This window comes from Brevundimonas sp. (assembly GCF_041911375.1).
In the GTDB taxonomy this organism is placed as follows: domain Bacteria; phylum Pseudomonadota; class Alphaproteobacteria; order Caulobacterales; family Caulobacteraceae; genus Brevundimonas.
Genome location: NZ_JAYRPA010000021.1, coordinates 1 through 53,286 on the forward strand (window position 1 = coordinate 1; position 53,286 = coordinate 53,286).

Annotated in this window: 60 protein-coding genes, 1 tRNA gene and 1 pseudogene (1 of these 62 only partly in view); 35 read left to right on the top strand and 27 right to left on the bottom strand. The window is 69.8% G+C overall.

The features are described from left to right. Positions 1-414, bottom strand: a pseudogene (locus tag ACE3PU_RS03420) (primosomal protein N'); the annotation flags it as partial. Between the two features lie 30 nt (positions 415-444). Here ACE3PU_RS03420 and fsa point away from each other — a divergent pair. Genes fsa through ACE3PU_RS03435 form a run of 3 tightly spaced genes read left to right on the top strand, consistent with a single transcriptional unit; the run spans position 445 to position 2,763 of the window. Beyond that, positions 445-1,098, top strand: coding sequence for a fructose-6-phosphate aldolase (fsa, locus tag ACE3PU_RS03425; protein WP_374386657.1), 654 nt, complete (start codon positions 445-447; stop codon positions 1,096-1,098). 37 nt (positions 1,099-1,135) lie between these two features. Continuing rightward, complete coding sequence (locus tag ACE3PU_RS03430) at positions 1,136-1,837, top strand: DUF484 family protein (protein WP_374386959.1); 702 nt, start codon at positions 1,136-1,138, stop codon at positions 1,835-1,837. Continuing rightward, positions 1,819-2,763: a tyrosine recombinase XerC gene (locus ACE3PU_RS03435; RefSeq protein ID WP_374386659.1), complete on the top strand. Its 945-nt coding sequence runs from the start codon at positions 1,819-1,821 to the stop codon at positions 2,761-2,763. Before ACE3PU_RS03430 ends, ACE3PU_RS03435 begins: the two co-directional genes overlap by 19 nt. A gap of 6 nt (positions 2,764-2,769) precedes the next feature. Here the strand turns inward: ACE3PU_RS03435 and ACE3PU_RS03440 are convergent, their stop codons facing one another. After that, positions 2,770-3,105, bottom strand: a complete 336-nt coding sequence (locus tag ACE3PU_RS03440) for a hypothetical protein (RefSeq protein ID WP_374386661.1) — start codon at positions 3,103-3,105, stop codon at positions 2,770-2,772. A gap of 56 nt (positions 3,106-3,161) precedes the next feature. Then, entirely contained in the window at positions 3,162-3,953 is a 792-nt protein-coding gene (locus ACE3PU_RS03445; RefSeq protein WP_374386663.1) for an SDR family oxidoreductase, read from the bottom strand. A gap of 148 nt (positions 3,954-4,101) precedes the next feature. Between ACE3PU_RS03445 and ACE3PU_RS03450 the strand changes: the two genes are divergently transcribed. Then, positions 4,102-4,467 (top strand): hypothetical protein, encoded by a 366-nt coding sequence (locus ACE3PU_RS03450; protein WP_374386665.1) that lies wholly within the window; start codon positions 4,102-4,104, stop codon positions 4,465-4,467. A 16-nt stretch (positions 4,468-4,483) separates the two neighbouring features. Here the strand turns inward: ACE3PU_RS03450 and ACE3PU_RS03455 are convergent. Next, positions 4,484-4,559, bottom strand: a tRNA-Ala gene (locus tag ACE3PU_RS03455). Between the two features lie 163 nt (positions 4,560-4,722). On the opposite strand from ACE3PU_RS03455, the gene ACE3PU_RS03460 reads away from it, so the two are divergent. The 6 genes from ACE3PU_RS03460 (at position 4,723) to ACE3PU_RS03485 (ending at position 10,720) form a co-directional block, all read left to right on the top strand. Further along, positions 4,723-5,028, top strand: coding sequence for a YggT family protein (locus tag ACE3PU_RS03460; RefSeq protein WP_374386667.1), 306 nt, complete (start codon positions 4,723-4,725; stop codon positions 5,026-5,028). A 102-nt stretch (positions 5,029-5,130) separates the two neighbouring features. Then, a complete protein-coding gene (locus ACE3PU_RS03465) occupies positions 5,131-6,012 on the top strand; it encodes a 3-hydroxybutyryl-CoA dehydrogenase (protein WP_374386669.1) in 882 nt (293 codons plus the stop codon). Next, positions 6,009-6,566: a phthalate transporter gene (locus ACE3PU_RS03470; protein WP_374386671.1), complete on the top strand. Its 558-nt coding sequence runs from the start codon at positions 6,009-6,011 to the stop codon at positions 6,564-6,566. The genes ACE3PU_RS03465 and ACE3PU_RS03470 overlap by 4 nt, the downstream gene beginning before the upstream one ends. Before the next feature lie 27 nt (positions 6,567-6,593). Continuing rightward, a complete protein-coding gene (locus ACE3PU_RS03475; protein WP_374386673.1) occupies positions 6,594-7,829 on the top strand; it encodes a DUF418 domain-containing protein in 1,236 nt (411 codons plus the stop codon). A 39-nt stretch (positions 7,830-7,868) separates the two neighbouring features. Beyond that, positions 7,869-9,752 carry a cobaltochelatase subunit CobT gene (cobT, locus tag ACE3PU_RS03480; protein WP_374386675.1) on the top strand — a complete coding sequence of 628 codons (1,884 nt, stop codon included), beginning with the start codon at positions 7,869-7,871 and terminating at the stop codon, positions 9,750-9,752. Then, a complete protein-coding gene (locus tag ACE3PU_RS03485; RefSeq protein ID WP_374386677.1) occupies positions 9,749-10,720 on the top strand; it encodes an esterase-like activity of phytase family protein in 972 nt (323 codons plus the stop codon). Before cobT ends, ACE3PU_RS03485 begins: the two co-directional genes overlap by 4 nt. A 10-nt stretch (positions 10,721-10,730) precedes the next feature. Here the strand turns inward: ACE3PU_RS03485 and ACE3PU_RS03490 are convergent, their stop codons facing one another. From ACE3PU_RS03490 to otsB, 3 genes are read right to left on the bottom strand one after another with little or no spacing between them, the layout of a single operon-like run. Beyond that, positions 10,731-12,143, bottom strand: a complete 1,413-nt coding sequence (locus ACE3PU_RS03490; RefSeq protein ID WP_374386679.1) for a trehalose-6-phosphate synthase — start codon at positions 12,141-12,143, stop codon at positions 10,731-10,733. A 42-nt stretch (positions 12,144-12,185) separates the two neighbouring features. Then, positions 12,186-13,970, bottom strand: coding sequence for a glycoside hydrolase family 15 protein (locus tag ACE3PU_RS03495; RefSeq protein WP_374386681.1), 1,785 nt, complete (start codon positions 13,968-13,970; stop codon positions 12,186-12,188). Position 13,971: 1 nt separating this feature from the next. Further along, positions 13,972-14,730, bottom strand: a complete 759-nt coding sequence (gene otsB / locus ACE3PU_RS03500) for a trehalose-phosphatase (protein ID WP_374386683.1) — start codon at positions 14,728-14,730, stop codon at positions 13,972-13,974. Positions 14,731-14,904: 174 nt separating this feature from the next. Here otsB and ACE3PU_RS03505 point away from each other — a divergent pair, with 174 nt between their 5' ends. The 8 genes from ACE3PU_RS03505 to fmt all read left to right on the top strand — a co-directional run bounded on the left by ACE3PU_RS03505 (position 14,905) and on the right by fmt (position 21,237). Continuing rightward, positions 14,905-15,897: an SIS domain-containing protein gene (locus ACE3PU_RS03505; protein WP_374386685.1), complete on the top strand. Its 993-nt coding sequence runs from the start codon at positions 14,905-14,907 to the stop codon at positions 15,895-15,897. A gap of 2 nt (positions 15,898-15,899) precedes the next feature. After that, positions 15,900-17,183 carry a glycosyltransferase family 4 protein gene (locus ACE3PU_RS03510; RefSeq protein ID WP_374386687.1) on the top strand — a complete coding sequence of 428 codons (1,284 nt, stop codon included), beginning with the start codon at positions 15,900-15,902 and terminating at the stop codon, positions 17,181-17,183. A 33-nt stretch (positions 17,184-17,216) separates the two neighbouring features. Then, positions 17,217-18,374: a polysaccharide biosynthesis/export family protein gene (locus tag ACE3PU_RS03515; RefSeq protein WP_374386689.1), complete on the top strand. Its 1,158-nt coding sequence runs from the start codon at positions 17,217-17,219 to the stop codon at positions 18,372-18,374. Positions 18,375-18,379: 5 nt separating this feature from the next. Then, positions 18,380-18,946 (top strand): hypothetical protein, encoded by a 567-nt coding sequence (locus ACE3PU_RS03520; protein WP_374386690.1) that lies wholly within the window; start codon positions 18,380-18,382, stop codon positions 18,944-18,946. A 38-nt stretch (positions 18,947-18,984) separates the two neighbouring features. Further along, positions 18,985-19,398, top strand: a complete 414-nt coding sequence (locus tag ACE3PU_RS03525) for an acyl-CoA thioesterase (RefSeq protein ID WP_374386692.1) — start codon at positions 18,985-18,987, stop codon at positions 19,396-19,398. 70 nt (positions 19,399-19,468) lie between these two features. Further along, complete coding sequence (def, locus tag ACE3PU_RS03530) at positions 19,469-20,044, top strand: peptide deformylase (protein ID WP_374386694.1); 576 nt, start codon at positions 19,469-19,471, stop codon at positions 20,042-20,044. After that, a complete protein-coding gene (locus ACE3PU_RS03535) occupies positions 20,044-20,286 on the top strand; it encodes a hypothetical protein (RefSeq protein ID WP_374386696.1) in 243 nt (80 codons plus the stop codon). The genes def and ACE3PU_RS03535 overlap by 1 nt, the downstream gene beginning before the upstream one ends. 27 nt (positions 20,287-20,313) lie before the next feature. Further along, positions 20,314-21,237, top strand: coding sequence for a methionyl-tRNA formyltransferase (fmt, locus tag ACE3PU_RS03540; protein WP_374386698.1), 924 nt, complete (start codon positions 20,314-20,316; stop codon positions 21,235-21,237). Here the strand turns inward: fmt and ACE3PU_RS03545 are convergent. Further along, positions 21,229-21,471, bottom strand: coding sequence for a hypothetical protein (locus ACE3PU_RS03545; protein ID WP_374386700.1), 243 nt, complete (start codon positions 21,469-21,471; stop codon positions 21,229-21,231). The genes fmt and ACE3PU_RS03545 overlap by 9 nt on opposite strands. Before the next feature lie 13 nt (positions 21,472-21,484). Here ACE3PU_RS03545 and truA point away from each other — a divergent pair, with 13 nt between their 5' ends. Continuing rightward, positions 21,485-22,228: a tRNA pseudouridine(38-40) synthase TruA gene (gene truA / locus ACE3PU_RS03550; protein WP_374386702.1), complete on the top strand. Its 744-nt coding sequence runs from the start codon at positions 21,485-21,487 to the stop codon at positions 22,226-22,228. Between the two features lie 36 nt (positions 22,229-22,264). Here the strand turns inward: truA and fabB are convergent, their stop codons facing one another. The 3 genes from fabB to ACE3PU_RS03565 all read right to left on the bottom strand — a co-directional run bounded on the left by fabB (position 22,265) and on the right by ACE3PU_RS03565 (position 24,742). Then, the gene (gene fabB / locus ACE3PU_RS03555; protein WP_374386704.1) at positions 22,265-23,482 is read right to left on the bottom strand and encodes a beta-ketoacyl-ACP synthase I; all 1,218 of its coding nucleotides are present in this window, start codon (positions 23,480-23,482) and stop codon (positions 22,265-22,267) included. 70 nt (positions 23,483-23,552) lie between these two features. Continuing rightward, positions 23,553-24,086, bottom strand: a complete 534-nt coding sequence (gene fabA, locus ACE3PU_RS03560) for a 3-hydroxyacyl-[acyl-carrier-protein] dehydratase FabA (protein ID WP_374386707.1) — start codon at positions 24,084-24,086, stop codon at positions 23,553-23,555. 71 nt (positions 24,087-24,157) lie between these two features. After that, positions 24,158-24,742, bottom strand: coding sequence for an SH3 domain-containing protein (locus tag ACE3PU_RS03565; protein WP_374386709.1), 585 nt, complete (start codon positions 24,740-24,742; stop codon positions 24,158-24,160). Positions 24,743-24,811: 69 nt separating this feature from the next. Between ACE3PU_RS03565 and ACE3PU_RS03570 the strand changes: the two genes are divergently transcribed. After that, positions 24,812-25,798, top strand: coding sequence for a 2-hydroxyacid dehydrogenase (locus ACE3PU_RS03570; RefSeq protein ID WP_374386711.1), 987 nt, complete (start codon positions 24,812-24,814; stop codon positions 25,796-25,798). Between the two features lie 116 nt (positions 25,799-25,914). Next, complete coding sequence (locus ACE3PU_RS03575; RefSeq protein WP_374386713.1) at positions 25,915-26,178, top strand: hypothetical protein; 264 nt, start codon at positions 25,915-25,917, stop codon at positions 26,176-26,178. 3 nt (positions 26,179-26,181) lie between these two features. On the opposite strand, the gene ACE3PU_RS03580 is transcribed toward ACE3PU_RS03575, so the two are convergent. The 3 genes from ACE3PU_RS03580 to ACE3PU_RS03590 all read right to left on the bottom strand — a co-directional run bounded on the left by ACE3PU_RS03580 (position 26,182) and on the right by ACE3PU_RS03590 (position 27,876). Further along, positions 26,182-26,919 (bottom strand): ThiF family adenylyltransferase, encoded by a 738-nt coding sequence (locus ACE3PU_RS03580; RefSeq protein WP_374386715.1) that lies wholly within the window; start codon positions 26,917-26,919, stop codon positions 26,182-26,184. A gap of 51 nt (positions 26,920-26,970) precedes the next feature. Beyond that, positions 26,971-27,381 carry a BLUF domain-containing protein gene (locus ACE3PU_RS03585; protein ID WP_374386717.1) on the bottom strand — a complete coding sequence of 137 codons (411 nt, stop codon included), beginning with the start codon at positions 27,379-27,381 and terminating at the stop codon, positions 26,971-26,973. A gap of 72 nt (positions 27,382-27,453) precedes the next feature. Next, positions 27,454-27,876 (bottom strand): BLUF domain-containing protein, encoded by a 423-nt coding sequence (locus ACE3PU_RS03590; protein ID WP_374386719.1) that lies wholly within the window; start codon positions 27,874-27,876, stop codon positions 27,454-27,456. Positions 27,877-27,986: 110 nt separating this feature from the next. Between ACE3PU_RS03590 and hslV the strand changes: the two genes are divergently transcribed. Then, positions 27,987-28,553 (top strand): ATP-dependent protease subunit HslV, encoded by a 567-nt coding sequence (gene hslV, locus ACE3PU_RS03595; protein WP_374386721.1) that lies wholly within the window; start codon positions 27,987-27,989, stop codon positions 28,551-28,553. 16 nt (positions 28,554-28,569) lie between these two features. Here the strand turns inward: hslV and ACE3PU_RS03600 are convergent, their stop codons facing one another. Both ACE3PU_RS03600 and ACE3PU_RS03605 read right to left on the bottom strand, forming a co-directional pair. Beyond that, the gene (locus ACE3PU_RS03600; RefSeq protein ID WP_374386723.1) at positions 28,570-29,151 is read right to left on the bottom strand and encodes an ATP-dependent Clp protease proteolytic subunit; all 582 of its coding nucleotides are present in this window, start codon (positions 29,149-29,151) and stop codon (positions 28,570-28,572) included. Then, a complete protein-coding gene (locus ACE3PU_RS03605; protein ID WP_374386726.1) occupies positions 29,148-29,354 on the bottom strand; it encodes a hypothetical protein in 207 nt (68 codons plus the stop codon). Before ACE3PU_RS03605 ends, ACE3PU_RS03600 begins: the two co-directional genes overlap by 4 nt. 152 nt (positions 29,355-29,506) lie before the next feature. Between ACE3PU_RS03605 and hisS the strand changes: the two genes are divergently transcribed. Further along, a complete protein-coding gene (gene hisS, locus ACE3PU_RS03610) occupies positions 29,507-30,994 on the top strand; it encodes a histidine--tRNA ligase (RefSeq protein ID WP_374386728.1) in 1,488 nt (495 codons plus the stop codon). Positions 30,995-31,337: 343 nt separating this feature from the next. Here the strand turns inward: hisS and ACE3PU_RS03615 are convergent, their stop codons facing one another. Then, on the bottom strand, positions 31,338-33,461 hold the full coding sequence (locus ACE3PU_RS03615) for a M13 family metallopeptidase (protein ID WP_374386730.1): 2,124 nt from the start codon (positions 33,459-33,461) through the stop codon (positions 31,338-31,340). 155 nt (positions 33,462-33,616) lie between these two features. Here ACE3PU_RS03615 and ACE3PU_RS03620 point away from each other — a divergent pair, with 155 nt between their 5' ends. The 5 genes from ACE3PU_RS03620 (at position 33,617) to ACE3PU_RS03640 (ending at position 38,191) form a co-directional block, all read left to right on the top strand. Further along, positions 33,617-35,494 carry a cation:proton antiporter gene (locus ACE3PU_RS03620; protein WP_374386732.1) on the top strand — a complete coding sequence of 626 codons (1,878 nt, stop codon included), beginning with the start codon at positions 33,617-33,619 and terminating at the stop codon, positions 35,492-35,494. A gap of 177 nt (positions 35,495-35,671) precedes the next feature. Then, a complete protein-coding gene (locus tag ACE3PU_RS03625) occupies positions 35,672-36,313 on the top strand; it encodes a TetR/AcrR family transcriptional regulator (RefSeq protein WP_374386734.1) in 642 nt (213 codons plus the stop codon). 239 nt (positions 36,314-36,552) lie between these two features. Further along, entirely contained in the window at positions 36,553-37,110 is a 558-nt protein-coding gene (gene rplU / locus ACE3PU_RS03630) for a 50S ribosomal protein L21 (RefSeq protein WP_374386736.1), read from the top strand. A gap of 94 nt (positions 37,111-37,204) precedes the next feature. After that, positions 37,205-37,492 carry a 50S ribosomal protein L27 gene (gene rpmA, locus ACE3PU_RS03635; RefSeq protein ID WP_374386738.1) on the top strand — a complete coding sequence of 96 codons (288 nt, stop codon included), beginning with the start codon at positions 37,205-37,207 and terminating at the stop codon, positions 37,490-37,492. Between the two features lie 165 nt (positions 37,493-37,657). Further along, a complete protein-coding gene (locus ACE3PU_RS03640) occupies positions 37,658-38,191 on the top strand; it encodes a GNAT family N-acetyltransferase (protein WP_374386741.1) in 534 nt (177 codons plus the stop codon). Between the two features lie 102 nt (positions 38,192-38,293). On the opposite strand, the gene ACE3PU_RS03645 is transcribed toward ACE3PU_RS03640, so the two are convergent. Then, positions 38,294-38,482, bottom strand: coding sequence for a Flp family type IVb pilin (locus tag ACE3PU_RS03645; RefSeq protein WP_374386743.1), 189 nt, complete (start codon positions 38,480-38,482; stop codon positions 38,294-38,296). Positions 38,483-38,607: 125 nt separating this feature from the next. Continuing rightward, the gene (locus ACE3PU_RS03650; RefSeq protein WP_374386745.1) at positions 38,608-38,799 is read right to left on the bottom strand and encodes a Flp family type IVb pilin; all 192 of its coding nucleotides are present in this window, start codon (positions 38,797-38,799) and stop codon (positions 38,608-38,610) included. A gap of 235 nt (positions 38,800-39,034) precedes the next feature. Here ACE3PU_RS03650 and ACE3PU_RS03655 point away from each other — a divergent pair, with 235 nt between their 5' ends. The 3 genes from ACE3PU_RS03655 to ACE3PU_RS03665 are packed head-to-tail and all read left to right on the top strand — an operon-like array spanning position 39,035 to position 40,561. Continuing rightward, the gene (locus ACE3PU_RS03655) at positions 39,035-39,466 is read left to right on the top strand and encodes a pilus assembly protein N-terminal domain-containing protein (RefSeq protein WP_374386748.1); all 432 of its coding nucleotides are present in this window, start codon (positions 39,035-39,037) and stop codon (positions 39,464-39,466) included. 5 nt (positions 39,467-39,471) lie between these two features. Continuing rightward, positions 39,472-40,017, top strand: a complete 546-nt coding sequence (locus ACE3PU_RS03660) for a TadE/TadG family type IV pilus assembly protein (RefSeq protein WP_374386750.1) — start codon at positions 39,472-39,474, stop codon at positions 40,015-40,017. A gap of 58 nt (positions 40,018-40,075) precedes the next feature. Beyond that, the gene (locus ACE3PU_RS03665) at positions 40,076-40,561 is read left to right on the top strand and encodes a TadE/TadG family type IV pilus assembly protein (protein WP_374386752.1); all 486 of its coding nucleotides are present in this window, start codon (positions 40,076-40,078) and stop codon (positions 40,559-40,561) included. On the opposite strand, the gene ACE3PU_RS03670 is transcribed toward ACE3PU_RS03665, so the two are convergent. The 5 genes from ACE3PU_RS03670 to ACE3PU_RS03690 all read right to left on the bottom strand — a co-directional run bounded on the left by ACE3PU_RS03670 (position 40,558) and on the right by ACE3PU_RS03690 (position 45,190). Then, the gene (locus ACE3PU_RS03670) at positions 40,558-41,865 is read right to left on the bottom strand and encodes an anthranilate synthase component I family protein (protein WP_374386754.1); all 1,308 of its coding nucleotides are present in this window, start codon (positions 41,863-41,865) and stop codon (positions 40,558-40,560) included. The genes ACE3PU_RS03665 and ACE3PU_RS03670 overlap by 4 nt on opposite strands. Next, on the bottom strand, positions 41,862-42,641 hold the full coding sequence (locus tag ACE3PU_RS03675; protein ID WP_374386756.1) for a tyrosine-protein phosphatase: 780 nt from the start codon (positions 42,639-42,641) through the stop codon (positions 41,862-41,864). The genes ACE3PU_RS03670 and ACE3PU_RS03675 overlap by 4 nt, the downstream gene beginning before the upstream one ends. Before the next feature lie 10 nt (positions 42,642-42,651). Continuing rightward, on the bottom strand, positions 42,652-42,954 hold the full coding sequence (locus ACE3PU_RS03680; RefSeq protein WP_374386758.1) for a winged helix-turn-helix domain-containing protein: 303 nt from the start codon (positions 42,952-42,954) through the stop codon (positions 42,652-42,654). Further along, positions 42,954-43,577, bottom strand: a complete 624-nt coding sequence (locus ACE3PU_RS03685) for a hypothetical protein (protein WP_374386760.1) — start codon at positions 43,575-43,577, stop codon at positions 42,954-42,956. The genes ACE3PU_RS03680 and ACE3PU_RS03685 overlap by 1 nt, the downstream gene beginning before the upstream one ends. A gap of 167 nt (positions 43,578-43,744) precedes the next feature. Then, positions 43,745-45,190: an AMP nucleosidase gene (locus tag ACE3PU_RS03690; RefSeq protein WP_374386762.1), complete on the bottom strand. Its 1,446-nt coding sequence runs from the start codon at positions 45,188-45,190 to the stop codon at positions 43,745-43,747. Positions 45,191-45,318: 128 nt separating this feature from the next. Here ACE3PU_RS03690 and ACE3PU_RS03695 point away from each other — a divergent pair, with 128 nt between their 5' ends. Beyond that, positions 45,319-46,581: a multidrug effflux MFS transporter gene (locus tag ACE3PU_RS03695; protein WP_374386764.1), complete on the top strand. Its 1,263-nt coding sequence runs from the start codon at positions 45,319-45,321 to the stop codon at positions 46,579-46,581. Between the two features lie 61 nt (positions 46,582-46,642). Continuing rightward, the gene (locus ACE3PU_RS03700; RefSeq protein ID WP_374386766.1) at positions 46,643-48,592 is read left to right on the top strand and encodes a M1 family metallopeptidase; all 1,950 of its coding nucleotides are present in this window, start codon (positions 46,643-46,645) and stop codon (positions 48,590-48,592) included. A 249-nt stretch (positions 48,593-48,841) separates the two neighbouring features. Here ACE3PU_RS03700 and ACE3PU_RS03705 read toward each other — a convergent pair whose 3' ends face one another. Beyond that, positions 48,842-49,273: a DUF488 family protein gene (locus ACE3PU_RS03705; RefSeq protein WP_374386769.1), complete on the bottom strand. Its 432-nt coding sequence runs from the start codon at positions 49,271-49,273 to the stop codon at positions 48,842-48,844. A 115-nt stretch (positions 49,274-49,388) separates the two neighbouring features. Between ACE3PU_RS03705 and ACE3PU_RS03710 the strand changes: the two genes are divergently transcribed. Continuing rightward, positions 49,389-50,372, top strand: coding sequence for a complex I NDUFA9 subunit family protein (locus ACE3PU_RS03710; RefSeq protein WP_374386771.1), 984 nt, complete (start codon positions 49,389-49,391; stop codon positions 50,370-50,372). A 32-nt stretch (positions 50,373-50,404) separates the two neighbouring features. Continuing rightward, positions 50,405-52,288, top strand: coding sequence for a DNA helicase RecQ (gene recQ, locus ACE3PU_RS03715; RefSeq protein WP_374386773.1), 1,884 nt, complete (start codon positions 50,405-50,407; stop codon positions 52,286-52,288). On the opposite strand, the gene ACE3PU_RS03720 is transcribed toward recQ, so the two are convergent. Together ACE3PU_RS03720 and mutM are read right to left on the bottom strand one after the other, a co-directional pair. Further along, a complete protein-coding gene (locus ACE3PU_RS03720) occupies positions 52,285-53,166 on the bottom strand; it encodes an alpha/beta fold hydrolase (RefSeq protein ID WP_374386775.1) in 882 nt (293 codons plus the stop codon). The two genes, recQ and ACE3PU_RS03720, sit on opposite strands and share 4 nt — an antisense overlap. Positions 53,167-53,213: 47 nt before the next feature. Continuing rightward, on the bottom strand, positions 53,214-53,286 hold the end of the coding sequence (gene mutM, locus ACE3PU_RS03725) for a bifunctional DNA-formamidopyrimidine glycosylase/DNA-(apurinic or apyrimidinic site) lyase (protein ID WP_374386777.1). It continues 788 nt past the right edge of the window; the window shows 73 of its 861 coding nt (coding positions 789-861); its start codon lies off the right edge, out of view; its stop codon occupies positions 53,214-53,216.

A 53,286-nucleotide genomic window follows, 5' to 3' on the forward strand; every position in this document is an offset into this window, starting at 1 on the left:
CGCCGCGCCCGCGCCCAGCGCCTCCAGCACCGCCGTCCGCGCCGGCGTCGCGCGCGCCGGTTCGCGATCGCCCACGCGGCGCACCTTCCGTTCCGGGCGGGGACGGGGCGCGCGCAAGCCCTTCAGGGCCGTGGCGGCCATTTCGCCCGGCGCCGACAGGGTCCAGCGTCCGGCCCATTCCACGAAGTCGACGGTGGAGGGCGGCAGGGCCGGGTCGTCCAGCAGGGCCTCCACCGCCTTCAGCCGGCGATTGGAGCCCGTCGTCTCGAACACCTCCGAGACGATGCCGCGCATCAGCCGGGGCCCCAGCGGCACGGCCACCTGGTCTCCGCGCGCCACGACCATGTCGTCGGGCACGGCGTAGTCGAACGCCTCCGGCACCGGCAGGGGAATCAGGACCGAGGCGACTTTCACCGAACCGCGCCCTCGGCTATGACGCCGTCCATGAAACTCTTTCTCGACACCGCAGACGTCGCCGTCATCAAGGACCTGGTCCCCACGGGCATGGTGGACGGCGTCACCACCAATCCGTCGCTGATCGCCAAGTCGGGTCGGAACATCGCCGAGGTCATCGCCGAAATCTGCGCCCTGGTCGAGGGCCCGATCTCCGCCGAGGCCGTCTCGCTCGATTTCGAGACCATGGTGAAGGAAGGCGACAAGCTGGCCGCCATCGCCCCGAACGTGGTGGTGAAGCTGCCGCTGACCTGGGACGGCCTGCGCGCCTGCCGCGTCTTCACCGACAAGGGAATCAAGACCAACGTCACCCTGTGCTTCTCGGCCGCCCAGGCCCTGATGGCCGCCAAGGCCGGCGCGACCTTCGTCTCGCCCTTCGTCGGCCGGCTCGAGGACAACGGCGCGGACGGCATCGCCCTGCTGGAGGAAATCCGCGTCCTGTACGACGTCCACGGCTTCGAGACCCAGATTCTGGCCGCCTCGCTGCGCAACGTGAACCACGTCGCTGCGGCGGCCGTGGCCGGATCGGACGCCGCCACCTTCGGCGCCGACACCTTCAAGGCCCTGGTAAAGCACCCGTTAACCGACAGGGGGCTTGATGCCTTCATGGCTGACTGGGGCAAGACCGGGCAGTCTATCCTGTAACACCGCGCATCTCCGGAGAGGTCTGTTGAGCGGCTCATTGGACCTTTTCGCGGCGTCGGAAACGGACGCAACCTCCGCGCTTCACTGGCCGGACGTGCGCGCCTGGCTTCAGGCGCACCCCCAGACCCTGCTGGACGACCGCTCCCTGCTGGAGGAAGTGGGCCTTCGCCCGCACGGCCGCAACGTCGTCGACTTCGGCGCCGCCGCCCTGACGCGGGTGGAGGCGGTCGCCGAGCGCGAGGCCGGCGCCCGGCGCGAACTGGAGATGATCGCCCGCGCGAACTTCGCCGCCCAGACCCAGACGCACGTCGCGACCCTGGACCTGATGGAGGCGCGCAATCACTCCGACCTGGCGCGTCGCCTGGACGCCGCGGCCCAGGCCCGCTTTGGCCTGGCCGGCGCCGCCATCGCCCTGGAGAAGCCCGGCGGCGTGCCCTTCGGCTGGCGCGCGCTGGAAAGCGGCGGCGTCGACGACCTGCTGGGCGAACACGGCCTGGCCTGGCTGGGGCCCGCCTTCGAAGGCCTGGACCTGTTCGGCGCCGCCGCCGACCAGGTGCAGTCCGTCGCCCTGATCCGCATGGCGCCCTGCCTGACGCCGGGCGAGCCGCCGCGTCCGGCCCTGTGCGCCTTCGGCTCGCTGGAGCCCGAGGGTTTCACCCCCGCCATGGGCTGCGAACTGGCCGCCTTCCTGGCGCGCGTCGTCGAACGCATGGCCGAGCGATGGCCCGTGCTGAACTGAAGGGCGCTCGACTGACGGCGTCGGACGCCCTCTCCGCCTGGATCGAGCATCTGGCGCACGAGCGTCGTCTGTCGCCCCGCACCCTGGAAGCCTACGGCCACATCGGTCGGCTGTACCTCGCCTTCCTCGAGCGCCACCGCGGCGAGGCCCTGTCGCTGGCGGACCTGGGCGCGATCACCGCCGCCGAGGTGCGCGCCCACATGGCCGAGCGCCGCTCTGGCGACAATCCGCTGGGCGCCCGGTCGCTGAGCCAGAGCCTGTCGGCGATCCGGGGCTTTCACGCCTTCCTCGACCGGCGGCTGGACACCCCCGCCCCGCAGTTGGCCCTGGTGCGCGGCCCGCGCGTCAAGCCGTCGCTGCCCCGTCCCGTCACCGAGGATCAGGCGCGGGGCCTGCTGGCCGAACCCGACGCCGATCCGGACGCCGATCCGTGGGAGGCCGCGCGCGACCGCGCCGTCCTGACCCTGCTCTACGGCTGCGGCCTTCGCATTTCGGAGGCCCTGTCCCTGACACGCGCCGATGCGCCGATCCCGGATGCGCTGCGCATCGTCGGCAAGGGGTCGAAGACCCGACTGGTCCCGGTGCTGCCCGCCGTGCGCGCGGCCGTGGACGCCTACCTCGCCCTGCAGCCCTTTCCGCTTCAGCCGTCCGACGCCCTGTTCCGCGCCCGTCGCGGCGGACCGCTGAGCCCGCGCCATGTCCAGGCCTCGGTCCAGCGCCTGCGCGGCCGGCTGGGCCTGCCGGAACGCACCACGCCCCACGCCCTGCGCCACAGCTTCGCCACCCATCTGCTGGACGCCGGCGCCGACCTGCGCTCGATCCAGGAACTGCTGGGCCACGCCAGCCTGTCGACCACCCAGAAATACACCGGCGTCGACGCCGAGCGCCTTCTCGGCGCCTATGCGGCGGCCCATCCGCGCGCCTGAAGCCGCTCAGTCGGCCGGCGCGGCGGGGGGCGGCGGGACTGTCGACAAGGGCGGGCTCTCGCGGCCCAGTTCGCGACCCAGCGCGTGGGGCTGTCCGTGAACCGGGAAGCTGATCGGCAGGGGACAGTTGTTCTCGTCGCGCCGATCCAGCAGCAGATACCGCCGCACCTCCTGCGGCTGGGCCGAGCGGTCCAGCAGGTCCGGGGCCTGGATCGTCCTCAGGCGGCGCTGCGACGGGAACTCCGCCCGCAGCACGCCGGGATCGCAACGGCTCGGCGTCGCGCCCATGTTCGGCATCGTCGCCGGTTCGCCCAGCAGGCTCAGCATCAGAAGCGTCAGCATGGCGTCATCCTCCGAAACACGGCGGCAGAATACGCCCGCAACCCCGGATTGGCCAGTCAGATCGCCTTCACCGCCCCGCCGTCCAGCCGGATCAGCGAGCCGGTGACATAGGCCGCCAGCGGACTGGCCAGGAAGGCGGCGGTCGCGCCGAACTCCTCCGGCGTCCCGATCCGGCCGACCGGGATGGTCTTGATCGACTCGGCCCGCGCCTGCGCCGGCGTCACCCCTGCCCTCTCCGCCGCCATCCGGTCCAGCCGCTCGATGCGCGGCGTGTCGATGCGCCCGGGCAGCAGGGTGTTGACCGTCACCCCGTCTGCGGCCACCTCGTTCGCCAGGGTCTTGGCCCAGGCCGCGATGGAGGCGCGCAGGGTGTTCGACACGCCCAGGGCGGGCGACGGCTCCAGCACCGTGACCGAGGCGACGTTCAGGATCCGCCCCCAGCCCTCGGCCCGCATGCGCGGCAGGACGCGATCGGTCAGCCGGAACACCGACAGCACCATGGATTCGAAATGGTCGCGCCAGACCTGCGGCTCCAGGTTCGACACCCCCGACGGAGGCGGCCCGCCCGTGTTGTTCAGAAGGATCTCGATAGGCCCGCCCAGCCGTTCCTCGGCCAGATCGACGGCCTTCAGCAGCGCCTCATGATCGGCCAGGTCCGCCGTGACGAAGACGGCGCGGCCGGGCCCGGCGGCGTTCAGGACGTCGGCCACGGCCTGAAGCTTTTCGGCGTCGCGCGACAGCAGGGCGACGTGCGCCCCCTCCGCGACCAGGGCCGTCGCCACGGCCCGTCCCAGGCCGCTGGAGCCCCCGCAGACCAGGGCGCGCTTGCCGTCAAGTTTCAGGTCCATTGGCGTTCTCCCTCGTCGGTCCGGCAGATATCGGCCGCGCAAGGCCCGCGCGCAACGACCCGTTAACCGGCGCGGCGCACCTTTCGACCTCATGCGGCCGTCAGCGCCGTGTGACAGGCCGGGAGGGCCGCGCGTCGTGTCGATCAAGATGACTTCGAGCGTCCGCCGCTACAGCGATCATTTCGAGCCGCAGGACACCGATCCCCAGGAGCAGCGCCGCCTCCGCGGCCAGCTGGAGCAGATCGACTACGCCGCCTACATCGCCAACAAGGAGGTGGTCGGCCAGTCGCTGAGCGGCCTGGACGCGGCCTCGTTGCAGAAGCTGGCCGTGCTGACCGCCACGGCCCGCGCCAAATGGGCGGCCGAAGCCCTGCGCCTGGCGCACTCGGGCTCTCCGGTCACGCCCGACCAGACCGCCCGCCTGACCGCCGCCCGCACCGCCTTCGAGGAACTGGTCGAGGCCTACGACGCCCTGCGCCGTATGGTCGAGCGCGGCTACATCGCGCTGAAGTAGGATTTCGGAAGACGCCTGGTGGAGCCGAGGGGAGTCGAACCCCTGACCTCGTCATTGCGAACGACGCGCTCTACCAACTGAGCTACGGCCCCGTTTCCAGTCTGGATCGGGCCCCAGGCGAGGGCGCGACATAGGCGGGCGCCGGGCCTGGTGTCAACGGCCTTGTGCGCGCAATCGGCGCAGGGCGCGAGGGGGCCGTTGCGACCGGGCCGCCCGACAGTCTAGAAGCCGGGTTCGCGCAACGGAGGAATGTCCATGGGCTTCGCCATCGTCTGGCTGGTCAACGCCGTCATCAGTCTGATGATCTGGTTCATCATCGCCCAGGCCATCCTCAGCTGGCTGGTCGCGTTCGACGTGATCAACTACCGCAACCGCTTCGTCCATTCGGTCGGCGCCTTCCTGGACCAGATCACCCGGCCGCTGCTGGAGCCGTTCCGCCGCATCATCCCGTCGCTGGGCGGCATCGACATCTCGCCGATCGTGGTCATCCTGCTGCTGCAGTTCGCCAGCGTGCTGTTCAACCGCGCCGCGGCGCCCGCCCTGGTCGGCATGCTGGGCTGAGGCGCCACGGCGGGTCGGATTCTGACGGTTCCGCGTCGAAGGCCCTTGCGCCGCGCCCGGACCTTCCTAAGGTGCCCGCCCGACCATTTCAGACCACGGTTCATGAGCACGATCACCACAGTCGCCGTCCTGGGCGCCGGACAGATGGGCGCAGGCATCGCCCAGACGGTGGCGCTGGGCGGCTATTCGGTCCGGCTCTACGACGTCGCGGCGAAGCAATTGCCGCTGGCCCAGGGTCAGATCGCCGCCAGCCTGGCGCGCGGCGTCGGGCGCGGCGCGACCAGCCAGGCTGACGCCGACGCCGCCCTGGGCCGCGTCGCCGCCGCCAGGACCATCGCCGAGGCGGTGACCGGCGCCGACCTGGTCATCGAGGCCGCCGTCGAGGACGAGGCGGTCAAGAAGACCGTCTACGCGGAGGTCCTGCCGCACCTGGGGCCGAACGCGCTCTTGGCCACCAACACCTCGTCCATCTCGATCACCCGGCTGGCGTCGTCGACCGACCGGCCCGACCGCTTCATCGGCCTGCACTTCATGAAGCCGGCGCCGGTGATGAAGCTGGTCGAGATCATCCGCGGCATCGCCACATCGGCCGAGACGCATTCGGCGGCCGTCGCCTTCGCCGAGAGCCTTGGCAAGACCACCACCGACGCCGAGGATTTCCCCGCCTTCATCGTCAACCGCATCCTGGTGCCGATGATGAACGAGGCGATCTACACCCTGTACGAGGGGGTGGGGAACGTCGCTTCCATCGACAAGGCGCTGCGTCTGGGGGCCAACCATCCGATGGGGCCGCTGGAGCTGGCCGACTTCATGGGGCTGGATGTCGTGCTGGCCATCATGAACGTGCTCTACGACGGGTTGGCGGACAGCAAGTATCGCCCCTGCCCGCTGCTGGTGAAGTACGTCGAGGCGGGCTGGCTGGGCCGCAAGAGCGGACGCGGCTTCTACGACTATTCCGGCGACACGCCGGTTCCGACGCGATGAACCCGGTCGAACGCTACGAGGATCTGCCCGGCCAGGCGCGCATCTTCGCGCGGCCCGCCCCGGCCTGGCCGGCGATGGCGGCCTTCGCCGGCGCGGCCTGGCCGCCGCTGATCCTGACCCTGCCCTTCTGGCCGCCCAGCTCCTGGACGCCGGGGCGCGAGCTGGACTGGCGGCTGATGGTGCTGATCATCGGCCTGATCGCCGTGCCCGCCGGCCTGTGGCGCATCTCGGTCGAGCGGGCGCGCAGCGGGCGGCCGGCGACGCGACTGGGCGTGATCTGGCGCTTCATGCTGTTCGGCGGACTGCTGGCCGGCACGCTTCAGGTGGTGATGGCTCTGGCCTTGATGGTGGCGGGCTGGTTCGAGGCGGGCGGCTTCCTTCAGGCGCTGGGCGCCTCGGAGACGACCCTGCTGATCTTCGGCGTGGGCTTCCTGCCGATCACCATCGCCGGCGGCGTCAGCTACGGCCTGTGGGCCGGCCTTTGCGCCGCCTTCATCGCCTTCGAGGCCAAGCCGACGGTCAAGGACCGGCTGGGGCTGATGCCCAGGGCCTGAAGCCGACGCCACGGGGGAACGACGCGGATGACCGACCACAGCGCCGCTTCGCCGCCACTGGCCCCGGTCGAGGCCAGCGACCGCATCGCCGCGCTGGACGCCCTGCGCGGGCTGGCGGTTCTGGGCATACTCGCGGTCAACGCCGCCGCCTTCTCCCTGCCCCTGATGGTCTATGACGATCCGGCGCTGAGCCCGTTTCCGGTCGACGGGGCCAACGCCGTCGCGCGCTGGACGGTCGAGGTCTTCTTCCAGCAGAAGTTCATCACCCTGTTCGCCATGCTGTTCGGCGCATCGATCTATCTGGTCGGCGGCGAGCGGGGCGATGCGGCGCGCGGCGCCCTGCTGAAACGGCGGCTGCTGTGGCTGGCCGCCATCGCCCTGATCCACGGCCTGGGCTTCTGGTACGGCGACGTGCTGTTGCTCTACGCCTGGGCCGGCTTGTTCGTGTCTCTGATGCGGTCGATGCCGGCGCGGCGGCTGATCGGCCTGGGCCTGGGGCTGACCCTGCTTCTGGCCAGCCTACAGGCGGGAATGACCCTGTTCGCCGCCCACGGGCCCGAGGCCGTCACGCGCGAGTTCGGCCAGTCGCAGTTCAGCGCCGACATGGTGCGCCAGTCGATCGCCGCCTATCGCAGCGGCTGGGCCGGCGCGATGGGCCAGAACCTGGTCGCCTGGCTGATGATGCAGGGCATGAGCCTGACGGTCTTCGTCTTCTCGACCGTGCCGCTGATGATGCTGGGCATGGGGCTGTTCAAATCCGGCTTCCTCAGCGGTCGCGCGCCGACGGGTCTTTATCTGGCGCTGATCGCGCTGGCCGGCGCTTGGCTGGCGCTGCTGGGGCCGCTGGAGTGGCGAGAGCTGACCGCACCCGCGGGCGACGCCCGCCTGGCGACCGGCGGAACGGCCGGCGCGCTGGCGGCCTATCCGGTCGTCATCACCCTGGGCTACGCCAGCCTGGTCATCCTGACGGCGTCGCGCGGCGGCGGCTGGCTGCTCGCGCCGCTGCGGCCGGTGGGACGGATGGCGCTGACCAACTATCTGGCCCAGACGCTGATCATGACGTCGATCTTCTACATGCCCTGGGGCCCGCGCCTGTTCGGCCAGGTCGACTACGTCCAGCTGTGGGGCGTGGTCGTCGCGGTCTGGGTCCTGCAGCTGGCCTGGTCGCCGCTGTGGCTGTCGCGTTTTCGCATGGGGCCGGTGGAGTGGGTGTGGCGCCGCCTGACCTATGGCCGTCCCCTGCCGCTGCGAAAAGCCGGCTGAGCGCTTTTCCCGCGCCTGCGAAACGACTAACTGGAGGCCATGGCCGCCCCCGACACGCCCGCCGAAGCCTTCAAGCGCGCGCTTGGCCACGCCGCGCGCGCCTTGGCCGAGCAGCCCGAGCTTGAGGTGGTGTTCGGCTCGGACGGGCCGCGGGTGGCCGGCGGCGTCCTGACCCTGCCCCATCCGCCGCGCGATCCGTCCGGGCCCGAAAGCGCCAGTCTCCGCGGCCAGGCCGACCGGCTGGCCCTGCGCCTGGCCAATCACGACGAGGCGACCGACCGACGCCTGCGCCCCGCCGACGCCCAGGCCGCCGACGTCTTCGACGCCGCCGAACAGGCGCGGGTCGAGGCGGCGGGCTCGGAGTTCCTGGCCGGCGTGCGCGGCAATCTGGACGCGGCCCTGCTCACCCGTCTTGAAAAGACCGGCGCCCTGCGCGCCGCCGAGCCCAGCCGCGTGCCGCTGGCCGAGGCCGTAGGCCTGCTGGTGCGCGAACGGTTGACGGGCCGTCCCACCCCCGATGGCGCGGGGACCATGCTGGACCTGGTGCGCGCCGATCTGGAGGCGAAGGCCGGCGCGCGCCTGGACGCCCTGGCCGCCGCGGCCGCCGACCAGGCCGCCTTCGCCGTCAAGCTGCGCGAGGTGCTGCGCGCCCTGGATCTCGACCCCGGCGACGGCAAGGGCGACGACGCGTCCGAGGACTCGGGCGAGGACCAGCCCGATCCCCAGGATCCGGCGGCGGACGACGACCAGGACCAGGAGGAGGAAGATGACGGCGGCGAAGGCGCGCAGTCGATGGAGGGCGACGCCGACGATCAGACCGCCGAGGACGAGCGCGAGGCGCGGCCCGAGGGCGCCCCCGCCGATCCGAACGGCGAGGCGTCCGACGACGGCCCCGAACTGCAGGAGGGCGAACAGCCCAATCGCCAGCAGACCGCCGACGACGGCCGTGCGACCGACTTCTACCGCGTCTTCACCACCGCCTATGACGAGGTCGTGGACGCCGCGGACCTGTGCGACCCGATGGAGCTGGACCGGCTGCGCGGCCTGCTGGACAGCCAGCTGGCGATCCTGTCCAGCGTGGTGTCCCGCCTGGCCAACAAGCTGCAGCGTCGGCTGCTGGCCCAGCAGAACCGCTCGTGGATCTTCGATCTGGAAGAAGGGATGCTGGACACCGCCCGGCTGACCCGGATCGTCACCGACCCGACGGCGCCCCTGTCGTTCAAGGCCGAAAGCGAGAGCCCGTTCAGGGATACGGTGGTGACCCTGCTGCTGGACAACTCCGGCTCCATGCGCGGCCGGCCGATCATGGTGGCGGCGGTCTGCGCCGACATCCTGGCGCGCACGCTGGAGCGTTGCGGCGTGAAGGTCGAGATCCTGGGCTTCACCACCCGCGCCTGGAAGGGCGGCCAGTCCCGCGAGGCGTGGATCAGCGCCGGCAAGCCGGCCAACCCGGGCCGACTGAACGACCTGCGCCACATCATCTACAAGGCTGCCGACGCGCCGTGGCGCCGGGCCAAGAAGAACCTCGGTCTGATGATGCGCGAGGGGCTGCTGAAGGAGAACATCGACGGCGAGGCGCTGCAATGGGCGCACAACCGCTTGCTGGCCCGCACGGAGCAGCGGCGCATCCTGATGGTCATCTCCGACGGTTCGCCGGTCGACGACTCGACCCAGTCGGCCAACGCCGCCCTCTATCTGGACAAGCATCTGCGCCAGGTGATCGCCGAGATCGAGGACCGGTCGCCCGTCGAACTGCTGGCCATCGGCATCGGCCACGACGTGACCCGCTGGTACCGCAAGGCCCTGACCATCGTGGACGTGGAGCAGCTGGCCGGCGCCATGACCGAGAAGCTGGCCGAACTGTTCGAGCAGGAAGGCCCCGCCGGGCCGACGCGCCGGGTGCAGCGGAAGCTGGCCGCGTGAGGGGTCCGCCGCGTCTGGCCGCCGCCTGGGCGGCCCTGTGCCTGACCGCCTGCGCCGCCTCTCTGGGCGCGCCCCGTCCCGCGCCGATGATCGCGACGGGCTGGACGCCGGCGACGGCCGAGCTTAAGCGCGTCGGGCTGGGCCTGCCCGGCGGCGCGATCCTGGCGCCGAACGCCCGGTTCGCGGGCGGGATCGAGATCGTCGCCGACGCGGCCTCGCCGCTGCACAGCCTGTCGGACCTGAAGCTGACGGGGGACGGCGGATTCGTCACCGTATCCGACGGCGGCGATCTGGTGCGCGGGCGGCTGCGGCTGGACGAGACCGGCCGTCTGGTCGGCGTGGACGGCCTTGCATTCCGCCGCCTGACCCTGACCGACGGATCGCCGATCGCGGACAAGGCGGACGGCGACGCTGAAGGCCTGGCCCTCACGCCGTCGGGCGATGTGCTGGTCAGCTTCGAACGCCGCCACCGCATCTGGAACTACGGCGCCCTGGCCGCCCTGCGGGACCGCCCCGCGCCCGTCCCGTCGCCGGATCATCCGTTCACGGAAAACGAGGGCATGGAGGGCCTGTCCGCGGCGCCCGACGGCTGGCGCGCGGCGGGCGAGGACGGCGGCGTTTGGGACTGCACGACCCGGGCCTGCAATGTCGCCGCGCCCCCGTCGACGCCCGTGACCGACGGCGACTTCCGCACCACCGGCCTGGACCGCGATCCGTCCGGCGACGGCTGGTTCGCGGTGCAGCGTCGCTTTCGTCCGCCGCTGGACGTCCGCGCGCAGGTTCGACGCATGGGCCGCGACGGCGCCCTGGGCCCCGTTCTCGTGGAGCTGAAGCTACCGGGGACCACCGACAATTTCGAAGGCGTGGCTGCAGAGGCGCGGAACGGCGCGACGCGGCTCTACATCCTGTCGGACGACAACCTCAATCCCATGCAGCGGACGCTGCTGCTGGCCTTCGACATCCGCTAGCGGCTAGGGTTCAGGCCGCGCCCGCCCACTGGGTCGCCCGTCGGCCGCCTTCCGGCGCCTGCAACGCCTTGACGAAGTCGTCGCGCCAGATCGACACGTCGGTGTCGCGCACCACCTTCATCAGCGCCTCCCATTTCCGGATACGCTCGGCCAGCGGCATGGTCAGGGCCTTGTGGATGGCGTCCGACAGCTCCTCGCGGCTGTAGGGATTGACCAGCAGGGCCTCGCCCATCTGTTCGGCCGCGCCCGCGAACCGCGACAGGATCAGCACGCCCGGATCGTCCGGGTTCTGGGCGCAGACATACTCCTTGGCCACCAGGTTCATGCCGTCGCGCAGCGGCGTGACCAGCCCGACCTTGGCGGCCCGGTAGATGCCCGCCAGCTGGTCGCGGCGATAGGTGCGGTTCAGATAGCGGATCGGCTGCCAATCCATGTCGGCGAAGGCGCCGTTGATGCGGCCGGCCAGGGCGTCCAGCCGCGCGCGGATGTCCTGGTAGCTGTCCACGTCGTCACGCGAGATGGGCGTTACCTGAAGCAGGAACACCTCCCCGCGCATCGACGCATTGTCCTGAAGGAACTGCTCGTAACCCAGCAGCCGCTCTTCCAGACCCTTGGAATAGTCCAGCCGGTCCACGCCCACGATCATCGAGCGGAACACCGCCGAGGCCGCCATCCGGTCGTAGGTGCGCGCGCCCAGCGTGGAATTGCGCGCCGCCAGAAAGCCGTCGACGTCGATGCCGATCGGAAAGACGCCGGTCTGGACCTTGCGCCCGAAACACTCCAGCCCGCCGTGGCCGAACAGCTCGCCGTGCGCTTCGCTGACCACATAGTCGGTGAACAGGTCGCTCCATTCCTGGGTGTGGAAGCCGATCAGGTCGAAATCGAACATCGATTCCACCAGCCGGCGATGGTGGGGCAGGGTCACCAGCAGCTGACGCGCCGGCCAGGGCGTGTGCAGGAAGAAGCCGATCCGGTTGCGAACGCCCAGCCGGCGCAGGTCCCGCGCCATGGGGATCATGTGGTAGTCGTGGATCCAGATCATGTCGTCCGGCTGGATCAGCGGCGCCAGGACCTCGGCGAACCGCCGGTTCACCCGTTCGTATCCCTCTCCGTAGGACCGTTCGTACTGCGCCAGGTCGATGCGGTGGTGGAACAGCGGCCACAGCGTCTTGTTGGCGTAGCCGTTGTAGTATTCGTCGACGTCCTGGGCCTCCAGGTCGACCAGACCGACGGTGACGCCGGCCCGGTCCTCGATCTTCACCTCGCCGGTCCAGTGGTCGACCGTCTCGCCCGACCACCCGAACCAGAGGCCGTCGTATTTCCTGAGGGCGGCGGAAAGGGCCATGGCGAGGCCCCCGGCGGACCCGGCGGCGGGGTCCACGGGCGCCGAGACGCGGTTGGAAACGACGATCAGGCGGCTCATGACTTCACTTCAGACGGCGACCCCGGCCTCGGGGTCCGGACATTAACGCACATCGGTCCACGAACGGCTCAACAGCACGGCGCAATTGATGATGCCGACCAGGGAATAGGTCTGCGGATAGTTGCCCCACAGCTCCCCGTCCTCCAGGGCGATGTCCTCGCTGAGCAGACCCGCGGACGTGCGGCGGCTCAACATCTCCTCGAAGATGGTGCGCGCCTCCTCGACCCGGCCGTTCTGGTGCAACGCCTCGATGAACCAGAAGGTGCAGAAGTTGAACGCCGTCTCGGGCTCGCCGAAATCGTCCGGCTCGACGTAACGGAACAGATACGGCCCCTTCTTTAGGTCGCGTTCGATGGCGTCGAAGGTGGCGACCTGGCGCGGATCGCGCGCATCCAGAAAGCCCAAATCCGTCAGCTGCAGCAGCGAGGCGTCCAGTTCGGTTCCGCCGAAGCTGGCGGCGAACCGGCCCTCTTCTGGCAGGAAGGCCTCCTTCTCGATCCGCTCACGGATGATATCGGCCCGGCCGGCCCAGTATTCGACGCGCGAGGTCAGGCCCAGGTGCCTGGCCGCCTTGGCCAGGCGGTCGCAGGCGGCCCAGCACATGACCGACGAATAGGTATGGACCCGCGCGATGGTGCGGAACTCCCACAGACCGGCGTCGGTCTGATCGTGCATGGCGAAGGCCCGCTCGCCGACCTTCTCCAGCGCATAGAAGTCATCGACGGTGCCCGAACGCAGCAGCCGCTGATCGTAGAAGGCCTGAACCAGCGGCAGGACGATCTGGCCGTACACGTCGTGCTGCAGATGCTCGTGCGCCTGATTGCCGATACGGACCGGCTTCATGCCGCGATAACCCTCGACGCTGTCGATGATGCTCTCGCCGATGCCGGGCTCCAGCCCCACGCCATAGACCGGCTGGACGTGGCCGCCGGCCGCGTCGTCCACCAGATTCCTCAGATAGACCAGGTAGTTCTCCAGGATGTCGACCGCGCCCAGCCGGTTCAGCGCCCGCACGGTGTAATAGGCGTCCCGGATCCAGCAGTAGCGATAGTCCCAGTTCCGGCCGCTCTCGGGGAATTCGGGCACCGAGGTGGTCATGGCCGCGACGATGGCGCCCGTCTCCTCATAGGCGCACAGCTTCAGCGTGATGGCCGCGCGGATCACCGCCTCCTGCCAGTCCAGCGGCAGATACAGCTTCCTGACCCAGTCCTGCCAATAGGCGATGGTGCGGTCCAGCGCCGCCTGCACGCCGGGGCCGACATCCTGGTCGTAGCCCTCGTCGGGACCGAAGAAGAAGGCGTATTCGCGCTCCAGCCTGAATGTGCGCGCGTTCAGCACGTGCGAAACCGGACAGTCCGTGGTCAGGCGGAACGTCACGTCCGGGCAAAGGAAGCGGATATGGTTCGAGCCGGAGGTGTAAGGCGCCGGCCGCGCGCCCCAGTCCGCCGAAGGCTTCAGCCGCACGCGGATCCGCGGCGTGCCGTCCAGGGGGCGCACGATGCGCCCGAACGCCAGCGGCCGGTAGGTGCGCGAGTGCTTGGGATGGCGCGGGGCGAAGTCGAGAATCTCGACCGCCGATCCGTCTTCGGCGGTCAGGACGGTGCGCAGCACGGGGGTGTTGCGGACATAGGCCTGGCTGACGTGCTTCAGCCCGTCGAGTTCGATGGCCCAGAACCCGTGCTCGGGCTCTTCGCCGTTCATCAGCGCTGAAAAGACCGGGTCGCCGTCCACGCGCGGCGCGCAGGCCCAGACGAACCGGCCCTGCCGGTCGATCAGGGCGCTGATGGCGCAGTTTCCGATGGGCCAGAGGTCGAGATTGGGCTTCATGTCAGGCCTCCACCACGGCTTCGAGCCAGGTCAGCACGGCGTCCACGTCTTCCAGCCGGTATCGCGCCGCCGTCGGCCGCCCAGGCCCCACCAGCACTCCATAGCCGCCCAGCGCCGCAGCGGCCCGGAAGCCGTCCTCGTCCGTCACGTCGTCGCCCAGCATGACCGGCGCCGCGCCCTGAAAGGGCGGCTCGCGCATGAAGGCGGTCAGGGCCGTGCCCTTGGTGGCGCCGGGCGTCTTGAGCTCCAGCACCATGTGGCCGGGCTGGAGCGTCAGCCCCGTCTCGTCGCTGAGCCGGCGCGCCAGAACCTCGGCGGCGGCCGCCTGGTCCGGCGCCTGGCGGTAGTGCAGCCCCGCGGCCACGCCCTTGTCTTCCACGATCATCCCCGGCCGCTCCGCCGCGAAGGCGTTGAAGGCTTCCAGCGCCCGGGCCACGCCCTTGTCCGCGGCCCCCCGCTCGATGGACCCGTCGCGACGCCGACGCTCCAGCCCGTGCACCCCCGAGGCGGAGGTCATGGCCCCGTCGGCGATGCGGTCGATCTCGGCGATGGTGCGGCCGCTGACGATGGCGACACGCCCCTCGAGCCGCGTCTCCAGCGCCTTCAGAACGGCCGTGCGGCGGGCGACGGGTCGCACCGCGTCCGGCGTCGGCGCCAGGGGCGCCAGGACGCCGTCCATGTCGAGGAACAGGGCGACGCCATCGGCCCGAGCAGGAGGAGACGACAGGATGTGATCGGCGGTTCCGACGTGAGACGGCATATAGCGAGAGACTCTCTGACTCGATGATTTCCCCACCAGCCTAACGCACCACCCCGGCAAAGGTTGACGCGGAATCGACATCATCGTCTGAAAGGGAGCCGTTGCGCGCAGCCGTGGGATGCGGCAGACCGCGCGACTCGAAGAAGGAGAGCCCGCCGTACGGGCCTGTCGCCAATGACCGAGATCGTCCAGTCCTCGCCAGAAGACATCGTCACCATGACCGATCGCGCCCGGGAGGTGATCCGCCTGAATGTCGAGGCGCTGGAGGCGCTGGAGCGCTCCATCGACGTATCGGTCGCCCGCGCCGCCGACGTGATCATGAGCCGGCCCGGCTATGTCGTGGTCACGGGCATGGGCAAGTCGGGCCACATCGGCGGCAAGATCGCCGCGACCCTGGCGTCGACCGGAACCAACGCCTTCTTCGTCCACCCCGCCGAGATGAGCCACGGCGACCTGGGCATGCTGCGCCCGGACGTCACCGTCCTGGCCCTGTCGAACTCCGGCGAGAGCCGCGAACTGCGCGATCCCCTGCTCTTCTGCCAGCGCAACGGCATCCCGGTCATCGCCATCACCCAGCGCCCGACCAGTTTCCTGGGTCGCAACGCCGCGGTCTGCCTGACCATGCCCAAGGTCGCCGAGGCCTGCCCCAACGGCCTGGCGCCCACCACCTCGACCTTGATGAGCCTGGCGCTGGGCGACGCCCTGGCCATGGTGCTGATGGATCGTCGCGGGTTCACCGCCATGGATTTCGGCCTTCACCATCCGGGCGGGGCGCTGGGCATGAGCCTTCAGAGCGTGCGGGAATGGATGGGCGACAACGCCGCCGCTCCCGCCGCCGTGCCGCTGATCGCCAGCTTCAGCGAAGTGGTCTCGGCCGTCACCGAGGGCCGCAAGGGCGCGGTGGCGGTTCTCCATCCCGACGAAACGCTGGCCGGCATCGTCACGGACGGCGACATCCGCCGCGCCTTCCAGCGGGACATCACGGGCCTGACGGCCGCTGAAATCATGAGCCCGAACCCGATCACGGTCGACCCGGACGCGCGCATGAGCGATGTCGTCGACCTGCTGACCGCCAACAAGATCGCCAACCTGTTCGTGGTCGAGGACGGCCGGCCTACGGCCATCGTCCACATCGCGGAACTGATGCAGGCGGGCTACGTCTCCTGACCATGCGGGTTCTCTACGACGTGAGCCGGCTGCTGAGCCGGGCCGAGCGCACCGCGCCCACGGGCGTCGATCGCGTGTGCCTGGCCTACGCCGAATGGCTGGAGGGGCGGCCGGACGTGGTGATGATCCCCGTCCGCGGCCGCAAGGGTCGGCTGGTCGCCGTGGACCAGACCTGGTTCCGGAACTTCGTGCGCAATCTTCGGGCCCGCTGGGACGGCCGCACCGTCAATGGCGCCGCGCGCCACGAGGCGCGCCTGCTCGCCGCCCTGAGCCACGACCAGCGCCCGGCCGAATCCGTGATCTGCCCGCCGCCGGACGCCGCCCTCAAGCCGGCGCGGGACAAGCCCCGCGTGCTGCGCCAGTTCTTCCGCTCGCGCCACGCCGCGCCGCTGCCGCCGGCGGACCTCTATCTCAACGTCGGCCACACCACCCTGCACGAGGCCGACGCGCTTGTGGCGCTGGAGGAGGCGGGGATCGCGCGGGTCGTGATGATCCACGACCTGATTCCGATCACCCACCCGGAGTTCTGCCGCCCGGGCGACGCCGACAAGCATCGCGCCCGTGTCGTGCACGCCCTTCGTCACGCGAGCAGCATCCTGGTCAACTCGCAACACACCGCCGATGAGCTGAGCGCCTTCGCGGAACGCGAGAACCTGTCCGCGCCACCCGTCCATGTCGCCCACCTGGGCATCGAGACGGCCTTCGCCCCCGGCGACGCGGTCCGCGCGAGCCGGCCCTATTTCATCCACGTCGGCACGATCGAGGCGCGCAAGAACCTGGCTCAGTTGCTGACCCTGTGGCGCCGGCTGGAGGAGCGGCTGGGCGAGCGCACGCCGTCGCTGGTGCTGGTCGGCCGCTATGGGTGGGAGAATGAAACGGTGCTGGATCACCTCCAGCGCTCGCCCAATCTGCGCGGCGTGGTGCATCAGGCGGAGAACCTGTCCGACGGCGCGCTGGTGCGGCTTATGCGCGGCGCCCGCGCGGTCCTGGCGCCGTCGGCGGTGGAAGGCTTCGACCTGCCCGCCGTGGAGGCCTGCGCCCTGGGCGCGCCGCTGATCGCCTCCGACATCCCTCCGCATCGCGAGCTGACGCCCCAGGCCCAGTTGATCGATCCGCTGGACGGCCTGGGCTGGCTGCAGGCCATTGAACACGCGACCCTGTCGGAACCGCCCGCGGGCGTCGCGACCTTCCAGCCTCCTCGCTGGAGCGATCACTTCGACACCGTCGCGCGGGCCGTCGGGCTCGGTGCGTCATCGCCTCTGGCGGCGCGTGGCGAAGGCGAGTAAGCAAAACGTCGAACAAGGGGCTGAATGGCTTTCATGACGCGTACCATCCTGCCGCTGATGATCGTCGCCATCCTGGGCGGCTGCTCGACCCTGCCACGCGACGGGCCTTCCGCCCGGTCGGTGGATTCCGGCGCGACGAGCCCGGACGCCCTGGGCGGCTACGCCCTGGTCGAGCTGGATTACGAGGTCAGCGAACGAATCAAGGCGGTGCCGCCGCAATTCTTCGGTTCCCTGATGGCCGCCTCGAGCGACCAGCCGCTGGACCTGATCGGCGTCGGCGACGGCCTTCAGATCCAGATCATCGAGCCCGGCGGCACGCTGTTCGGCGGCGGCGTCGGCGGCGGGTCCGGGTCCGGCCTCCAGTCGGGCAATCAGGCTCTGCCGGCGCAGGTCGTTGACCGTTCCGGCTCGGTGTCGATCCCCTTCGCGGGCCCCGTGCGGGTCCAGGGCCTGACCCCGCCCCAGGCCGCCGCCGCCATTCGCCGCGCCCTGACCGGCAAGGTGGCCAATCCGCAGATCACGGTCTTCGTGGCGCAGAACGCCTCGAACTCGGTCACCGTCCTGGGCGACGTGCGCCAGCCGGGCCGCAAGCCCCTGTCGGTCAACAGCAACCGCCTGCTGGACGTGCTGGGCGAGGCCGGCGGGTCCGAGCGGCCGGTCGACGACATGATGGTCACCATCCAGCGCGGCGGCGAGACCTACGCCGCGCCGCTCGGCGTGGTGACGACCTCGTTCGAGGAGAACGTCCGGCTGCAGCCCGGAGACCTGGTCAACTTCGCCTACAAGCCCCGCCGCTTCAGCACCTTCGGCGCCCTGGGCGCAGTGGCCCAGGTCGACATGCCGCCCGGCCCCGTCACCCTGGCCGGCGCCTTGAGCCGCGTTTCGGGGCTGAACACCAACACGGCCAACGCCAGCCGCGTGATGGTCTTCCGCTTCGAGCGGCCCGAGGTGGCCGAGGCGCTGGGCGTGACCCAGCCGGCGACCCCGCGCGGCGTGCCGATCGTCTATCAGCTGGACTTCAACAACGCCGCCAACGTCTTTGCGGCCAGCAACATGCAGATCATGCCGGAAGACGTGGTCTATGTGCCGCTGGCCAATGCGGCCGAGGCGCGCAAGTTCTTCGAGTTCGTCCAGAGCATCACGCGCGTCATCTACGATGTGTCGGTGACCAGCGCGATCAACGTGGACTGACGGCCTTGAGGCCCTGGCGTCTCCTGCCGCGCTTGCGGGGCGAGACATCGGGGCCTCCCCTGTCCGACAGCGACCCCTTCGCTGCGCCGGATCGTCCCGCCCGCGCCGACGCCCTGTCGCTGGCCCTGTCGGAGATGGAGGCCGCGGCGCGCGAGGTCTATGCGCTTCACGGCCTGCCGACCCGTCCCGGCCATTACGAACGCGGTCCGCGCGCCCGACGCTGGCGCTTCATCGCCGAGCACCTGACGCCGCAGGAACGGTTCGAGCGCGCCCTGGCCCATCCGCGGGAGGCCGGCTGGCGCTTCGCACGCCTGGAGAACCTCGGCGAGCGGTCGAACAGGCCCGATCTGGCCGCCGCCTCGGCCCTGCTGACGCTGGCCGCGCGGCTTCGCCAGGCGCGCCAGGGGCCGCTGGGCGCCGACGACCTGTTGACCGCGATGGAGCTGGGCGCCACCTGGCGGGCCAATCGGGAAATCATCCTGGCGGCGCGGCCAGCCGACGCCGACGCCGCCAAGGCGCCGCGCCGCAAGCGTCGGCGACCATCGGCTGACGCCGCGGCTTCGTCGCGCTAGACAGCCCGCTTCTCCTCCCCCCGAAAGCCGCTTCTCCCATGACCGACGCCGCCCGATCCTCCGCCAGCCAGCCGCCCGCGACCCAGCCCGTCGGGCGCATCATCGCCATGCCGGCGGACACCAACCCCGAGGGCGACATCTTCGGCGGCTGGCTGCTGGCGCAGATGGACGTGGCCGGCGCCACCCCCGCCTTCGAACTGGCCTGCGGTCGCTGCGCCACCGTGGCGCTGGACGGCATGGTCTTTCACCAGCCCGTCTCGGTCGGCGACGAGGTCAGCATCTACGCCGAGGTGATCGGCTCTGGCCGCACCTCGATCCGGGTTCATGTCGAGGCGTGGAAGCGGGCGCGCGGCCAGGCGCAGGCCGCCTCGGTGCGCGTGACCCAGGGCGTCTTCACCTATGTCGCCATCGACGAGAACCGCAAGCCCCGCCCCCTGCCCGGCAAGGCGTAGGAGGGCGGAAATCCCGACCTCCAGGGTCGGAAATCTTGACCTGAAGCCGGGGCGGGCCTACGTCCCGGCCATGGCCATCCGTCGCATTCTCACCATCGACAACGCCGCCGACCTGGCGGTCCTGAAGCAGGTCTCCAAGCCCGTCGCCGCGGTCGACGACGCCGTCCGCACCCTGATGGACGACATGCTGGAGACCATGTACGCCGCGCCCGGCATCGGCCTGGCCGCCGTGCAGATCGGCGCGCTGGACCGCGTCATCGTGATGGATCTGGGCGACAAGGACGGAGTGGTCTGCGAGACCGAGGAAGAGGCGGCCGAGAACGCCGAAGCGCGCAAGAACCCGCGCTTCTTCGCCAATCCCGAAATCCTCTGGGCGTCGGACGAGCTCTACACCTACGAGGAAGGGTGCCTGTCGATCCCTGAGTATTTCGACAAGGTGGAACGCCCCGCCCGCGTCCGCATTCGCTACCTGAACCGTGACGGGCAGCAGGTCGAGGAAGAGGCCTCCGGCCTCTACGCCGTCTGCATCCAGCACGAGATGGACCACCTTAACGGCGTGCTCTTCATCGACCACCTGTCCCGGCTCAAGCGCGAGCGCGCCGTGACCAAGGTCAAGAAGGCCGCCCGAGACAGGATCGCCGCCTGATGAGCCGACGCACCGCCCGCCTTCCTCGCCGGGGCCAATCCCTGGTCATCGACACCAACGGCCGCCGCCGCCTGACGCGCAACCAGAAGGTCGGGGTGGCCAGCGTGGCGACCTTGGCCGGCGTGGCGCTGCTGGGCGTGGTGGCGGGTCTGCTGCTGGACCGCCTGCTGGATTTCGACGACGCCCTGGACGCCGGCGGCGAGTGGGACGAGGGCGGCGGCGTCTTCACCCGCTGGCAGTAGGCGCGCCAAACCTCTAAAGCCACGCCCATGCGCCTCGCCTTCATGGGTACCCCCGAATTCGCCGTTCCGTCCCTGGCCGAGCTGATCGCCTCGGGCCACGAGATCGTCGCCGTCTATTCCCAGCCGCCGCGCCCCAAGGGCCGGGGCCAGAAGCTGACGCCCTCTCCAGTCCACGCCTTCGCCGAGACCATGGGCCTGCCCGTCTTCACGCCCGAAAGCCTGAAGGCGCAGGACGCGATCGACACCTTCCAGAGCCTGGATCTCGACGCCGCCTGCGTCGTCGCCTACGGCCAGATCCTGAAGCCCGCCGTGCTGGAGGCGCCCCGCCTGGGCTGCTTCAACCTGCATGGCTCGCTGCTGCCGCGCTGGCGGGGCGCCGCGCCGATCCAGCGCGCCATCATGGCCGGCGACGCCCAGACCGGCGTCCAGATCATGCAGATGAGCGAGGGTCTGGACGAAGGCCCCATCCTGTTGAGCGAGGTCATGGACATCCGCGCCGACGACACGGCCGCCTCCCTGTCCGAGCGCATGGCCCATGTCGGGGCCGGCCTGTGGCCCCGCGCCCTGGCGGCTATCGAGCGCGGCGGCGTCGCCCCGGTCGAACAGGTCGGCGAGCCGACCTATGCGAAGAAGATCACCCCTGCCGAGGCGCGCATCGACTGGACCCGCCCGGCGACAGAGGTGGACGCCCGCATTCGCGGCCTGTCGCCCTTCCCGGGGGCCTGGTTCGAGGCGCCGTCCGATCAGGCGCCGGTGCGGATCAAGGCCCTGCTGTCGGCCCTGGCGGAAGACTCGGGCGCGCCCGGCGCGGTTATGGACGACGCCCTGACGGTGGCCTGCGGCGCGGGCGCCGTGCGCCTGCTCCGCGTCCAGCGCGAGGGCAAGGCGGCCCAGGCGACGGACGAGATGCTGCGCGGCTTCGCCCTTCCCGCCGGGACCATTTTAGGCTGACAGATTAAACTCTCGGCCTAGAATTTCCCAAAGCGCTTTCGCACTCTCAGAGGTCAGTTGGAAAGTTTGGCTTTGGCTATTTGGCTTTGCTCGATCCGCTGAACCTAGGGTGTCGATTTGCAAAAAGACGCGCCCATCTCTCTTGAACACGCCGTAGTGGCCGGTGACGTGGGTCGGATGCAGCTTTAGATCGCGTTCTCTATTGAGCGGCTGAAACTGATCGATGACGGCCATGTGGAGTTCCTGAGTGCCTAGGTACAAACTCACTATCGAATACGACGGCACGGCCTACAACGGCTTCCAGGCCCAGGACGGCCAGCCGACCGTGCAGGGCGCGATCGAAGCCGCCATCCTGGCCTTTTCGGGCGAGCGCATCCGCATCGCCGCCGCCGGCCGCACCGACACCGGCGTCCACGCCCTGGAGCAGGTGATCCACGCCGACCTGGCGCGGGCCTGGCCCGCCGACACCGTCCTGAACGCCCTGAACGCCCATCTGGTGCGCGAGGATGTCTGCATCCTGGCGGCCGAGCCGGCGCCCGATCCCGACTGGCACGCGCGGTTCTCGGCGACCGGCCGGGGTTATCTGTACCGCATTCTCAATCGCCGGCCCCAGCCCGTGCTGGAGCGCGACCGGGTCTGGCACGTCAAGAAGCCGCTGGACGCCGAGGCCATGCACCACGCCGCCCAGGTGCTGGTCGGCCATCACGACTTCACCACCTTCCGCGATGTGGGCTGCCAGTCGAAGTCGCCGGTCAAGACGCTGGACGTCGCCCGCGTGACCCGCCTGGGCCAAGAGGTGCATCTGGTCTTCCAGGCCCGCAGCTTCCTGCATCGCCAGGTCCGGTCGATGGCCGGAACCCTGGTCGAAGTGGGCCTGGGCCGCTGGACCGCCCACGACGTGAAACAGGCGCTGGACGCCCGCGACCGCGCCGCCTGCGGCCCGGTCGCGCCCTCGGCGGGGCTATATCTGTCGGGCGTCCGCTACGATTGAACCGATCCTCCCCGCCTGCCGGGGAGGAGGGTCCGATCAGACCTTGGACAGGATCAGCGTGCCGTTCGTGCCGCCGAAGCCGAAGCTGTTGGACATGACGTGGGTCAGTTCGACGTCCTTGCGCGCGCGCAGGATCGGCATGCCCTCGAAGGCCGGATCGAGGTTTTCGATATGGGCGCTCTCGGCTGCGAAGCCGTTCTTCATCATCAGCAGGCAGTAGATCGCCTCCTGCGCCCCCGCCGCGCCGAGCGAGTGGCCCGTCAGCGACTTGGTCGAGGAGATCATCGGCATGGCGTCGCCGAACACCGCGCGCACCGCCTCCATCTCCTTGGCGTCGCCGACCGGGGTCGAGGTGCCGTGCGGGTTCAGATAGTCTATCTTGGGATTGCCGGCCTGCTCCAGCGCGATCTTCATGCAGCGCTGGGCGCCCTCGCCCGACGGTGCCACCATGTCATAGCCGTCGGCGTTGGCGCCATAGCCGGTGACCTCGGCCCAGATGGTCGCGCCGCGCGCCTTGGCCCGTTCGTATTCCTCCAGCACCACGATCCCGGCCCCGCCGGCGATGACAAAGCCGTCGCGGTCCTTGTCATAGGCGCGGCTGGCGACCGAGGGGGTGTCGTTGAAGTCGGACGACATGGCGCCCATGGCGTCGAACATGTTGGACATGGACCAGTCGATGTCCTCGCAGCCGCCGGCGAAGACGACGTCCTGCTTGCCCCACTGGATCTGTTCGACCGCGGCGCCGATGCAGTGGGCGCTGGTCGCGCAGGCCGAGCTGATCGAATAGTTGAGGCCGCGCATCTGGAACCAGGTCGACAGCACCGCCGACGGCCCCGACGCCATAGCCTTGGGCACGGCGAACGGACCAACGCGCTTGGGCGAGCCCTTCTCCACCGTGGTGGCCGCCGCCTGCAGAATGACCTGGGTCGAGGGGCCGCCCTCGCCCACGATCAGGCCGATGCGGTCGTCGCGGATTTCCTCGGCCGTCATGCCCGACGACTTCAACGCCTCCTCGAAGGCGATGTGCCCCCAGGCCGTGCCGTTGGCCAGGAAGCGGGCGGCGCGGCGGTCGACCAGCTCCTCCCACGGACCGATCTTGGGCGGCGCCCAGACCTGGCTGCGGAAGCCGTACTTGGCGTGATCGGCGGCGTGGACGACGCCCGAACGCGCCTCGCGCAGGGACTGGGTGACCTCTTCGGCGCCGTGGCCGATGGAGGAGACGATGCCAAGGCCGGTGACGACGACGCGACGCATGGGAAAATCCTTCTTGCTGCTAGCGACTCCTCCCGGAGCCGGCCGCTGGTTCGCGGCTCTATATGGGGGTTCAGCCGCCGGCTGCTTCATCCTTGGCGCCGAACAGACCCACTCGCATGTCATTGCAGGTGTAGATCACCTCGCCGTCGGCCTCCAGCACGCCGTCGGCGATGCCCATCACCAGTTTGCGATTGATCACGCGCTTCAGGTCGATCTTGTAGACGACCTTCTTGATGTCCGGCGTCACCTGGCCGGTGAACTTGACGTCGCCGACGCCCAGGGCGCGGCCGCGGCCGGGGCCGCCGATCCAGCCCAGGTAGAAGCCGACCAGCTGCCACATGGCGTCCAGGCCCAGGCAGCCGGGCATCACCGGGTCGCCGATGAAGTGGCACTGGAAGAACCAGAGGTCCGGATGGATGTCGAGTTCGGCCTCGACATAGCCCTTGCCGTGGGCGCCGCCGTCCGCGTTGATCTGGGTGATCCGGTCGAACATCAGCATCGGCGGGGCGGGCAGCTGGGCGTTGCCGGGACCGAACAGCTCGCCGCGCCCGGAGGCGAGAAGGGCCTCGTGATCGAAGGACGAGGGGTATTTCGACTGGGTCAAGGCGGTTCCGTTCCGTCAGCTGTTGCGGGCGGGTTACACGACCACGCCGCTTCGCTCAACAGACAGCCGCCTCAGCCCCGGCCGGTTCCCGCCGGGCGGTTGGCGTTGCACAGCGCCCGCGACTGGACGCCGAAGACCGCACGCTCGCTGACCCAGCCCTCCAGACGCCGGGCCCGCACCCGGCACCAGCCGTCCTCGCACTCGTCCAGCGACACGATGGAACGGGGCTGCAGCCGCGCCCGGACCGGCGAGGTCTGCGACTTGCCGGCGTGAATGGGGATCTCGGCGTCGGTGTTGTTGAACACAGAGCGGCGGCCCGACGAGACGGTGCGGTGGATCCACGCCACGGCGCCTTCCGGGTCGCAGACCTTGCGCCATTCAGTGGTCTCGGCGATCACCTGCACCGGCAGGCCCGCGGCGCGGTATTCCCACAGGATCGGATAATCCAGGCCCGGCCCCTGCCGCGCGCGGACGTGCGAGGACTTCAGCGAGATCCAGCGCGGCACCTCCAGCCCGGTCGGCGTCGGCCGGCCGTCGGGCATGGTCTGGCCCGCGCCCGCCATCACGGCCAGGCCCAGGACGCCCGCCAGGATCGGCGCCCGTCGCAGGCTGCGACGGCGAAGGCTTTGGAAGATGAAGGCGGCTTTGCTAGACACCGAGGCACGACCCGTCGCACGCGGGCTTTCGATCCCCGTTGAATCGCCGCCCGCAGACCAAGGCCCGCAATGTCCGCCCCCAAGCTTAAGGTCGTGTTAACCAGACGCCTGCCGGACGCGGTCGAGACGCGGATGCGCGAGCTGTTCGACGCCGAGCTGAACCTGACCGACCGCCCGGTGGACCGCGCGGCGCTGGAGGCCGCCGTCCAGCGCGCCCAGGTTCTGGTCCCCACCATCACCGACGTGATCGACGCCGGGCTGATCGCGGCGGCGGGCGACCAGCTGAAGATGATCGCCAACTTCGGCGCCGGCGTGGACCACATCGACGTCGAGGCGGCGGTGGCGCGCGGGATCATCGTCACCAACACCCCCGGCGTCCTGACCGAGGACACCGCCGACTTGGCCATGAGCCTGATCCTGGCCGTCAGCCGCCGCATCGTCGAGGGCGCCCAGGTCGTGGCCGACGGCCGGTTCGAGGGCTGGACCCCGACCTGGATGTGCGGCCGCAAGCTGTGGGGCAAGCGGCTGGGGATCGTCGGCATGGGCCGCATCGGCCAAGCCCTGGCCCGGCGCGCCCGCGCCTTCGGCCTTCAGGTCCACTACCACAACCGAAAGCCCGTCCCGGCCCTGATCGAGGAGGAGCTGGGCGCCACCTACTGGGACGACCTCGACCAGATGCTGTCGCGCATGGACATCATCTCGCTGAACTGCCCGGCGACCCGGGACACCCACCATCTGCTGTCGGCCGGACGTCTGGCGCGGCTGCAGCCGCACGCCATCCTGGTCAACACCGCGCGGGGCGAACTGATCGACGAGGCGGCCCTGGCCCAGGCCGTGGCCATGCGCGCCCTATCCGGCGTCGGCCTGGACGTGTTCGAGAACGAGCCGGCCATCCATCCCGGCCTGCTGGGCCAGCCGAACGTCGTGCTTCTGCCCCATCTGGGTTCGGCCACCCTGGAGGCGCGACAGGACATGGGCGACCGCGTCATCGCCAATGTCATGACCTTCCAGAACGGTCACCGCCCGCCGGACCGCGTCATTCCCGCGATGCTCTAGGCGGCGATTTCACACGCCTGTCCGACCGCCCTCATACGCCTGTCGAAAACGCCGTTCAGGAACGGAACCGTCGGCGACGCGCCTCGTTTCCGGCGACCTGTTCGAGGAAGCGTGCGTTGGACTCCTACTACTGCATCGTCAATCTGCCCGGCGTGCCGGTGCGGGACATCTGCGTTCTGGACGCCGCGTCGGACGAGACGGCCAACCGCGCGCTGGAAGACGTCGCCCGGCGCTGGGTCGGCTTCGAGACCCTCTATCTCTACCGCGGCGAGCGGATCGTCACGGTGCTCAGCAATCCGGCGCTGGGCTTCGCCGAGCCCTTGGCGGACCTGGGTCTGCCCGACCTGGCCATGCCGGTGCGCTTCGCCACCGCGGCCTGAGGCTCAGCCGCCGCAGACCGGGCATTGCGGGTCCGCCGCCACGCGCACGGTGCGGGCCGATCCCGCCAGGCCGTCATAGAGCAGCAGCCGGCCCCGCAGCGGTTCGCCCGCGCCCACGATCAGCTTGATCGTCTCAAGCGCCGCCATCGATCCGATCACCCCGGCCAGGGCGCCGACCACGCCCACGCGGGCGCAGGTCTCGGCGTCCGGCGGCGCCTCGGGGACCAGGCATTGGTAGCAGGGCCGACCCGAGAACACGCCGACCTGCCCGTCCCATCGGCCCAGGGCGCCCGACACCAGCGGTCGGCCCGCCGCGACGCAGGCGGCGTTGACGGCGTGGCGGGCGGCGAAGTCGTCGGTCCCGTCCAGAACGATGTCGAAGGCCGCGATGCGCGCGGCGGCGTTGGCCGGGGTCAACCGTTCGGGGAAGGCCTCGACCGCCACGCCGGGATTGAGCGCCGTCAGGCGCCCGGCCGCGGCTTCCACCTTGCCTCGCCCGATGTCGGCGGTGGCGAACAGCACCTGCCGCTGAAGGTTGGACAGCGCCACCGCATCATCGTCGATCAGGCCCAGCGTCCCGACCCCCGCCGCCGCGAGATACAGCGCCGCCGGCGCGCCCACGCCGCCCACGCCGACGATCAGCACGCGCGCACGTCTCAGGGCCTGCTGCCCGGGGCCGCCCACCTCGGACAGCACCAGGTGGCGGGCATAGCGTTCGACGTCGTCTTCGGAAAAGATCACGGCCCTATCTAGGGCGCGGCGCGCGTCGGCGACAGCCCTGGAGCGGCAGGCTCAGGGCGCGACCGCCATGGATCGGCTGGCCTCGATCAGCAGGGCCTCGGCCCGGGCGCCGGCGTCGGGCGCGTCGAGATGCTGTTCCAGGAAGGTCGTCGCGGCGGGCGGCGCGTCCAGACGCACCATGGCCCAGTCGCCGAAGCGCCGCTGCTCCACCGCCCGTTCCGACAGGATCCGCAGCCCGTCGTGGCGACGATCCTGCCGCAGCCGCGCCATCAGCCGGTCCAGATCGACGCGCGCGCCCTCGATCGCCTGGATGAAATAGCCCTCATGGCGCAACAGTGCCCCGGTCAGGTGGTCCCGGCGATTGTTCCGATCCGACACGCCGATGATGTCGATCAGCGGCAGCAGGCCGTCGGCCACGCTGCCGGCGGCGCGGCTGACATAGACGATGCGGAACAAATTCACAGGATACTCATAAGCTTGGCGCCGAAACCCCCAGCGCCTTCACCTTGACCGTAGAATCCGGGCCGCGTGTTCTCAAGCCGCCTGCAGGCTGCAAACGCTCATCAGTCGCTCCAGCTCGGCCGCCGTCATGTCGCGCAACCGCCGCCCGCCGGAGTGATCTCTGACGCAGTGATGATCGGCCTGGCACAGCCGCATCGGCTCGCGAAAACGGCGCTGCATCACCGGCCGGTCCTCGATCACGACCATGTCCGTGTGTCGGGGATCGGCGGCGACCCGACGCACCAGTCTGTCCAGGTCGGCGCGCGCGCCTTCGGCCACCTGCACGATCTCGTCGCCGTGGAACAGCAGGCCGGCGCTGATTTCATCGCGCCGGTTGTTGCGCTCCGCCGCCCCCAGAAGCTGGGCGAGCGCCTGCACGCTGCGGCCGCAGATGACGGATTTGCTCACAAAAACGAGGCGGTAAAGCACGGGAATTGCCTTTGATAACGCTATCATCGACAGATCGAACCGCGTTATAGCGGATACCTTGGTGAAAATTGGGCGGATTGCTTTCGATCTGAGACCGCCGACTTGATGACGACGCCGGTCGCGGCCATTTCGGGGACATGACCCGTTCAGAACACTCCCCCGCCTTCCCCGACTGGCACGGCACGACCATCCTGGCGGTGCGCAAGAACGGCCGCACCGTGATCGCCGGCGACGGCCAGGTCTCGATGGGGCCGACCATCGTCAAGGGCGCCGCGCGCAAGGTGCGCACCCTGGCCGGCGGCAAGGTCGTGGCGGGCTTCGCCGGCGCCACCGCCGACGCCTTCACCCTGATCGAGCGGCTGGAGGCGAAGCTGGAGCAGTACCCCGACCAGCTGGCCCGGGCCTGCGTCGACCTGGCCAAGGACTGGCGCACCGATCGCTACCTGCGACGGCTGGAAGCCATGCTGCTGGTGGCGGACAGGTCGTCGATCTTCACCGTCACCGGCGTCGGCGACGTGCTGGAGCCGGAACACGGCGTCGCCGCCGTCGGCTCGGGCGGCAACTACGCCCTGTCCGCCGCGCGCGCCCTGATCGAAGAGACCGAGCTGGACGCCGAACAGATCGCGCGCAAGGCCATGAAGATCGCCGCCGAAATCTGCGTCTACACTAACGGCAACCTGACGGTGGAGACGCTGGACGGCTGACGCCCCCGGCCCTCGATCAGATGACCTCGGCGATCAGCCCCATCGCCTTGGCGTCCTGCGCCTCGATGTACCAGTTGGCCGGCGCGCGCTGCAGGACTTCGTCCATCGTCACCGAAGACCCCCGCACCAGGTTCTCGAAGCCTTCGTTCTGTATGGCGATCGAGTGCTCGAGCTCGTTCAGCATGGCGTTCACCGAGGCGATGCACGTGGTCAGCGGCCCCACCACGTGCAGGTGCTGATCCATCTTGCGCTCATGGATCATCACTCGCGCGCCGCGGGTCAGATAGCGGTTCTCGACGGCGAAGAAGCTCATGAAGGTCGCGCCGGCCGAATAGATCGCCGCCTTGCCCAGAAAGACCAGGCGGCGCGACGGATTGGCGTCGCTCTGAAACCGGATGTCCTCGCCCATCATCCGCGCCACCTCGGGATCGCCGCCCAGGGTAGACAGCTCGACCACGATCAATCCGGTCTTGGGGGCCTCGGCCAGCTGATCGCGGAAGCGCTCATACATGGCGTAGTCCACCGCGCCGGCCAGCAGGATGCGCGGCGTGTCGAAGGCTTCGGCGGTCAGGATCCCCATCGGCGGCGCATCGCTCATCCGGCCGCCTCCGACGTCGCGTCCTCGTTGACCGGATAGCCGTGGGACGACGCCCAGGACCGGGCCTCGCTCACCGAGAAGAAGGCCTTGTCGCGGATACGCCGGGCCCCCGCGTCATCGACCAGTTCACACTCCCACCAGCGGATGGTGCGCCGGTCCGAGGTGGTGCAGATCTTGGGAACCAGGCGGGCGTGCGGCGTCATGCGGCCATGAACGGAGGCTGCATGCGATGGTTCCGGCCCGATCCGGTTTTTTCCTTTTTCAACAGACCCTTGGCGGCTTTCCGGCGGCGGCGGCGGCGATGGCGACCGGATTGAGATTTGCGGCGGCCCGTCCCTTGGCTTAATCGCGCGCCATGAGCACCGACGCCCCCCGCCCCCTCGCCCGCAATCCCCGCGGTTTCGCCGACCGGCGCGGCCGCGACCTGACGGCTGAACGACGGATCGTCCGACAGGTGTCGGAGGTCTATGAGCGCTGGGGCTTCGAGCCGCTGGAGACGCCGGCGTTCGAATACGCCGACGCCCTGGGCAAGTTCCTGCCCGACGCCGATCGGCCGAACGAAGGCGTCTTCGCGCTGCAGGACGACGCCGGTTCGGACGAGCCCGGCGAATGGATGGCCCTGCGCTACGACCACACCGCCCCCCTGGCCCGGTTCGCGGCCCAGAGCTGGGAGACCCTGCCCAAGCCGTTCCGCCGCTACGCCTACGGTCCGGTGTGGCGCAACGAAAAGCCGGGCCCCGGGCGGTTCCGCGAATTCTGGCAATGCGACGCCGACACCGTCGGCTCGGACCGGCCCGAGGCCGACGCCGAGATCATCGCCATGGCCTGCGAGGGCCTGCGGGCGGCGGGGCTGGATGCGGGCCAGGCGCAGATCCGGGTGTCGAACCGCAAGCTGTTCGACGGCCTGTTCGATGCTGGCGGCGTCAGCGACGCCCACCAGCGGCTGACCGCGCTTCGCGCCATCGACAAGTTCGACCGCCTGGGCTGGGACGGCGTGGTGCAGCTGCTGGGCGAAGGCCGGCTGGATGATTCGGGCGACTACACCAAGGGGGCCGCGCTGCCCGCCAAGGTGACCGGCGCCATCGAGGCCTTCCTCGCCTCGGCCAACACGCCGGGCCTGTCGCGGGCGGAGACGCTGGACGCCGTCGCCCGCTCGGGAGACCTGGGCGCGGCGGGCCAGGCGGCGCTGAGCGAACTGGCGGCGATCGACCGGGCCCTGGCCGCCATGGCGGTCGGCCAGGACGCCGTGAAGTTCGACCCCACCATCGTCCGCGGCCTGGAATACTACACCGGCGCCGTCTTCGAGGCCGAGCTGCTGCTGGAGACGGCCGACGACAAGGGCCGCCCCGTCCGCTTCGGCTCGATCGGCGGCGGCGGGCGCTACGACGACCTGGTCGCGCGTTTCACCGGGGCCAGCACGCCCGCGACCGGCTTCTCCTTCGGCGTGTCGCGCCTGGCCTCGGCCCTGCGCGCGGCCGGGCGGGGCGGCGAGGATGCGGTGCGCGGCCCCGTGGTCGTCATCGTCTTCTCCGAGGACGACATGACGCATTACCTGTCGGCCGTGGCCGAGCTGCGGTCCGCGGGGATCGCCGCCGAACTGTACCTGGGCCGCGCGGGCATGAAGGCGCAGATGAAGTACGCCGATCGCCGGGGCGCGCCCGCCGCGGTCATTCTGGGCGGCGACGAGATCGCCGCCGGTCAGGTGACGATCAAGGATCTGGACGCCGGCCGCGCCGCCGCCGCCGCCATCGCCGACAACGAGGCCTGGAAGGCCGAGCGCCCAGGACAAATGACGCTTCCGCGCGGGGAGCTGGTCGCCGCCATCCGTCGCATTATCGAATAAGCTTCGATAAAACGCCGCCTTGCTCATGCATTATCGGCGATAAGTCGAAGAAAGTTCGATTTGTGGCCGAAGGTCGGTTGACGGAAGGCCGGTCATGGCGTCATTTGGTCTCACTCGAGAACGAGCGGTGCTCAAGCGCGCAGTTCTTGAAGGCGTTTCGGGGAGGAAACGTCGGCTCACAAGAGCCTCGGAAAGCCCGCTGCGATGTATCCCCCGCAGCGGGCTTTTTCGTGCCTGAAATCCAGGCGTGCGGCCGATTGCGGGCCAAGGCGATATCGCGCCGGACAGCAAAAAGGCCGGGGCGCGAACCCCGGCCTTTCGCGATTCTCGAAGAAGCTTCGCCTTACCAGATGCGAACGCGATCCTCGGGAGCGAGATAGTATTTGTCGCCCGGCTGGACCCCGAACGCCTCGTACCAGGCGTCGACATTGCGCAGCGGGCCGATGACGCGGAATTGGGCGGCCGAGTGCGGGTCGGTGGCGACCTGCTGCTTCAGCGCCTCGTCGCGATACTTCGACTGCCAGACCTGCGCCCAGCCGTAGAAGAAGCGCTGGTCGCCGGTCACGCCGTCCAGCACCGGCGCGGGCTGGCCGTTCAGCGACAGGTGATAGGCTTCCAGACCCACCGCCACGCCGGAAGCGTCGCCGATGTTCTCGCCCATCGTGAGGCCGCCCTGGATGTGATAGCCGGGCAGCGGCTCATAGGTGTCGTACTGCGCCCCCAGCCGGGTGGTCAGGGCCTGGAAGTTGGCCTTGTCCTCGGCGGTCCACCAGTTGCGCAGCACGCCGTCGCCGTCGGACTTGGAGCCCTGGTCGTCGAAGCCGTGGCCGATCTCGTGGCCGATGACGCCGCCGATGCCGCCGTAGTTCACCGCCGGGTCGCCGTTCGGATCGAAGAACGGCGGCTGCAGGATCGCGGCCGGGAAGACGATCTCGTTGTTGGCCGAATTATAGTAGGCGTTGACCGTCTGCGGGGTCATGCCCCACTCGGACTTGTCGACCGGCCCGTCCAGACGCTCCAGGTCGTAGTTCCACTCGAACAGGCCCTTGCGCTCGGTGTTGCCGACCAGGTCGTCCGCGCGGATCTCCAGGCCGGAATAGTCGCGCCACGTCTCGGGATAGCCGATCTTGACGGTGAACTTCTTCAGCTTCTCCTGGGCCGCCGCCTTGGTTTCGGCGCCCATCCAGCTGAGGTTGTCGATGCGGTGCGACAGGGCGGTGCGCAGGTTGGCGACCAGCTCTTCCATCTTGGCCTTGGATTCGGCCGGGAAGTATTCCGCGACATAAAGGCGGCCGGTGGCTTCACCCAGGGCGTTCTCGGCGAAGGAGATGGCGCGCTTTTCACGCGTCCGCTGCTCGGGCTGGCCGGACAGGTCGCGCGAGCGGAACTCCCACTGGGCGTCCGAGAATCGCTTGGACAGCAAGGGCGCCATGTCGTCGGCGGTGTGGAAGGCTTCCCACGCCTGCAGCAGCTCGACCGGGGTCTCGGCGTAGAGAGCCGCGATCGCCGGCATGGCCGTGTCCTGACGCACGATCAGGCGCGGCACGCCGCCCAGCTTCGCGGCGTCGTAATAGGCCTGCCAGGCGAAGCCGGGCGCCTCGCTGGTCAGTTGGGCGATGGTGTATTCGTTGTAGGTCTCGTCGCGGTTGCGGTTCTGGATCGGGGTCCAGTGCGCCTCGGCGATCTTTGTCTCCAGGGCGACGATGGCGGCGGCGGTCTCGGTCGGGTTCTCCCAGCCGATCATCCCCAGCATCCGCCCGACATAGGCCTGATACTTCTCCTTCTTGTCCGCGTAGCGGGCGTCCAGATAGTAGTCGCGGTTCGGCAGGCCGATGCCCGACTGGCCGGTCGAGACGACGTAGCGGGTCGGCTGTTTCGCATCGATGGTGATGCCGGTGCCGAAGAAGGAGGCGCCGAAGCGGCCGACCGTCTGGCCCATGTAGACGGCCATCTTGTCATGGCTGTCGGCGGCGCGGATCGCGGCCAGGTACGGCTGCAGCGGCTGGGCGTCCAGCTGCTCGATCCGGGCCTCGTCCATATAGGCGCGGTAGGCGTCGGCGATCTTGGCCTCGTCCGAGCCGGGCGTCAGGTCGGTGCGCGCCGCCAGGCCCGTCACCAGCTCCTTCATGCGGTTGTCCGACAGTTCGCGCAGCAGGGCGAACGAGCCGTAGCTGGTGCGGTCCGAGGGGATGACCAGCTTGTCGAACGCCGCGCCGTTGGCGTAGCGGAAGAAGTCGTCGCCCGGCTTCACCGAGGTGTCGCGGCCGTTCAGGTCGAAGCCCCAGGTCCCGTACCTGGGCGCCTCGGTCCCCTGCCATCCGGCGGCGGTCTCCTCGCCGGAGAACAGCGAGACGATCGAGCAGCTCTCGTCCAGGCAGGCATGGTCGTGGCCGACGTCCTGCGCCAGGGCGGCGCTGGCGGGCAGAAGAAGGGCGCCCACGGCGGCCCCGATAAGCAGGCGTTTCATACTCATGATCCTCGCTCCCGGCCCCGATACGGTCGGGCGGGGCGGACCCTAGACCCGGTCAGGGGCCCGTGGCCTTAAAAAAAGTTCATGAAAGCGCCGGCCCCTCTCGCCAGACGCCGCGCGGCGCCCTCTGATAGGTGGGGGACGGAGGGCGAATGGCGAACGGACACGGCGGCGGCGATTACAAGGACCTGGTCGTCTTCCTGGCGGCGGCCGGCGTCATGGTGCCGCTGGTCAACCGGCTGAAGATCAGCCCGATCCTGGGCTTTCTGGCCGCCGGCGTGCTGCTGGGCCCCGACGGTCTCGCCCGTTTCTCCGACGCCCTGCCCTGGCTGTCCTGGGCCACGATCAGCGATCCCGCCCAGCTGGCCCAGCTGTCCGAACTGGGCGTGGCCTTCCTGTTGTTCATGATCGGGCTGGAGCTGTCGTGGGAGCGGCTGCGCGCGCTTCGGCGCCTGGTCTTCGGCCTGGGCCTGATGCAGGTCGCGGCCTGCACCGTCGTGCTATCGGCCCTTTTCATGCTGACCGGCCAGCCCCTGGCCGGCGCGGTGGTCCTGGGCATGGGCCTGGCCCTGTCGTCCACCGCCGTGGTCATGCCGGTCCTGGCCGAGGGCGGGCGGCTGAAGGGGACGGTGGGCCGTTCGACCTTCGCCGTGCTGCTGGCCCAGGACCTGTCGGTGGCGCCGATCCTGATCACGGTCACCGTCCTGGCCGCCCTGGCGCAGGGCCAGGGGATGGACGCGGGCGGTCTGGACCCGGCGGTCCTGGGCCGCGCCCTGCTCACCCTGGTCCCCGCCGCGATCGGCCTGGGGCTGCTGGTGCTGCTGGGCCGGCTGGTGCTGCGGCCGATGTTCGGTTCGGTCGCCAGGGCGCGCAAGGCCGACCAGGGCGGCGAACTGTTCGTCGCAGCCAGCCTGCTGGTGGTGATCGGCGCCGGACTGGCCGCCCAGGCCAGCGGCCTGTCCATGAGCATCGGCGCCCTGGTCGCCGGCGTCCTCCTGGCCGAGACCGAGTTCCGGCGCGAGGTCGAGGTGTCGATCGAACCGTTCAAGGGCCTGCTGCTGGGCGTCTTCTTCGTCGGCGTAGGCCTGGGGCTGGACCTGGATGCGGTCGCGGCCGACCCGGTCGGCGTCTTCGGCCTGGTCGTGGCGATCACCGTCGTGAAGGGCGCGGTCATCTTCGGCCTGGCGCGGCTGTGGGGCCTGGCCTGGCGCTCGGCGCTGGAGACGGCGCTGGTCCTCGCGCCCGCCGGAGAGTTCGCCTTCGTCGTCTTCGCCACCGGACTGGTCGAGGGCGTCGCATCGCCCGAGGTGACGGCGGCGGTCGCCCTGTCGGCGACGCTGAGCATCTTCTCCATTCCCTTCCTGGCCATGCTGGGCCAACGGCTGACGCGCCGACACGCGGGCGCCGAGCCCGAGGGGACCGACGCCGCCGTCCCCGAACCCGGCGAAGGGACGACGATCATCGTCGGCTTCGGCCGCGTCGGGCGCTTGATCGGCGAGATGCTGCGCGAACACGGCCAGCCGTTCATCGCCGTTGACGCCGACCCGGCCACGGTGGCGGCGGGGCGACGCGACGGCTTCGACGTCTTCTACGGCGACGCCGGCCGCGCGGAGATGCTTCTGAAGTGCGGCGTCATGTCGACCCGCGCCCTGGTGGTCACCATGGACGCGCCGGGCAAGGTGGACGAGGTCGTGCGCGTGGCCCGGCCGCTGCGCGACGATCTGATCCTGATCGCGCGGGCCCGCGACGATCAGCACGCCGCCCGCCTCTACGCCCTGGGCGTCACCGACGCCGTGCCGGAGACGACCGAGGCCAGCCTTCAGCTGGCCGAGAACACCCTCGTCGACCTGGGGGTGCCGATGGGGTTGGTCCTGGCCTCCGTCCATGAACGCCGCGACCGCTTCCGGCAGGCCTTCCAGGCGGCTTCGCCAGAGTCCCGACGCCATCGCCCCATGCGCGCGTTGAGAAACAGCCAGCTTAACCATAAGCGGCTACAGAAATCGAAAGAGAATACGCAGTTATCCGAGTAACCATAACCCTGACCCATTTTTGTCATGGTTCCGTGGTCGAAGCGCTGCCTTCTGTATTCGTCGCATAGGCGGGACTGCAGGGCCCGTTTTGCCTTGGGTCGCCCCGGCCCATAGACCCTAAGTCAACTTCGATCTCTCCCCCGGTTGAAGTTTTTCGTAGAGTAAAAGCCTGATTTCATGACCGATTCCCCCATCGTCTCCTCCCCCGAGCCGCGTCTGAACCGCCGTCAGGCCGCCAAGATCCGCACCCGCCAGAAGGTGTTGGACGCGGCGCGGTCGCTGTTCGCCGAGCGCGGCTACGACCCGGCCACGATCCGCGACATCGCCAAGGGCGCGGGCATGTCCACCGGCGCCGTGTTCGCCAACTTCCAGGACAAGGCCGAACTGTTCGAGGCGGTGCTGACCGAGGACATGACCCGCCTGGCCGAGGTGGTCGAGGCCGGGGCGCCCAAGGACGAGCCGGTGCGCGATCGCCTGGTCGGCGCGCTCAGCGCCGGCTACCACTCCTCGCTGGATCATCTGCCGCTGTTCCAGGCCATCGTCGCCCGCTCCTGGTTCCAGCCGCTGGCCGCCGAGATGCGCGCGCGCACCGCGACCAAGAAGCTGCAACTGGCCATCGGCGCCATTCTCCAGGACGCCGTCGCGCGCGGCGAGATCAGCCAGGACGCGGACCTGCGCCTGCTGGTCGAGCTGATCTGGGACGCCTACCTCTCGAACTATCGCCGCGCGGCCTATGACAACTGGGACGCCAAGGCGCTGTCGGACCATATCGCCCGTCAGATCGACGTGCTGCTGGCCGGCGCCCTCGTGACGCGCTGATCCTCGCCCCCTGGCGAGACGGACAGGCCCCGCTTCGGCGGGGCCTTTTCTTTGCGCGCCGCTTGCCTGCCCTGGCGAAGCGCTGCAGAGAGTTTCGAGGCCGATTCGTCCGAATTCACCCAGAAAACGCGGCAAATCGCGTTGACTCCGCGAGCGCCTTCCGTATATGTCGCCGCTCTTCGCCCGCGGGGGTCACCCGGCGGGCGCACTCTTTTTTGCGTTTGCGCTGAGGCTTCAACATGTACGCGGTGATCAAGACCGGCGGCAAGCAGTACCGGGTCCAACCGGGCGACACCATCGTCGTCGAAAAGCTCGACGGCGACGCCGGCGCCGAGCTGAAGTTCGACAGCGTCCTGATGCTGGGCGGCGACAAGGGCGTGACCCTGGGCGCCCCGCTGATCGACGGCGCCTTCGTCGGCGCGACCCTGATCGAGACCCGCAAGGGCGAGAAGGTCAAGATCTTCAAGAAGACCCGTCGTCAGGGCTATCGTCGCACGAACGGCCATCGCCAGATGGAATCGGTCCTGCGCATCACCGGCATCGAAGGCGCCGGCGAGAAGGCCAGCTGGGACGGCAAGATCGAACTGCTGACCAAGGCCGAGATCAACCTGCGGGCCCGCGGTCTCGCGACCCGCGGCGCCACGTCGTCGCTGGGTTCGACCGAGACGGTCGTGACCGACGTCGACGGCGCCGACGTCAAGGGCGCCGTGGTCGAGAGCTCGGCTCCCGCCAAGAAGGCCCCGGCCAAGAAGAAGGCTCCCGCCAAGACGGCCGAAGCGGCCGGCGACGAAGCCTGAGACATTCACCGGCGCTTCACCGGCGCCAACTAGATTGAGCGGCGCGCTCAAGTAGGCCGAACGGCCGACAGCGCGCCAAAGAAGGAGCGATACGATGGCTCACAAGAAATCCGGCGGTTCGTCGCGCAACGGTCGCGACTCCGAGTCCAAGCGCCTTGGCGTGAAGAAGTTCGGCGGCGAGCGCGTGCTGGCCGGCAACATCATCGTGCGTCAGCGCGGCACCACCTTCCACCCGGGTGAGAACATCGGCATGGGCCGTGACCACACCCTGTTCGCCCTTACCCCGGGCGCGGTGAAATTCACCACCAAGCGCGGCGGCCGTTGCTACGTGTCGATTCTCGCGGCCAACGACGACGCCGCTCAGGCGATGGCCGCCGAGTAACGCAGTCTGGAAATCTCCGGATCGCGTTGCTCTCTAGGCAGCCGATCCGGACCAGGGAAATATTCCGCGGGGAGTCTGGATCACCAGGCTCCCCGTTTGCGTTTCCCCGCCTCGAAGACCGTCCGAGCCCTCCAAGGAGACGGTCCAGAGAATGAGGCGACCGCCATGTGCGTCATTGAAACCTCCCCCGTCGTCGAGACGCGGCGTCTGGTGCTGCGCGCGCCCGCGCCCCAGGACGCGCCCCGCATCGCCGCCCTGGCCAACGATCTGGACATCGCGCGCATGACCAAGCGCATGCCCCACCCCTTCCGGGTCGAGCACGCCGAGGACTTCGTGCTTCAGGTCGCCGCTCAGGATCCCGCCCGCGCCAACACCTTCGTCATCGATCATGAGGATCGCGGCCCCGTCGGCGTCATCGGACTGTTCGAGGGCGATGATCGCGTGCCCGAGGCGGGCTACTGGATCGGGCGAGAGTTCTGGGGGCGGGGCTTCGCCACCGAGGCCCTGGAAGGCGCCCTGGTCTGGGCCAGCCGCAAGTGGAAGCGTCGCGCGCTGGTCGCGGGCCACTTCGCCGACAACCCGGCCTCCGGGCGCGTGCTGGAGAAGGCGGGCTTCCTCTACACCGGCGAGACCCGCCGGGCCTTCAGCCTGGCGCGGCGCGCGAACGCCGATACCCGCATGATGGTGTGGATGGCCTGAGGCCGGTCGCGGCGCGCCGGACGCACAGCCCGCCCATCGATAGGGCGAACAGGCCGCCGGTCAACCCGGCTGGGGCCGCGGTTCACGCTCGCGCGGATCGCCTCAGTTCGAGGTCACGTCCGGCGGCGTGGCCATCTGTCCGCCCAGTCGGGTGAAGGCTCCCTTCATCTCCGGGCCGAAGGCGGTCAGGCAGATGATCAGGGCCGCCCCCATCAGGCCGATCAGCAGGCCGTATTCGATGGCGGTCGCGCCAGACTGGTCGCGCCGAAAACGTTGGATAAGAGCGGTCATGCCGGCTCGCCTCCCCGGACCTGAGCCCGCGTGGTTCGGATCGACCGAAGGGCCGATCCCGTGAATCGAAAGAAGGCCGGGACGAATCGCCCCGGCCTCCTCCGACTTGACGTCGAGCGTCAGGATCAGCCGCCGGTGGTGATGTCCTCGGTGCCGGTCATGCTGGTGCCGATGCCTTCGAAGGCTTCGCGCATTTGCGGGCCGAAGGCGGTCAGGCAGGTGATGATGGCGACGGCCATCAGAGCGGCGATCAGGCCGTACTCGATGGCGGTGGCGCCGGATTCGTCCTTGACGAAACGCGAAACGAACTTGGTCATGGTAGTCCCTTTTTCGATTGATCAGCGAGCAACTGGCGGGGGGAGCCGGTGGCCCGCTTGACCCCCAAAACGCAGGATCAAAATGCCCGACAGCTCTTAAGGGCGGGTCACGGACTTTGGTTACGCGCTGATTTACCAAGAAAAATATGCATACCCCACGAAAGCCTTTGTTGAGGATTCAGGCGCATCCTTCGCGTCCTATCCGCGCGTGCGCGCCAATTGATCAGGGTCGCCCATGTCCCGCCTTTCCGCCGTCCTGACCGCCCTGGCGCTCGCCTCGGCCCCGACTCTGGTGCAGGCCCAGGCCGACACCATGAGCGTGGAGATCGACCGGTCCTCCCGCGTCCAGCTGTCGGGCGCGGCCTCCTCGGTCATCGTCGGCAATCCGCAGATCGCCGACGTGTCGGTGGTGGACGCCAACACCCTGTTCATCACCGGCAAGGGCTATGGCGTGACCGAGGTCGTCGCCGTGGACGCCATCGGCCGCACCCTGTTCCAGCGCGAGGTCGTCGTCACCGGCGGCTCGACCGGCTCGGTGCGCGTCTGGCGCGGCGGCCAGGCGACCGAGATGGCCTGCGCCGCCTCCTGCGCCCCCAGCGTCCGCACCGTCGGCGACACGGGGGCGGCCAGTTCGTCCTCGGCCTCCGCCGCGACCGCGACCCCCTGACCCGGATGCGCCTGTCCGTCGCCAACCTGCGCCGCCTTCAGCGCCGCCGTCGCGCCCGCGACGGCTCGGCGGCGGTCGAGTTCGCGATGATCGCCCTGCCCTTCCTCATGATGCTGTTCGCCATCTTCGAGCTGGCCACGGTCATCACCCTGGATTCGGTGCTGGAGAACGCCACCATCCAGACCGGGCGGCTGGTCCGCACCGGCCAGGCGGAGTCTCAGGGTTTCGACGCGGTGAAGTTCAAGCAGGCCCTGTGCGACCGGATGAACGTCTTTCGCCCCGACTGCGTCAACCGCGCGCGTGTCGACGTTCGGGTGGTCGGCAACTTCTCCAACCCCATCCCGCCGATCGATCAGCCCACGGGTCCGGACGACCCCTATAACGGCGGCAAACCCGGCGAACTCATGCTGGTCACCGTCTGGTATCGCCAGCCGGTCCTGACCCCCTTCCTGTCCAAGGGCACCTCGGGCTCCGGCCGCGAGACGGTGCTGACCGCCACCACCGCCTTCCGCAACGAACCCTGGGGCACGCCGACCCCGCTGGCGGGCTGATCCGATGGCGGGCGGCTTCCTTCGTCGACTTCGACACGACACGCGCGGCGTCTCGGCCGTGGAGTTCGCCCTCCTCGCGCCGACCATCATCATGATCTATTTCGCCCTGGTCGAGTTCGCCCAGGGCTACATGGCCCAGAAGCGCACCACCCACGTCGCCTCCATGGTGGCCGACCTGACGGCGCAGAACGCGAGCCTGAACACCGGCCAGATCACCAATATCTTCGGCATCGGCGACAAGATCATGCGCCCCTTCTCGGACGCGGACCTCAGCCAGCGCGTGACCAGCGTGGTGCGCTCGGGCAATACGGTGACGGTCGTCTGGAGCCGCGCCACCGGCGATCTGACGCCCCTGCCGAAGAACAGCGCCTACACCCTGCCGTCGCTCGAGCTGCTGCCGGACGCCGAGGGCCTGATCGTGTCGGAATCGGCGTTCGAATACACCTCGCCGGTGGATTTCGTCCTGCCCGAGCCGGTCACCTTCCGGCACACCTCGTATCTGCGCCCCCGCAACACCGACCAGGTCGAATGCAGCAACTGCTAGCCGGCTAGCGCCTGCCTCAGGGCGGCGATCTTGGCCTCGGTCTCGGCCAGTTCGGTCCCGGGGTCGCTGTCGGCCACGATCCCGGCGCCGGCCAGGGTGCGGAACCGCCAGGTTCCGTCCCCGTCGCGTTCGAACGCCGCCGTGCGGATCAGCACCGAGGCCGTCAGCCCCCCGTCCGCCTCGATCAGGAACAGCGAGCCGCACCACGCCCCCCGCGGCGGCTCGTGCGCGGCGATGACCTTCATGGCCTGATGCTTGGGCGCGCCGGTGATCGAGCCGGGCGGAAAGGTCGCTTCCAGCAGTTCGGCCGGTCCGACGCCCGCCGCCGCGCGCGCCGCGACCGTCGACACCAGGTGGTGGACCGTCGGATGGCGCTCGACCGCGAACAGGGTTTCGACCCGCACCGATCCCGGCCGCGCCGCGCGCGCCAGATCGTTGCGCATCAGGTCGACGATCATCAGGTTCTCGGCGCGATCCTTGGCGCTGGCCAGCAGTTCGGCCGCCCGCGCGGCGTCCTCGACCGGATCGGCGGCCCGGGCGCGCGTGCCCTTGATCGGCCGCGCCTCGATGCGGCCGCCGCGGGCGTCAAAGGCCAGGAACAGTTCGGGCGAGTTGGACACCAGCGCCCGGTCGCCGATGCGCCAATAGGCGCCGAAGGGCGAGGCCCGTCCCTGTTGCAGCCTCAGAAAGGCGTCGAACGGATCGGCGCCGGGCTTCAGCACGCCCCGCCAGGCCCGCGCGACATTGGCCTGGAACAGCTCGCCGGCCGCGATCCTCGCCACCACGTCGGCGACGGCCGCGCGATAGGCCTCGTCCGGCGCCTCGGCGTCGAAGCCTTCGGCCGGCGGGGGCGGAAACGACGGCTCAGCAGCCCGGTCCAGCCAGCCGGCGGCGCGACGCGCGGCGGCGTCCGCCTCGTCCGCCGTCCGCCCCCGGCCGACCGCCCGCACGGCGCCCGCATGATGATCGAAGCTCAGCAGCGCCGGATAGCGGGCCAGCATCAGGTCGGGCCAGACGACGTCTCTTCGCCCCGTGGCCGGTCGCGCCCCGGCGTCATAGGCCGCCAGCCCCACCGTCCCGGGACCAAAGCCCGGATCGCGCAGGGCGTCGAAGGGGGCGGCGTCTTCGACCGCCCCGACCTGCACCCGGTCCGGCCCCGCGCCGATGTGCGACCAGCGCCCGCCAGGCCCGCCGTCCGACAGCAGCACCAGCGCGCCGTCCCCGCCGCCCAGTCCCGCCGCGACCGTCAGGGGCTCCGTCCACGGACAGTCCAGGACGACGACCTTGTCCAGCGCCGCGCTCACGCCGACAGCCGCCCCACGATCCGATCCCGCAGGGCCGCGTCCACCCCGACCGCCTGCTCCAGATAGGCGTCCAGCGACCCGTGCCGCGCCGCGATCTCGGCGAAGGCGGCCTCCAGATAGGCGGCTTCCACGCCCAGGAAGGCGACCACCGCCTCGTCCGAGGCCACGCGGCCGGTCATCCTGTGCAGCTGTTTCGCGATCGCCGGCGCCCGGCCCGCCAGGTCGACGGCCGCATTGGTCAGCAGATAGTCCTCGATCAGGTCGTCGCGCCCGACGCCCAGCAGGTGGTGCGTCAGGGCGGCCAGAAAACCGGTCCGGTCCTTGCCCGCCGCACAGTGGATCAGCACCGCGCCGTCGGTCTCGCCCAGCGTGCGGAAATAGCGCGCGAAGACGTCAAGGTGCGCCGCGTCGAACGGCAGGCCGCGGTAGGTCTGCTCCATGAACCGGCGGCCGGACGCGGGCGTCAGGTCCTCGGTCTTCAGGAAGGCGATGTGCGGCGCCTCGGCGCCATCGTCCACCCCGCCCTCGATCACCGCGGCGGAAAAGCCCGCGTGCCGGCGCGAGGGCTGGTCGCGCCGCTCGCCGGGCCGGCGCAGATCGACCACCGCCCCCAGGCCCAGCGCCTTCAGCCGCTCCAGGTCCGCGTCGCTGGCCCGGGCATGGTGGGCCGAGCGCAGAAGGCGGCCGGGACGAACGCGCGTCCCGGCCGCCGTGGCGTAGTCGCCATAGTCGCGGAAGTTGTCGATGGCGTCGAAGACGTGCAGGCGCGAACTCATGCGCCCCTGTCTAGCGCGCCGGGAGCAGGCCCGCCATGGCGTCCAGATAGGCCACGAAGGCGGTCCGCCCCTCTTCCGTCAGCCGCGCCGTGGTCAGCGGCTTGCGGCCGCTGAAGGTCTTTTCGACGGCCACGAACCCGGCCTCCTCCAACTTGCGCAGATGGACCGACAGATTGCCGTCCGTCGTCTGCAGCCGGGTCTTCAGCGTGCCGAAATCCGCCGCCTCGGCCCCCGACAGATAGGCCATGATTCCCAGGCGGATCCGTCCATGGATCACTTCGTCGATGCGGGCGATGTCGAAGTCGTCCGCCATCAAACGACCTCCGACGGTTCCTGCCGCATCAGGATAAGACCGGGAACCAGGGCGACGGCGAAGATCACGGCGGTGAAGACCAGATACATGGTCGTGTCGCCGGCGAACCAGCCGACCACGATCGCTCCGGCATAGGACAGCAGCCCCGTGACCGTCATCCAGCGCAGGCGGGTCATCTGGCCCGCGATCATCCAGGCCGAGCCATAGGCCACGAAGACGATGGTCGGCATGGCCATCATGGCGGACCAGTCGCCGGACTTCAGGCCCATGGCCATCAGCCCCAGCCAGGTGACGAAGATGCCGTAGCCGACGGCCGACCAGGCCGCGCCGACGGCGCGGTTGCCGGACGAGTTGAAGCCCGGCTTGCCCTTCATCCGCCGGACCAGCACCGACAGCGCCAGACCGAACACGGCCCCGGCGCCAAGCCACAGCCAGACCGGCGCCCAGGGGCTGGCCTGGATCACGCCGCTGAGCAGGGCCCACTGGCCCAGGTTGGCGATCCCGAAGACCACGGCGGCGGCGACCAGCACCGGTCCCGCCAGCAATGGCGCGTGGCGGCCCTCGTGGGCCAGGGCCCGCATATAGGCGATGTCGTCCTGAATAGCCTGGGTGTCGCGCGTCATGGCGCCCTCCTCCTGAAATCCGATGACCTCAGGATGCACAATGTGCTTTGCATTGTAAAGTGCTTTTTCAGAAGATGGATCAGAGCGTAGGGCTTAGGGCTTAGGGCGAGCCGCCCCCCTACTCCCTACTCCCTAAGCCCCAAGCCCTAAGCCCTAAGCTCCACGCCTCACCGGAACGGCGGCTCGTCGAAGGCGCGAAGCTTGCGCGAGTGCAGGCGCGGGCCTTCGTTCCGCATCAGGTCCACCGCCTGGATGCCGATCTGCAGGTGTTCCGAGATCGAGCCCTCGTAGAAGCGGTTGGCCTGACCCGGCAGCTTGATCTCGCCGTGCAGCGGCTTGTCCGACACGCACAGCAGCGTCCCGTAGGGCACCCGGAAGCGATACCCTTGCGCGGCGATGGTGGCGCTTTCCATGTCGATGGCGACGGCGCGGCTCTGGTTGAAGCGCAACGCCGACTTGGAATAGCGCAGCTCCCAGTTCCGGTCGTCGGTGGTGACGACCGTGCCGGTGCGCAGACGCAGCTTGACCTCGTCGCCCGGCATGCCGCTGACCGACTTGGTGGCGTCGTAAAGGGCGCGCTGCACCTCCGCGATCGACGGGATCGGGATGTCGGGCGGCAGCACCGCGTCCAGCACGTGATCGTCGCGCAGATAGGCGTGGGCCAGGACATAGTCGCCGATCGTCTGGCTGGCGCGCAGCCCCCCGCAGTGGCCGATCATCAGCCAGACGTGCGGGCGGGTGACCGCCAGGTGGTCGGTGATGGTCTTGGCGTTGGACGGGCCGACGCCGATGTTGACCAGGGTCACGCCTTTATGGCCCGGCGCGGTCAGGTGATAGGCCGGCATCTGGTGCTTCTTCCAGGCCGTGTCGCTGATCGCCTCTTCCGGGTTGGGCGTGTCCTTGGTGATGACCACGCCGCCGGCGCACGACAGCGTCTGATACGGGCTGTCCGGCCGCTTCAGCTGTTCGATGGCCCAGCGCACGAACTCGTCGACGTAGCGGTTGTAGTTGGTGAACAGCACATAGGACTGCACGTCGTCCACCGGGGTTCCGGTGTAGTGCTTCAGCCGCGCCAGCGAGAAGTCGGTCCTGAGGCCGTCGAAATGCGACAGGGGGAAGTCGCCGCCCATGTCGAACAGGCCATCGGCGATCTCGTCGCCGATATGGGCCAGGTCCGTGGTCGGGAACCAGCGCGCCAGGGCCGCGGTCATCGACCGGTCCAGCGCGACCTCCAGGCCGTCGGTCACATAGGGGAAGGGGATTTCCTGGCGCGAGATCCCCACCTCGAACGTCGCATTGTATTCCTGCTCCAGCAGGCTCAGCTGTTCGGTCAGATAGGGGCGGAACAGGTCCGGCCGCGTGACGGTGGTGGAATAGCTGCCCTGTTTCGACAGCCGGGCGTAGGCGCGCGGCTCCAGGTCCTGGGGGCGATCCCCGTCCCAGCGGATGCGAAGTTCGGGATAGGCGAACACCCCTTCGGCACGTCGGACCGGGTCGGGCCGGGCGCCGGTTTCGACGAAATCCCGCACGGCGTCGCGCAGGTTGGCCACGGATTGGGTGTAGAGGGTTTCGAGGCGGTCCAGCGCCGCCTGTGCTGTCATCTGTTCTGTCATGACTTCCTCTAGCGAAGCTTCGTGACGTTGGCGAGGCGCCGTGGGGTCAATCTCGATTTCGCTGCATTGCAGCAATTTTTGACGGTTGCACGGTTGCGGTCCCCGCGATTGCGGCGCATCTGGCGGCCATGTCCGCTTCCCTCGCGTCAGCGCCCGCCAAGAAGGACCTCGGCTTCGTCGAGTTCGTCTGTCTCATCGCCCTGATGATGGCGCTGAACGCGCTGGCGATCGACTCTATGCTGCCGGCCCTGCCCCACATCGGCGCGGACCTGGGCGTGGCCAACGAGAATAGCCGCCAGTGGGTCGTCACCGCCTATCTTCTGGGCTTCGGCGGGGCGCAGCTGATCTACGGGCCCCTGGCCGACCGCTTTGGCCGCAAGCCCGTGCTGCTGGCGGGCGTCGGGATCTATGTGCTGTTCAGCCTGCTGGCGACCCTGGCCCCGACCTTCGACGCCCTGATCATGGCCCGCGTCGGCCAGGGCCTGGGCAGCGCCTGCACCCGCGTTCTGGCCGTCTCCATCGTGCGCGACCGCTATGAGGGCCGCACCATGGCGCGCGTCATGTCGTTCAGCTTCCTGGTCTTCCTGGGCGTGCCGATCCTGGCGCCGTCCATCGGCCAGTTGATCATGCTGGTCGGCCCGTGGCGCTGGATCTTCGCCGGCCTGGGCCTGATCGGCATCGGCCTGATCATCTGGGCGTCGCTGCGCCTGCCCGAGACGCTGAAGCCGGAGGACCGGCTGCCGATCCAGGTTCGCCGCCTGGCCTCGGCCTATCGCACCGCGCTGACCGACCGCACCGCCGTCGGCTACATGATGGCCATGACCGCCATCACCGGCGCCCTGTTCGGCTTCATCAACTCCTCGCAGCAGATCTTCGCCGACGTCTTTGACGCCGAGGCGGCCTTCCCGGCCGTCTTCGCCCTGATCGCCGGCGGCATCGCGGTCGCCTCCATCGTCAACGCCCGGATGGTGGTGCGGCTGGGCTCGCGTCGCATCTCCCACACCGCCCTGATCGGCTTCACCGCCATATCGGCCGTTCACGCCGTGGTGTCCCTGCTCGGCCTGGAGTCGATCTGGACCTTCGCGGTGCTGCAGACCCTGACCATGTTCTGCTTCGGCCTGATCGCCGGCAACTTCGGCGCCATGGCGATGGAGACGATGGGCCACATCGCCGGCACCGCCGCTTCGATCCAGGGCTTCGTGTCGACCGTCGCCGGCTCGCTGCTGGGCTTCGCCATCGGCCAGCAGTTCAACGGCACCACCGCCCCCATGACGCTGGGCTTCACCGTCTTCGGCCTGATCGCGCTGGGCCTGGTCCTGTTCGCCGAACGCGGCCGTCTGTTCCGCGCCCATCATCAGCCGCCGCCCGCGCCGTCGCCGTCCAAGGCTTGATCTTTTCGCCGTTTCCGCGCGTTCTCCGGGCCGTCGTCACGGTCAGCCCCGGAAAGCCTCGATGAAGCGCAAAGCCTTCGGTCTCGTCTCCGCCCTCGCCCTCGCCGCCGCCCTGGGGGTCAGCGCCTGTTCCACCGCAGGAGGCGCGTCGATGACCCCGCCCGCCATCGCCCCCGCGCCCGGCCCCGACGCGGTGGACAGCCACACCTACGCCCGTCCCGAGATCGCCCGCGTCGTCGACGTGGCGCTGGACCTGACGGCGAACTTCCAGGCCAAGACCCTGTCGGGCACGGCGACCCTGGACATCCTGGCCGTCCCTGGCGCCAATGAGGTGATCCTGGACATCCGCAATCTGGACATCCAGGACGTGCGCGACGCGGCCGGCCAGCCGCTGCGCTTCGTCGTCGGCGACAACGACGCCATCAAGGGCCAGCCCCTGACGGTCTATTTCCCGGCCTTCGCCGCCAACGAGCGCCGCAAGATCACCGTCCGATATTCCACCCGGCCGGACGCCGCGGCCCTGCAATGGCTCAACCCCGCCCAGACGGCGGGCGGCGAAAAACCCTATCTGTTCAGCCAGGGTCAGGCCATCCTGACCCGCACCTGGGTGCCGACCCAGGACAGCCCCGGCATCCGCCAGACCTATTCGGCCCGCATCGTCGCGCCCGAGGACCTGACCGTGGTCATGAGCGCCGAGCACCTGACGCCGCAGGGCGAGCCTGCCGGCGCGGGCATGAAGGCCTGGCGCTTCCGCATGGACAATCCGATCCCGCCCTATCTGATCGCGATCGGCGTCGGCGACCTGGCCTTCGCGCCGTTCGACGCGCGCACCGGCGTGTGGACGGAGCCCAGCCGACTGCGCGCCTCGGCCTGGGAGCTGGAGCCCACCGCCCAGATGGTGGACGCGGCCGAGAAGCTCTACGGCCCATACCGCTGGGGCCGCTACGACCTGCTGGTCCTGCCGCCCTCCTTCCCGTTCGGCGGCATGGAGAACCCCAAGCTGACCTTCGCCACCCCCACCATCATCGCCGGCGACCGTTCGCTGGTGTCGCTGGTGGCGCACGAACTGGCGCACTCCTGGTCGGGCAACCTGGTCACCAACGCCACCTGGAACGACTTCTGGCTGAACGAGGGCTTCACCACCTATTTCGAGAACCGCATCATGGAGTCGCTCTACGGCCATGACCGCGCGGTCCAGGAACAGGTGCTCAGCTGGCACGGCCTGCAGGACGAGCTGAAGTCCCTGCCCGCCGCCGACACCCGCCTGCATCTGGACCTGACCGGCCGCGATCCCGACGACGGCATGAACACCATCGCCTACGACAAGGGTTCGGCCTTCCTGCGCACCATCGAGCGCATCACGGGCCGCGAGCGGTTCGACGCCTGGCTGCGCGGCTATTTCGACCGCAACGCCTACCGGCCGATGACCACGGCCATGTTCCTGGACGACATCCGCACCCATCTGACCCGGGGCGACGCCGCGCTGGAGTCCCAACTTCAGCTGGACGCCTGGGTGTATCAGCCCGGCCTGCCCTCCAACGCCGTGGCCCCGGTGTCGCCAGCGTTCGAGCCCGTCGATCGGGCGGCATGGGCCTTCGCCGCCAGTAAAGGCAAGGCCGCCGACATTCCGTGGGCGGAGTGGAACACCCAGCAGCGCCTACGCTTCCTGAATTGGCGTCCCCCCGTCGTCGTCAATGGCGGTGACTGGTTGTCGGATCAGAAGCTGGCCGACTTGGAGGCCACGCTGAACCTGGCGAACGAGGGCAACGCCGAGGTGACCTTCGCCTGGCTGCAGATCGCCCTGGCCCACCGCTACCAGCCCGCGGTCGCCACGGCCGAGACCTTCCTGACCAGCCAGGGCCGGCGCAAGTTCGTCTATCCGCTGTTCCAGACCCTGTGGGCCGAAGGCGACTGGGGCCGCCCCATCGCCCGCCGCATCTACGCCGAGGCGCGGCCGCTGTATCACCCGGTCACCTCGGGCTCGGTCGACGACCTGGTCGGCCGGCCGTAACCGACACGGAAGGGGGGATGAGGCGGTGACCTCATCCCCCTCTTCGCGTCGCCATCCTATTTTCGGGCTCAAAGCGCTGGAACATCAGCGCCTTACGCGGTCCGCCCCGCCTTCTTCCTCGCACACGCCCAAACCGTGCGATCCTCGTGTCCCGCACAAGGATGACGAACGACAGGGAAGGAGCGCCGGCGCCGATTTCAGACTTTTCACACCATTCAGACTCTCTTTTTCACCGGCGAGAGTCCGAAATCACAGATTGACCACCGTCACCCCGTCCTCGTGCGCCAGCCGTTCGGCCAGCACCGCCCGGTGGCAGCCGGCGTGATCGGCCTCGAAGCACAGCAGGGCGACGCGCTTGTCGGACGCCAGGGCCTTCAGGCGGGCGTATTCCAGCTGGGCCTGCGGCTCGGCCATGTGATCGGCGAAGATGGCGCGCATCTCGGCCACATGGCCCTTGCGCGCGGCGTCGCGCCCGGCCTTGGGCGTGCCCAGGCCGCGCAGATGGACATAGTCGACGCCCTCGGCCTTCAGGCTCTCGCTCAGGATGGTCTTGGAAAAGCCGGCGCGGCGAGAGGCGGCCACCGCCCGCACGTCGACCAGGGTCTCGACCCCGGCCGCCTTCAGGCGGTCGATGACCTGGGCCTGGGTCGCGCCTTCGTAACCTATGGTGAAGAGTTGCATCGGCCACAAATGGGCGTGACCGGCCGGATCGCCAGCTTGGCCGCTAACGCCCGCGTTGCGGCGCGGCGCCCTATCGTCTATCCCGCCGACACTGATTTCCACTGGAGCTTTCCTGATGGCTGACCTGGCCCCCGGCGTCGTGACCCTCTTCGGAGGATCGGGCTTCATCGGGTCGCAGGCCGTGCGCGCCCTGGCCCGTCGCGGCTGGCGCATCCGCGTCGCCGTGCGCAACCCGGTCCAGGCCATCGAGGTCCAGCCGCTGGGCGACCCTGGCCAGATCCAGTTCATGCGCTGCGACGTCACCAATCCCGACGACGTGGCCCGCGCGCTGCGGGGGTCCGACGCCCTGGTCAATCTGGTGGGCGTCCTGCACGACGGCGGCAAGCGCCGGGGCTTCAAGGCCGTTCACGTGGAGGCGGCCCGCATCATCGCCGAGGCGGCCCGCGCCGCCGGCGTCCGCCGCGTGGTCCAGATCTCGGCCATCGGCGCCGACGCCGCCAGCCCTTCGGCCTACGCCCGCTCCAAGGCCGAGGCCGAGGCGGCGGTGCGCGCCGTCCACCCCGACGCGGTGATCCTGCGTCCCTCGCTGGTCTTCGGCGCCGGCGACGGCTTCCTCAACCGCTTCGCCGCCATGGCGACGATCAGCCCCGTGCTGCCGCTGATCGGCGGCGGCGAGACGAAGTTCCAACCCGTCTATGTCGGCGACGTGGCCGAGGCCATCGCCCGCGCCGTCTTCCAGGGCGCGGCGGCCGGCCGCACCTTCGAGCTGGGCGGGCCCGCCGTCTGGACCTTCCGCGAGGTGCTGGACCTGGTGCGGCGCGAAGCCGGTCGCGACCGGCTGCTGGCCCCCGTCCCCTTCTTCGTCGCCCGCCCGCTCGGCGCCGCGCTGGAGATGCTGGGCCTGTTCGGCCTGACCCCGCCCCTGACCCGCGATCAGGTGCTGATGCTGCAGGTCGACAACGTCGTGTCGCCGGACGCCGCGACCCTGGCCGATCTGGGCGTGGTCCACCCCACCGGCATGGAGGCCATCGCGCCCACCTATCTGTGGCGCTACCGCACCGGCGGCCAGTTCGCCCAGCTGCCCGCCCTCGACGCCTGATCGCCCGGCCGGATCCGCTGCCCAGCTCAAGGATGCTCGCCGCGCAGTCCCGACCCGACCCGACGCAAACGCCTGGCCTCGACGAGGCCCGGGCCCTCCTGTCCCGCGTCTGGGGCCACGCCGACTTCCGCGGCCTGCAGGGCGACGTGGTCCGCCAGATCCTGTCCGGCGGCGACGTGCTGGCCGTTCTGCCCACCGGCGGCGGCAAGAGCGTCTGCTACCAGATCCCCGCCATCCTGCGTCCCGGCCTGGGCCTGGTGGTCTCGCCCCTGATCGCCCTGATGACCGATCAGGTCGAGGCGCTGAAGCAGCAGGGCGTCGCCGCCGCGCGGCTCGATTCCGGCGTCTCGCTCGACGACCGCTCCGCCATCTGGCGGGCGGCGCGGGCCGGGGAGCTGGACCTGCTCTACGTCTCGCCCGAAGGCCTGGCGGCGGGCGCCATGCTGGACCGGCTGTCCGAGCTGCCCCTCAGCCTGATCGCCATCGACGAGGCCCACTGCGTCAGCCAGTGGGGCCATGACTTCCGGCCCGACTATCGCAACCTGGGCCTTCTGGCCGAGCGCTTCCCCGGCGTGCCCCGGATCGCCGTGACCGCCACCGCCGACGCCCGCACCCGCGAGGACATCCTGCGCTCGCTGCGGCTGGAGGACGCGCACGTCTTCGTCGACAGCTTCGCCCGCCCGAACCTTCAGCTGTCGGCCGAGCGCAAGGAAAATGCGTCGCGCGCCAAGACCGACGCCCGCGTCATCGAAATGGTGCGCGAACGGCGCGGCAAGTCCGGCGTCGTCTATTGCGGCAGCCGCGACGGCTGCGACCGCGTGGCCCAGGCGCTGCGCGACGCCGGGACCAACGCCATCGCCTATCACGCAGGCATGGACACGAAGGAGCGCGACCGCCGGCTGGAGCGGTTCCTGGCCGAGGACGGGGCGGTCATGGTCGCGACCATCGCCTTCGGCATGGGCGTGGACAAGGCCGATGTCCGCTTCGTCATCCACGCCGACCCGCCGGGCAGCCTTGAGGCCTACTGGCAGGAGATCGGCCGCGCTGGACGCGACGGCGAACCGGCTGAGGGGATCACCCTCTACGGCCCTTCCGACATCGCCTGGTCGCTGCGCCGGCTCGACGGCCGCCCCATGGCCGAGGAGGTCAAGCAGGTCCAGGTCCGCAAGGTGCGCCAGCTGTTCGCCATGCTGGACGGAGCGGTCTGCCGTCCCCAGGCGGTGCGCCGCTACTTCGGCGAACAGGACGCAGCGCCGTGCGGCGTCTGCGACGTCTGTTCCGACCCGCCCCAGCTCTATGACGCGACCGTGCCCGCCCAGAAGGCGCTGGCGGCGGTCCAGCGGCTGGGCGGCCGCTTCGGCCGGGGCCGGGTGATCGACCATCTGACCGGCCGCACCAAGGACGTGCAGCCGTGGGAGCAGCAGCTCTCCACCTGGGGCGTCGGCCGCGAGATCTCGCTGAACTCGTGGCGTGAGATCATCGACCACCTGCTGTTCGAGGGCCTGCTGGTCGAGGACGCCAACGACGGCAAGCCGCTGGTCGGCCTGGGCGATCCCGACGCCGTCCGCGCGGTCTACAAGGCCGAACGCCAGATCCAGGTCCGCCGCGCGCCGCTGCGGGCCGACGCGGCGCCGCGCCGACGCGACCGCTCCGGCGAAGGCCGCAACGCCGCGCTGGAGAACATGGACGCCGACGTCCGCGCCCGCTTCGAGGCCCTGCGCGCCTGGCGCCGCGACCGCGCCTCAGAACAGCACGTGCCGCCCTACGTCATCTTCCAGGACAAGACCCTGCTGGAGATCGCTCACGCCGAACCGGGCGACCTGGCCGGGCTCGGCGCCGTCGCCGGCGTCGGCCAGTCCAAGCTGGATCGCTATGGCAAGGCGGTGCTCGAAACGCTGGCGGCGCTCCAGGCCTAGGCCAGAAAGCGCCGGACGGCGTCCAGGAAGCGATCCGGCTGATCGATCATCACCTGGTGCTCGGCGCCCTCGATCCGCTCGAAGCGCGGCGGTTGTCGCAGGTTGCCGAAGCCGTGGCGGAACAGGCCCTCCAGCCGGTTTCGCGGGTTCCGGGGCTCCGGGCTCCAGCCGTAGACGACCGTCACCGGCGCCGCGACCTCGCGCAGACGCAGGCGCAGGTCGACCGTCAGCGCCTCGTACAGCCCCTGGGCCAGCACCCGGCGATCGCCGCCCTGCAGGCCCAGGCCGTCGAAGACCATGTCGCCCGCCAGGCCGAGATCCCCGCCCAGCGCCGACACCTGGGTCTGCAACGCCTTGTCGCCGAACAGCATCAGCGCCTGATAGCCCAGCCGCGCCAGCGGCTCGATCTGCTCGGAGGTGGCGCGGGAATCGACCAGGGCCGGGAAGAAGGGCGAGGAATCGACCACCATCACCCGGCCGACGCCGTCGCCCATGTCGGCGGCGACCCGCAAGGCGATCTGTCCGCCCAGCGAGTGGCCGATCAGGGCCGGGCGCGACAGGTTCTGCGCCTGGATATAGCGGCGGATCTCGTTCGCCGCCGGGCCGGACAGGCCGCCGTTGACGTTGGCGCCGATGTCCGTCTGGCCGAAGCCCCGCAGGGTGATCAGGTGCACCCGGTAACGGTCGTCCAGCCGGTCGGCCGTCGACCGCCACGCCGCGCCGGTCGACCCCAGGCCGGGAATGAAGACGATGTCGGGGCCGCGCCCGCGCGTCTCCACGATGATGCGTTCCGACCGGAACACGGACGTCTGGGCCGTGGCTTCCAGCGGCGCGGCGACGGCGACGAAAAACAGTAGGGAGAACAGGGCGCGGATCATGCTCGCGCCCCTAACGCCGGATCGGGGCGATTGGTTGACGGCCGCCCTCACCGCCGCTGACAGCGCGGGCAGTAGAAGGTCGATCGGCCGCCCTGGACGATCCGCCTGACCACGCCGTCG

Coding starts and splice junctions, on each gene's coding strand:
- fsa (WP_374386657.1), top strand. CDS start 445: ATGAAACTCTTTCTCGACACCGCAGACGTCGCCGTCATCAAGGACCTG.
- ACE3PU_RS03435 (WP_374386659.1), top strand. CDS start 1,819: ATGGCCCGTGCTGAACTGAAGGGCGCTCGACTGACGGCGTCGGACGCC.
- ACE3PU_RS03440 (WP_374386661.1), bottom strand. CDS start 3,105: ATGCTGACGCTTCTGATGCTGAGCCTGCTGGGCGAACCGGCGACGATG.
- ACE3PU_RS03445 (WP_374386663.1), bottom strand. CDS start 3,953: ATGGACCTGAAACTTGACGGCAAGCGCGCCCTGGTCTGCGGGGGCTCC.
- ACE3PU_RS03450 (WP_374386665.1), top strand. CDS start 4,102: ATGACTTCGAGCGTCCGCCGCTACAGCGATCATTTCGAGCCGCAGGAC.
- ACE3PU_RS03460 (WP_374386667.1), top strand. CDS start 4,723: ATGGGCTTCGCCATCGTCTGGCTGGTCAACGCCGTCATCAGTCTGATG.
- ACE3PU_RS03465 (WP_374386669.1), top strand. CDS start 5,131: ATGAGCACGATCACCACAGTCGCCGTCCTGGGCGCCGGACAGATGGGC.
- ACE3PU_RS03470 (WP_374386671.1), top strand. CDS start 6,009: ATGAACCCGGTCGAACGCTACGAGGATCTGCCCGGCCAGGCGCGCATC.
- ACE3PU_RS03475 (WP_374386673.1), top strand. CDS start 6,594: ATGACCGACCACAGCGCCGCTTCGCCGCCACTGGCCCCGGTCGAGGCC.
- cobT (WP_374386675.1), top strand. CDS start 7,869: ATGGCCGCCCCCGACACGCCCGCCGAAGCCTTCAAGCGCGCGCTTGGC.
- ACE3PU_RS03490 (WP_374386679.1), bottom strand. CDS start 12,143: ATGAGCCGCCTGATCGTCGTTTCCAACCGCGTCTCGGCGCCCGTGGAC.
- ACE3PU_RS03495 (WP_374386681.1), bottom strand. CDS start 13,970: ATGAAGCCCAATCTCGACCTCTGGCCCATCGGAAACTGCGCCATCAGC.
- otsB (WP_374386683.1), bottom strand. CDS start 14,730: ATGCCGTCTCACGTCGGAACCGCCGATCACATCCTGTCGTCTCCTCCT.
- ACE3PU_RS03505 (WP_374386685.1), top strand. CDS start 14,905: ATGACCGAGATCGTCCAGTCCTCGCCAGAAGACATCGTCACCATGACC.
- ACE3PU_RS03510 (WP_374386687.1), top strand. CDS start 15,900: ATGCGGGTTCTCTACGACGTGAGCCGGCTGCTGAGCCGGGCCGAGCGC.
- ACE3PU_RS03515 (WP_374386689.1), top strand. CDS start 17,217: ATGACGCGTACCATCCTGCCGCTGATGATCGTCGCCATCCTGGGCGGC.
- ACE3PU_RS03525 (WP_374386692.1), top strand. CDS start 18,985: ATGACCGACGCCGCCCGATCCTCCGCCAGCCAGCCGCCCGCGACCCAG.
- def (WP_374386694.1), top strand. CDS start 19,469: ATGGCCATCCGTCGCATTCTCACCATCGACAACGCCGCCGACCTGGCG.
- ACE3PU_RS03535 (WP_374386696.1), top strand. CDS start 20,044: ATGAGCCGACGCACCGCCCGCCTTCCTCGCCGGGGCCAATCCCTGGTC.
- fmt (WP_374386698.1), top strand. CDS start 20,314: ATGCGCCTCGCCTTCATGGGTACCCCCGAATTCGCCGTTCCGTCCCTG.
- ACE3PU_RS03545 (WP_374386700.1), bottom strand. CDS start 21,471: ATGGCCGTCATCGATCAGTTTCAGCCGCTCAATAGAGAACGCGATCTA.
- fabB (WP_374386704.1), bottom strand. CDS start 23,482: ATGCGTCGCGTCGTCGTCACCGGCCTTGGCATCGTCTCCTCCATCGGC.
- ACE3PU_RS03570 (WP_374386711.1), top strand. CDS start 24,812: ATGTCCGCCCCCAAGCTTAAGGTCGTGTTAACCAGACGCCTGCCGGAC.
- ACE3PU_RS03590 (WP_374386719.1), bottom strand. CDS start 27,876: ATGATAGCGTTATCAAAGGCAATTCCCGTGCTTTACCGCCTCGTTTTT.
- hslV (WP_374386721.1), top strand. CDS start 27,987: ATGACCCGTTCAGAACACTCCCCCGCCTTCCCCGACTGGCACGGCACG.
- ACE3PU_RS03600 (WP_374386723.1), bottom strand. CDS start 29,151: ATGAGCGATGCGCCGCCGATGGGGATCCTGACCGCCGAAGCCTTCGAC.
- ACE3PU_RS03605 (WP_374386726.1), bottom strand. CDS start 29,354: ATGACGCCGCACGCCCGCCTGGTTCCCAAGATCTGCACCACCTCGGAC.
- hisS (WP_374386728.1), top strand. CDS start 29,507: ATGAGCACCGACGCCCCCCGCCCCCTCGCCCGCAATCCCCGCGGTTTC.
- ACE3PU_RS03615 (WP_374386730.1), bottom strand. CDS start 33,461: ATGAAACGCCTGCTTATCGGGGCCGCCGTGGGCGCCCTTCTTCTGCCC.
- ACE3PU_RS03620 (WP_374386732.1), top strand. CDS start 33,617: ATGGCGAACGGACACGGCGGCGGCGATTACAAGGACCTGGTCGTCTTC.
- ACE3PU_RS03625 (WP_374386734.1), top strand. CDS start 35,672: ATGACCGATTCCCCCATCGTCTCCTCCCCCGAGCCGCGTCTGAACCGC.
- rplU (WP_374386736.1), top strand. CDS start 36,553: ATGTACGCGGTGATCAAGACCGGCGGCAAGCAGTACCGGGTCCAACCG.
- rpmA (WP_374386738.1), top strand. CDS start 37,205: ATGGCTCACAAGAAATCCGGCGGTTCGTCGCGCAACGGTCGCGACTCC.
- ACE3PU_RS03640 (WP_374386741.1), top strand. CDS start 37,658: ATGTGCGTCATTGAAACCTCCCCCGTCGTCGAGACGCGGCGTCTGGTG.
- ACE3PU_RS03645 (WP_374386743.1), bottom strand. CDS start 38,482: ATGACCGCTCTTATCCAACGTTTTCGGCGCGACCAGTCTGGCGCGACC.
- ACE3PU_RS03650 (WP_374386745.1), bottom strand. CDS start 38,799: ATGACCAAGTTCGTTTCGCGTTTCGTCAAGGACGAATCCGGCGCCACC.
- ACE3PU_RS03655 (WP_374386748.1), top strand. CDS start 39,035: ATGTCCCGCCTTTCCGCCGTCCTGACCGCCCTGGCGCTCGCCTCGGCC.
- ACE3PU_RS03660 (WP_374386750.1), top strand. CDS start 39,472: ATGCGCCTGTCCGTCGCCAACCTGCGCCGCCTTCAGCGCCGCCGTCGC.
- ACE3PU_RS03675 (WP_374386756.1), bottom strand. CDS start 42,641: ATGAGTTCGCGCCTGCACGTCTTCGACGCCATCGACAACTTCCGCGAC.
- ACE3PU_RS03680 (WP_374386758.1), bottom strand. CDS start 42,954: ATGGCGGACGACTTCGACATCGCCCGCATCGACGAAGTGATCCATGGA.
- ACE3PU_RS03685 (WP_374386760.1), bottom strand. CDS start 43,577: ATGACGCGCGACACCCAGGCTATTCAGGACGACATCGCCTATATGCGG.
- ACE3PU_RS03690 (WP_374386762.1), bottom strand. CDS start 45,190: ATGACAGAACAGATGACAGCACAGGCGGCGCTGGACCGCCTCGAAACC.
- ACE3PU_RS03695 (WP_374386764.1), top strand. CDS start 45,319: ATGTCCGCTTCCCTCGCGTCAGCGCCCGCCAAGAAGGACCTCGGCTTC.
- ACE3PU_RS03700 (WP_374386766.1), top strand. CDS start 46,643: ATGAAGCGCAAAGCCTTCGGTCTCGTCTCCGCCCTCGCCCTCGCCGCC.
- ACE3PU_RS03705 (WP_374386769.1), bottom strand. CDS start 49,273: ATGCAACTCTTCACCATAGGTTACGAAGGCGCGACCCAGGCCCAGGTC.
- ACE3PU_RS03710 (WP_374386771.1), top strand. CDS start 49,389: ATGGCTGACCTGGCCCCCGGCGTCGTGACCCTCTTCGGAGGATCGGGC.
- recQ (WP_374386773.1), top strand. CDS start 50,405: ATGCTCGCCGCGCAGTCCCGACCCGACCCGACGCAAACGCCTGGCCTC.
- ACE3PU_RS03720 (WP_374386775.1), bottom strand. CDS start 53,166: ATGATCCGCGCCCTGTTCTCCCTACTGTTTTTCGTCGCCGTCGCCGCG.